The organism is Halorussus pelagicus, from assembly GCF_004087835.1.
In the GTDB taxonomy this organism is placed as follows: domain Archaea; phylum Halobacteriota; class Halobacteria; order Halobacteriales; family Haladaptataceae; genus Halorussus; species Halorussus pelagicus.
In genome coordinates this window covers 1284381-1340734 of record NZ_CP035119.1, presented here as the reverse complement: position 1 = coordinate 1340734, position 56354 = coordinate 1284381, and the positions used below count along the sequence as shown (strand labels likewise).

General features: G+C 64.2%; 57 protein-coding genes (2 of these 57 cut by a window edge). 19 read left to right on the top strand and 38 right to left on the bottom strand.

Translation table 11 applies throughout. The annotated features are described in order from the left end of the window. Positions 1-283, top strand: the 3' portion of a protein-coding gene (locus EP007_RS06830) for a lysylphosphatidylglycerol synthase transmembrane domain-containing protein (RefSeq protein WP_128476944.1). The gene continues 752 nt to the left of window position 1, outside the view; 283 of the gene's 1035 nt are visible here — the last part of the coding sequence; its start codon lies off the left edge, out of view; its stop codon occupies positions 281-283. Between the two features lie 76 nt (positions 284-359). On the opposite strand, the gene EP007_RS06825 is transcribed toward EP007_RS06830, so the two are convergent. From EP007_RS06825 to hemC, 8 genes are all read right to left on the bottom strand, one after another. After that, positions 360-1847, bottom strand: a complete 1488-nt coding sequence (locus EP007_RS06825; RefSeq protein WP_128476943.1) for a sulfatase — start codon at positions 1845-1847, stop codon at positions 360-362. A gap of 93 nt (positions 1848-1940) precedes the next feature. Continuing rightward, positions 1941-2306, bottom strand: a complete 366-nt coding sequence (locus tag EP007_RS06820; RefSeq protein WP_128476941.1) for a NifU family protein — start codon at positions 2304-2306, stop codon at positions 1941-1943. A gap of 115 nt (positions 2307-2421) precedes the next feature. Further along, a complete protein-coding gene (locus EP007_RS06815) occupies positions 2422-3669 on the bottom strand; it encodes an ABC transporter substrate-binding protein (protein WP_128476940.1) in 1248 nt (415 codons plus the stop codon). A 222-nt stretch (positions 3670-3891) separates the two neighbouring features. Continuing rightward, on the bottom strand, positions 3892-4212 hold the full coding sequence (locus EP007_RS06810; protein ID WP_128476938.1) for a DUF5783 family protein: 321 nt from the start codon (positions 4210-4212) through the stop codon (positions 3892-3894). Between the two features lie 89 nt (positions 4213-4301). After that, positions 4302-5612 carry an aspartate--tRNA(Asn) ligase gene (gene aspS / locus EP007_RS06805; RefSeq protein ID WP_128476937.1) on the bottom strand — a complete coding sequence of 437 codons (1311 nt, stop codon included), beginning with the start codon at positions 5610-5612 and terminating at the stop codon, positions 4302-4304. A gap of 521 nt (positions 5613-6133) precedes the next feature. Further along, on the bottom strand, positions 6134-7591 hold the full coding sequence (locus EP007_RS06800) for a single-stranded-DNA-specific exonuclease RecJ (RefSeq protein WP_128476936.1): 1458 nt from the start codon (positions 7589-7591) through the stop codon (positions 6134-6136). A gap of 501 nt (positions 7592-8092) precedes the next feature. Beyond that, positions 8093-8836, bottom strand: a complete 744-nt coding sequence (locus tag EP007_RS06795; RefSeq protein ID WP_128476935.1) for a uroporphyrinogen-III synthase — start codon at positions 8834-8836, stop codon at positions 8093-8095. Next, complete coding sequence (hemC, locus tag EP007_RS06790; protein WP_128476934.1) at positions 8833-9990, bottom strand: hydroxymethylbilane synthase; 1158 nt, start codon at positions 9988-9990, stop codon at positions 8833-8835. The genes EP007_RS06795 and hemC overlap by 4 nt, the downstream gene beginning before the upstream one ends. Before the next feature lie 93 nt (positions 9991-10083). On the opposite strand from hemC, the gene EP007_RS17355 reads away from it, so the two are divergent. Both EP007_RS17355 and EP007_RS06785 read left to right on the top strand, forming a co-directional pair. Beyond that, positions 10084-10227, top strand: a complete 144-nt coding sequence (locus tag EP007_RS17355; RefSeq protein ID WP_166035468.1) for a hypothetical protein — start codon at positions 10084-10086, stop codon at positions 10225-10227. A 163-nt stretch (positions 10228-10390) separates the two neighbouring features. Continuing rightward, positions 10391-10906 (top strand): metal-dependent hydrolase, encoded by a 516-nt coding sequence (locus EP007_RS06785; protein ID WP_128476932.1) that lies wholly within the window; start codon positions 10391-10393, stop codon positions 10904-10906. Positions 10907-11123: 217 nt separating this feature from the next. Here EP007_RS06785 and EP007_RS06780 read toward each other — a convergent pair whose 3' ends face one another. Further along, entirely contained in the window at positions 11124-11594 is a 471-nt protein-coding gene (locus EP007_RS06780) for a hypothetical protein (RefSeq protein WP_128476931.1), read from the bottom strand. Positions 11595-11685: 91 nt separating this feature from the next. Next, a complete protein-coding gene (hemL, locus tag EP007_RS06775) occupies positions 11686-13026 on the bottom strand; it encodes a glutamate-1-semialdehyde 2,1-aminomutase (RefSeq protein WP_128476930.1) in 1341 nt (446 codons plus the stop codon). Positions 13027-13144: 118 nt separating this feature from the next. Here hemL and EP007_RS06770 point away from each other — a divergent pair, with 118 nt between their 5' ends. Further along, a complete protein-coding gene (locus tag EP007_RS06770; RefSeq protein ID WP_128476929.1) occupies positions 13145-13585 on the top strand; it encodes a hypothetical protein in 441 nt (146 codons plus the stop codon). Positions 13586-13618: 33 nt separating this feature from the next. Here EP007_RS06770 and EP007_RS06765 read toward each other — a convergent pair whose 3' ends face one another. From EP007_RS06765 to hemB, 6 genes are all read right to left on the bottom strand, one after another. Next, entirely contained in the window at positions 13619-14269 is a 651-nt protein-coding gene (locus EP007_RS06765; RefSeq protein WP_128476928.1) for a DUF7504 family protein, read from the bottom strand. A 104-nt stretch (positions 14270-14373) separates the two neighbouring features. Beyond that, positions 14374-14802, bottom strand: a complete 429-nt coding sequence (locus tag EP007_RS06760; RefSeq protein ID WP_128476927.1) for a DUF5518 domain-containing protein — start codon at positions 14800-14802, stop codon at positions 14374-14376. Between the two features lie 46 nt (positions 14803-14848). Beyond that, positions 14849-16504, bottom strand: coding sequence for an ammonium transporter (locus EP007_RS18155; RefSeq protein WP_128478531.1), 1656 nt, complete (start codon positions 16502-16504; stop codon positions 14849-14851). 350 nt (positions 16505-16854) lie between these two features. Further along, positions 16855-17253 (bottom strand): hypothetical protein, encoded by a 399-nt coding sequence (locus EP007_RS06750; RefSeq protein ID WP_128476926.1) that lies wholly within the window; start codon positions 17251-17253, stop codon positions 16855-16857. A gap of 72 nt (positions 17254-17325) precedes the next feature. Continuing rightward, positions 17326-17892 (bottom strand): DUF7342 family protein, encoded by a 567-nt coding sequence (locus EP007_RS06745; protein ID WP_128476925.1) that lies wholly within the window; start codon positions 17890-17892, stop codon positions 17326-17328. Between the two features lie 124 nt (positions 17893-18016). After that, on the bottom strand, positions 18017-19000 hold the full coding sequence (gene hemB / locus EP007_RS06740; protein WP_128476924.1) for a porphobilinogen synthase: 984 nt from the start codon (positions 18998-19000) through the stop codon (positions 18017-18019). 295 nt (positions 19001-19295) lie between these two features. On the opposite strand from hemB, the gene EP007_RS06735 reads away from it, so the two are divergent. Then, entirely contained in the window at positions 19296-19871 is a 576-nt protein-coding gene (locus EP007_RS06735) for a DedA family protein (protein ID WP_208023597.1), read from the top strand. 264 nt (positions 19872-20135) lie between these two features. Here EP007_RS06735 and EP007_RS06730 read toward each other — a convergent pair whose 3' ends face one another. From EP007_RS06730 to EP007_RS06715, 4 genes are all read right to left on the bottom strand, one after another. Beyond that, positions 20136-22256, bottom strand: coding sequence for a heterodisulfide reductase-related iron-sulfur binding cluster (locus tag EP007_RS06730; protein WP_128476922.1), 2121 nt, complete (start codon positions 22254-22256; stop codon positions 20136-20138). Positions 22257-22339: 83 nt separating this feature from the next. Further along, complete coding sequence (locus EP007_RS06725; protein WP_128476920.1) at positions 22340-23047, bottom strand: energy-coupling factor transporter transmembrane component T family protein; 708 nt, start codon at positions 23045-23047, stop codon at positions 22340-22342. Continuing rightward, positions 23044-23775, bottom strand: a complete 732-nt coding sequence (locus EP007_RS06720) for an energy-coupling factor ABC transporter ATP-binding protein (RefSeq protein WP_128476919.1) — start codon at positions 23773-23775, stop codon at positions 23044-23046. The genes EP007_RS06725 and EP007_RS06720 overlap by 4 nt, the downstream gene beginning before the upstream one ends. 18 nt (positions 23776-23793) lie before the next feature. Next, on the bottom strand, positions 23794-24375 hold the full coding sequence (locus EP007_RS06715; protein WP_128476918.1) for a biotin transporter BioY: 582 nt from the start codon (positions 24373-24375) through the stop codon (positions 23794-23796). Positions 24376-24490: 115 nt separating this feature from the next. Between EP007_RS06715 and EP007_RS06710 the strand changes: the two genes are divergently transcribed. Both EP007_RS06710 and EP007_RS06705 read left to right on the top strand, forming a co-directional pair. Next, a complete protein-coding gene (locus tag EP007_RS06710; RefSeq protein WP_128476916.1) occupies positions 24491-25093 on the top strand; it encodes a conditioned medium-induced protein 4 in 603 nt (200 codons plus the stop codon). 449 nt (positions 25094-25542) lie between these two features. Further along, on the top strand, positions 25543-26211 hold the full coding sequence (locus EP007_RS06705; protein WP_128476915.1) for a CRISPR-associated protein Cas4: 669 nt from the start codon (positions 25543-25545) through the stop codon (positions 26209-26211). On the opposite strand, the gene EP007_RS06700 is transcribed toward EP007_RS06705, so the two are convergent. The 3 genes from EP007_RS06700 to EP007_RS06690 form a co-directional block, all read right to left on the bottom strand. After that, positions 26197-26799 carry an L-threonylcarbamoyladenylate synthase gene (locus EP007_RS06700; RefSeq protein ID WP_128476914.1) on the bottom strand — a complete coding sequence of 201 codons (603 nt, stop codon included), beginning with the start codon at positions 26797-26799 and terminating at the stop codon, positions 26197-26199. The genes EP007_RS06705 and EP007_RS06700 overlap by 15 nt on opposite strands. Positions 26800-26962: 163 nt before the next feature. Beyond that, positions 26963-27517, bottom strand: coding sequence for a redoxin domain-containing protein (locus EP007_RS06695; RefSeq protein ID WP_128476913.1), 555 nt, complete (start codon positions 27515-27517; stop codon positions 26963-26965). Further along, positions 27517-27816: a glutathione S-transferase N-terminal domain-containing protein gene (locus tag EP007_RS06690; RefSeq protein WP_128476912.1), complete on the bottom strand. Its 300-nt coding sequence runs from the start codon at positions 27814-27816 to the stop codon at positions 27517-27519. Before EP007_RS06690 ends, EP007_RS06695 begins: the two co-directional genes overlap by 1 nt. A 146-nt stretch (positions 27817-27962) precedes the next feature. Between EP007_RS06690 and EP007_RS06685 the strand changes: the two genes are divergently transcribed. Further along, a complete protein-coding gene (locus EP007_RS06685; RefSeq protein ID WP_243700459.1) occupies positions 27963-29333 on the top strand; it encodes a hemolysin family protein in 1371 nt (456 codons plus the stop codon). Positions 29334-29852: 519 nt separating this feature from the next. Here the strand turns inward: EP007_RS06685 and EP007_RS06680 are convergent. Both EP007_RS06680 and EP007_RS06675 read right to left on the bottom strand, forming a co-directional pair. Continuing rightward, the gene (locus EP007_RS06680) at positions 29853-31043 is read right to left on the bottom strand and encodes an inorganic phosphate transporter (protein ID WP_128476911.1); all 1191 of its coding nucleotides are present in this window, start codon (positions 31041-31043) and stop codon (positions 29853-29855) included. 85 nt (positions 31044-31128) lie between these two features. Then, a complete protein-coding gene (locus EP007_RS06675) occupies positions 31129-31815 on the bottom strand; it encodes a DUF5828 family protein (RefSeq protein ID WP_128476909.1) in 687 nt (228 codons plus the stop codon). Positions 31816-32318: 503 nt separating this feature from the next. Between EP007_RS06675 and upp the strand changes: the two genes are divergently transcribed. Further along, the gene (gene upp, locus EP007_RS06670; protein WP_128476908.1) at positions 32319-32996 is read left to right on the top strand and encodes a uracil phosphoribosyltransferase; all 678 of its coding nucleotides are present in this window, start codon (positions 32319-32321) and stop codon (positions 32994-32996) included. A 182-nt stretch (positions 32997-33178) separates the two neighbouring features. Here the strand turns inward: upp and EP007_RS06665 are convergent, their stop codons facing one another. After that, the gene (locus EP007_RS06665) at positions 33179-34030 is read right to left on the bottom strand and encodes a universal stress protein (RefSeq protein ID WP_243700458.1); all 852 of its coding nucleotides are present in this window, start codon (positions 34028-34030) and stop codon (positions 33179-33181) included. A gap of 127 nt (positions 34031-34157) precedes the next feature. Between EP007_RS06665 and EP007_RS06660 the strand changes: the two genes are divergently transcribed. Both EP007_RS06660 and EP007_RS06655 read left to right on the top strand, forming a co-directional pair. Continuing rightward, positions 34158-34568, top strand: a complete 411-nt coding sequence (locus EP007_RS06660; RefSeq protein ID WP_166035466.1) for a nucleotidyltransferase domain-containing protein — start codon at positions 34158-34160, stop codon at positions 34566-34568. A gap of 64 nt (positions 34569-34632) precedes the next feature. Next, complete coding sequence (locus EP007_RS06655) at positions 34633-34851, top strand: DUF7569 family protein (protein WP_128476905.1); 219 nt, start codon at positions 34633-34635, stop codon at positions 34849-34851. A 432-nt stretch (positions 34852-35283) separates the two neighbouring features. Here EP007_RS06655 and EP007_RS06650 read toward each other — a convergent pair whose 3' ends face one another. Further along, positions 35284-37404 (bottom strand): S9 family peptidase, encoded by a 2121-nt coding sequence (locus tag EP007_RS06650; protein WP_128476904.1) that lies wholly within the window; start codon positions 37402-37404, stop codon positions 35284-35286. Positions 37405-37687: 283 nt separating this feature from the next. Between EP007_RS06650 and EP007_RS06645 the strand changes: the two genes are divergently transcribed. From EP007_RS06645 to EP007_RS06635, 3 genes are read left to right on the top strand one after another with little or no spacing between them, the layout of a single operon-like run. Next, the gene (locus tag EP007_RS06645) at positions 37688-38716 is read left to right on the top strand and encodes a TAXI family TRAP transporter solute-binding subunit (protein WP_128476903.1); all 1029 of its coding nucleotides are present in this window, start codon (positions 37688-37690) and stop codon (positions 38714-38716) included. A gap of 34 nt (positions 38717-38750) precedes the next feature. Beyond that, the gene (locus tag EP007_RS06640) at positions 38751-39221 is read left to right on the top strand and encodes a DUF1850 domain-containing protein (protein WP_368408101.1); all 471 of its coding nucleotides are present in this window, start codon (positions 38751-38753) and stop codon (positions 39219-39221) included. Beyond that, a complete protein-coding gene (locus EP007_RS06635; protein ID WP_128476899.1) occupies positions 39218-41926 on the top strand; it encodes a TRAP transporter permease in 2709 nt (902 codons plus the stop codon). The genes EP007_RS06640 and EP007_RS06635 overlap by 4 nt, the downstream gene beginning before the upstream one ends. Here EP007_RS06635 and EP007_RS06630 read toward each other — a convergent pair. The 5 genes from EP007_RS06630 to EP007_RS06610 form a co-directional block, all read right to left on the bottom strand. Beyond that, on the bottom strand, positions 41923-42942 hold the full coding sequence (locus tag EP007_RS06630; RefSeq protein WP_394346045.1) for an A24 family peptidase C-terminal domain-containing protein: 1020 nt from the start codon (positions 42940-42942) through the stop codon (positions 41923-41925). The two genes, EP007_RS06635 and EP007_RS06630, sit on opposite strands and share 4 nt — an antisense overlap. Before the next feature lie 303 nt (positions 42943-43245). Next, positions 43246-43506: a hypothetical protein gene (locus EP007_RS06625; RefSeq protein WP_128476897.1), complete on the bottom strand. Its 261-nt coding sequence runs from the start codon at positions 43504-43506 to the stop codon at positions 43246-43248. 100 nt (positions 43507-43606) lie between these two features. Then, positions 43607-43996, bottom strand: coding sequence for a ferredoxin Fer (fer, locus tag EP007_RS06620; RefSeq protein ID WP_128476896.1), 390 nt, complete (start codon positions 43994-43996; stop codon positions 43607-43609). Positions 43997-44058: 62 nt separating this feature from the next. Beyond that, on the bottom strand, positions 44059-45264 hold the full coding sequence (locus EP007_RS06615; RefSeq protein WP_128476895.1) for an inorganic phosphate transporter: 1206 nt from the start codon (positions 45262-45264) through the stop codon (positions 44059-44061). Positions 45265-45390: 126 nt separating this feature from the next. Further along, entirely contained in the window at positions 45391-46605 is a 1215-nt protein-coding gene (locus EP007_RS06610; protein ID WP_128476894.1) for an inorganic phosphate transporter, read from the bottom strand. Between the two features lie 132 nt (positions 46606-46737). Here EP007_RS06610 and serA point away from each other — a divergent pair, with 132 nt between their 5' ends. The 4 genes from serA to EP007_RS06595 all read left to right on the top strand — a co-directional run bounded on the left by serA (position 46738) and on the right by EP007_RS06595 (position 49951). Continuing rightward, on the top strand, positions 46738-48324 hold the full coding sequence (gene serA / locus EP007_RS06605) for a phosphoglycerate dehydrogenase (RefSeq protein ID WP_128476893.1): 1587 nt from the start codon (positions 46738-46740) through the stop codon (positions 48322-48324). A gap of 292 nt (positions 48325-48616) precedes the next feature. Further along, on the top strand, positions 48617-48742 hold the full coding sequence (locus tag EP007_RS18150) for a hypothetical protein (protein WP_281062942.1): 126 nt from the start codon (positions 48617-48619) through the stop codon (positions 48740-48742). A gap of 145 nt (positions 48743-48887) precedes the next feature. Further along, positions 48888-49712: a M48 family metallopeptidase gene (locus EP007_RS06600; RefSeq protein WP_128476892.1), complete on the top strand. Its 825-nt coding sequence runs from the start codon at positions 48888-48890 to the stop codon at positions 49710-49712. Positions 49713-49723: 11 nt separating this feature from the next. Beyond that, positions 49724-49951 (top strand): hypothetical protein, encoded by a 228-nt coding sequence (locus EP007_RS06595; protein ID WP_128476891.1) that lies wholly within the window; start codon positions 49724-49726, stop codon positions 49949-49951. Between the two features lie 65 nt (positions 49952-50016). Here the strand turns inward: EP007_RS06595 and EP007_RS06590 are convergent, their stop codons facing one another. From EP007_RS06590 to EP007_RS06580, 3 genes are all read right to left on the bottom strand, one after another. Continuing rightward, positions 50017-51720 (bottom strand): sensor histidine kinase, encoded by a 1704-nt coding sequence (locus tag EP007_RS06590; protein ID WP_128476889.1) that lies wholly within the window; start codon positions 51718-51720, stop codon positions 50017-50019. A gap of 226 nt (positions 51721-51946) precedes the next feature. Then, positions 51947-53206, bottom strand: coding sequence for a threonine synthase (gene thrC, locus EP007_RS06585; protein WP_128476888.1), 1260 nt, complete (start codon positions 53204-53206; stop codon positions 51947-51949). Positions 53207-53323: 117 nt separating this feature from the next. Next, positions 53324-54274, bottom strand: a complete 951-nt coding sequence (locus EP007_RS06580; protein WP_128476887.1) for an alpha/beta hydrolase — start codon at positions 54272-54274, stop codon at positions 53324-53326. A 300-nt stretch (positions 54275-54574) separates the two neighbouring features. Here EP007_RS06580 and EP007_RS06575 point away from each other — a divergent pair, with 300 nt between their 5' ends. Then, on the top strand, positions 54575-54763 hold the full coding sequence (locus EP007_RS06575; RefSeq protein ID WP_128476886.1) for a hypothetical protein: 189 nt from the start codon (positions 54575-54577) through the stop codon (positions 54761-54763). A gap of 15 nt (positions 54764-54778) precedes the next feature. On the opposite strand, the gene EP007_RS06570 is transcribed toward EP007_RS06575, so the two are convergent. The 3 genes from EP007_RS06570 to EP007_RS06560 all read right to left on the bottom strand — a co-directional run. Further along, positions 54779-55594, bottom strand: a complete 816-nt coding sequence (locus EP007_RS06570) for a manganese catalase family protein (RefSeq protein WP_128476885.1) — start codon at positions 55592-55594, stop codon at positions 54779-54781. Positions 55595-55744: 150 nt separating this feature from the next. After that, positions 55745-56188, bottom strand: coding sequence for a PIN domain-containing protein (locus tag EP007_RS06565; protein WP_128476884.1), 444 nt, complete (start codon positions 56186-56188; stop codon positions 55745-55747). Then, a protein-coding gene (locus EP007_RS06560) for an AbrB/MazE/SpoVT family DNA-binding domain-containing protein (protein WP_128476883.1) crosses the window boundary here: on the bottom strand, positions 56185-56354 show its 3' portion. 133 nt of this gene lie beyond the right edge of the window; 170 of the gene's 303 nt are visible here — the last part of the coding sequence; its start codon lies beyond the right edge, outside the window; the stop codon is at positions 56185-56187. The genes EP007_RS06565 and EP007_RS06560 overlap by 4 nt, the downstream gene beginning before the upstream one ends.

Below are 56354 nucleotides of genomic sequence, written 5' to 3'. Positions count from 1 at the left end.
GTGGCTGGCGTTCGCGGCTATCGGCAACCCGATTTCGTTCGCGGTCCTCCTGTTCGTCGTCCCGGTGGGCGCTATTGCGGGAGCAACGCCGCTTCCCGGCGGCGCGGGCGGCATCGAGGCGGTGCTGGTCGCACTGCTCATCAGCCTTCCCGGTGCCGGAGTCAGTTCCGGGACCGCTTTCGCCGCCGTCGCCCTCTTCCGGGGCGCTATCTACTGGGTGCCAATCGTCATCGGCGGCGGCGTCGTGAGCGTCGTCGGTATCGACTCCGTACAAGAAGCGTAGCGGTCTCGTTCGTTACGTCGCTCGATTGTCTTCGCATAGCCGCGAGGAGACAAGCCTTCTCGCGGCGAACTGCCCATCAGTCGATGTAGCCGAGGTCCTGTAGCCGGTCTTTCGCGTCGTCGCTCATGTCGCCCAACACGTCGTCGTCCTCGACTTCCTTCCACTCGCCGCCGACGCTCTCCTCGAACTCCGAGAGTGCGCCTTCGAGTTCGACCTCTTCGTCGCTCCCCTCGCCGCGCGAATTGTCGGTCTCTCCGGAGTCCGAATCGAGGTGATAGAACTCGTCGCCGATGCGCTCGTTGCGGACGTACTTGGCGTCGGGGCGACGCGCGGCCCGCATCCGGGAGTAGAACCGCGAGTCGGTGTCCAACTCGATGCCCGCGTCGGCGGCTTTCTGCTCAAGTTGCTTGAGTTCGACTACGGGACGGTAATACTCTACGAAGGCGTAGTCGCCTTCCGCAAAGTCCCGGTAGTCGGCGTCCAGAAGCGACCGCTCTCGGTCGAGGGGCACCGTCGAACGCTGGGCCTCGACGCCAGCGTGGTCCAGCACGGTGTGATAGAGGTCCACGAGTTCGACCTGCTGGTCCTCTCGCGTTCCTGACTCCATCTCGGGGTGCTTGACCATCAGCGGGACGTTCACGAGGGGGTCGTAGATACAGAACTCGTGGCCGTAGAGGTCGTGTTCACCGTGGAGTTCGCCGTGGTCGGCACAGACGACGACCATCGTGTCTTCCCACTCGTCGTTGTCCTGCATCCACGAGAACAGGCGCTGGAGTTCGGCGTCGATGTGTCGAATCTCGGCGTCGTACAGGCCTTCGATGGCCTCCCACTCGTCGTCGCTGATGTCACGGGCACCGCAGTTGTACTCTTTCGAGTTCTGGCAGACTTTCGTGGAATCGACGTTGGGAGCGAACTCCTCTTTGTACTCCTCGGGCGGGTGGTACGGCAGGTGGGCGTCCATCAGGTTGATGAACGCGAAGTAGTCGTCGTCGGCGTCGTCGATGAACTCCATCGTCCGGTCGATGACCTGTGGGGTCTTCGAGTCGGCACCGTCGCCGGACGCGGTGTACTCGTGAATCTTGTTGCCGACGCTGACGAGGTAGTCGGCGACCTTCCGCAGGGTCTCGTTGTCGTTCATCGTCTTCCACGCCTTGGCCAGCGGTCCCGAGAGGAAGTCGCCGGGCATCACCTCGAAGAAGTTGTCTTGGTCGTCGAACCCGTCGGTGAGGTGGGTGTAGGGCGTAATCCACGCGTTCGAGGAGTAACAGGCGGTGTCGTAGCCTGCGCCCGAGAGCGTCTCGGCGAGCGTCGTCGCGCCTTCGAGATACGGATTCTCTTGGCTCGCGCCGTGTTCGCTCGGGTACATCCCCGTGAACAGCGAGGCGTGTACCGGGAGGGTCCACGGTGCGGGAGACACCGCCTGCTCGAAGACGGCTGCCTCGTCGGCGAACCGCTCCAAGCCCGGCGTCGTCGGTCGGTCGTAGTCATAGACAGAGAGATGGCTCTTGCGAACCGTGTCCATGACCACGAACACGACGTTCCCCGCCGCGTCGTCGTTAGTCATATCAGTACCGTCCAATCCCCGACGGGATAAATATCCTGATGTTAGCCGCGTTCTACGGGAAGAACTTGGACGTTTCGGGGCGGAAATCCGGGCTTAGAAGGGGGCCTGCGGACCTTCGTCCTCGTCTCCGTCGTCGGTGGTCTCGCCGGGGAACGACGGACTCATGCCGCCGTCTCCGCCGTGTCCGCCGTCGCCGCCCATCCCGGTATCGGCATTGACTTTCTCGACTTCGGGAATCTCTTTCACCATTCGGCTCTTGATGGCCTGAATCGTCATCGGCGAGATGCCACAGCCACTGCACGCGCCGCCGAGTTGGATGTGGACCGACCCGGTTTCGCGGTCGATGTTCTGGATGGCCGCGCTTCCGCCGTGCATCTGAATCTGGGGGAAGTTGCGTCGCAGGAAGTTGCTGATGCGCTCCTCAAGGTCGTTCCCGTCGTCCTGAGTCTCGGTGCTCATGCGCTGAAGTAGGGAGTGTGCGTTCTTAGGCCTTTGGTTCACTACCGTTCTCTGTATCGCCAGAGCGGCCGCTCTCCGCGGCTTCGGACCGCCACGTCGGCGTCGCTACTGGCGCTTACTCGCCGCGACCGGCGACGATGTCGGCCACTCGGTTGCGGTCGAATAGCCACTCGTTTTCGGGAATCTCCGGATAGGGGTCGCCGTCCTCGTAGCGGGGCCACTCGCCGAACACGTCGGGGTAGAGCTGTTTGGCTCCCATCTCTAGCTGGAACAGGTTCATTATCGGTCCCTGATAGCGCATCCCCGCGGCGTGTACGCGGTCGTTTTCGACCGCTTTCAGTTGACTCCCGCTACTGTGGTTTTCGAGTTTCGAGCGCGTGTCGGCCATGCTGTAGCTCGGCGTGAGACCCCACAGGTGGAGAATTACGTCCGGGTCGGCTTCGAGCATCGTCTCGTAATCGACGGTGCCCCAGAGGCTCTGCCAGTCCTCGTCGGCGAAGGCGTCGTTCGCGCCGAGCGGCCGGGTGTCGGCCAGCCAGTAGCCCGGTTTGTTGAGGTGGTAGGTGTAGAACGACTGGCCGTCCGCCGCGAGCGTGACGCGGACGGCGCTCGGTCGCTCCTCCTTCGGCGGCAGTTGGTCTCGAATCGTGGAGACGAGATTCGTGTGTACTTCCGCGAGCGCCTCGTACCGCTCGCGCTCGCGGAACACGTCCGCGACCTTTCCGAACAGGGTCCACAGGTCGTAATACTCGTAGTCGTCGTACCCCTCAGGTGGTTGTGCCCGCGTGCCGCTGTAGAAGTTCCCGAACCACGGCGCGACCTGCGAACCGATCTCCTCTACGTCCGCTCCGTCCCAGTTGTCCTGTGTCGTCGCCCACGCGGGGTCGGCGAGGTGAACGTCGCTGTCGAGCGCGTACAGTTGTTCCTTGGAGAAACTGTTGCTCAACGGGTCGTCGAGTCCGTCCCACTCGAAGGAGACGCCGTCGAGATGGTGGGCGTAGTGGTTTAGCGTCGTGCCGGTCATCTCCGGGACGTACACCGAGTTCAACGCGTCGCCGTGTCCCAGCGCCGTTACCATATCCGCGTACTGGGGAAACACTGCGAAGACGTTCTCCGGAACGGCGTCGAACTCGACGGTTCCCGCCGGGGACATCGACACCGCGTATCCGTTCTGCGTCTCCTCCGTAGTCGTCTCGTCCGTCTCGCTCTCCGTCGTCGTTTCCGACTGCTCGGTCTCGTCGGTCGTCGTTTCCTCGTTCGCTCCGTTACCCATACATCCAGCGAGGAGCGCGCCGGTACTGGCCGCGCCCGCTCCCTTCAGCAATCCCCGCCGCGTCAATCTCGACACTGGTCTTTCTCGCATGTCTTTAGGGTAGCCTAAATCAGGACTTAGGGATTTTGGTCTGCCTAAATTACTGTCTGCGACGAACCACGTTCCGTTTCGCGCAGCGTGGATATTCTATATATCGAAATTTGCTTTACCACTAGTTTGCCGGGATTCGCCCCGCTCGTCGTCCTCAGAGCGAACGCTCGACGAACGACCGGCGCACCGCGAGAAAAGCGAATCTGGCGAAATCGACGCGCGCTACGACTCGAACCCGAACACGCGCCGCAGTTCGGTCTCGATCTCCTCGACGTAGATGTCGAGCATCTCCTCGACTTTCTCGTCTTTGACGACGATACCCTGCACGCGCTCGGCCGGGTTTTCCGGGAGTTCGACGCGGAACTCGCCGTCGCCCTCGTAGAAGGGTTCGCTCTCGTTGAGAATCTGCTGGTCGATGGCGTGGATGAGTTCCGAATCGTACTGGTCGTTGAGTCGGTTGAACGCGTTCTTGTACGCTTTCTGAAGCTCGTTGAAGTAGTTCGCGTACTTATCCTCGAACTTCTCGGGGTCGAAGTCGGCCATGTCCGGACGGTTGGGTCAGGACGAACAAAAGTGAGCCGATTGGTCGATTCGCGCCGCGAAACCGCGGGCGGTCGATTCGCGCGCCGAAATTACGGCGTCACGCGGTCGGGGTCGCGCGGGAACAGGATGGCTTCCTTGATGTTTTCGAGGTCGGCGACCTTCTGGACGAGGCGGTCGATGCCCAGCCCGTAGCCGCCGTGGGGCGGGATGCCGAACCGGAACGCTTCGAGGTAGAAGTGGAAGTTCTCGGGGTCGGCTCCCTGCTCGTCCATGTACTGCTCCATCGTTTCGATGTCGTGTTCGCGCTGGCCGCCCGAGGAGAGTTCTTGGCCCTTGTAGATGAGGTCGAACTTCCGGGACGCGATGTCGTCGCCGGGCACGTCCTGCCTGTAGTAGAACTTCTCGTTGGGGTAGCCGACGACGAAGAACGCGGGGTGGCCCTGCTCTTCGAAGTAGTCGCCGAGCAGTTTCTCGCCCTTCGTGTCGAGGTCGTCGCTGTCGTCCGGGACGTGGTCGAACTCGGTAGCGAGGAGGTCGCGGGCCTCCTCGAAGGTGATGCGCGGGAAGTCCTCCGTCGGCACGTCGAGGTCAACGTCGAGGGCTTCCAATTCGTCCTGTGCGTGCTCGGCGACCTGCTCCAGCGCGTAGCGCAGCGACTCCTCCTGCACGTCCATCACGTCGTGATGGTCCTCGACGTAGGCCAGTTCCACGTCGAACATCGCAATCTCGGAGACGTGTCGAGAGGTGGCGAACGCTTCCGCGCGGAACGCGGTGCCGGTTTCGTAGATTTTGTCGAATCCGGCGGCCATCAGCATCTGCTTGTAGAGTTGCGGACTCTGGGAGAGGAACACCTCGTCGCCGTAGTAGACGACCGGGAACAGTTCGGCACCGCCCTCCGCACCCTCTTGGGAGATGAGTGGGGTGTCTACGTCCACGTAGCCTTCGTTGTCGAACCACTCCTCCATCGCGGACATCAGCTTCGAGCGCAGCGAGAAGATGGCGTAGGTCTCGGGCTTTCGGAGGTCGATAGCCCGGTTGTCGAGACGCGTCGAGAGGTCGGACTCGATGTCCTTAGCGACCTCCATCGGTAGGGGCGTGTCGGACTCGCTGATGAGTTCCATCTCGGTCGGGGCGAGTTCGACGCCGCCGGGGGCTTGGTCGCTGGCCTTCACGCGTCCAGAAATCTGCACTACGTCCTCCTTGTGGAGGTCCTGTGCGGCCTCGAAGAGGTCTTCGTCGTTCTCCTCCTTGAACACGACCTGTGTCTTCCCTTCGCGGTCGCGCACGATGACGAAGGTGAGTCCACCCAAATCTCGAATCTCGTGGACGTGCCCAGCGATAGAGACAGTCTCGCCGTCCTGTTCGGCAGTAATCTCGTCGGAATACGTTCGGTCTATCATGGCTCGAAGTTGCTACAGTATTTGTCCCGTCTCTCCCACACGTATTTATTCTCTCCGCTACAGACGCCCGGAGACCCCAGTACGGCCGGTCTCTCGGGTAGTCAGTCCGAACCGTTCGCTCGGCGACACCGATGCCGGACGCTTCTTTCGAGCGTTGCGGAGTCCGGAGAGAGCGAAGCTACCCTCGTAGTAAATCTTATAGTGCTATATGAAATACGCTATCGGCAATCTCGAACGCCGCTTTCGAACCCCGCAAGAATCGGCTTCTCGCCTCCGAACAGGTGGTCGTCGTCCGAGAGTGTTCAGCGTTACTCAGAACCAACCGTACGCAAACATTTTGCGGCGGTGTCGGTGCCTTCGGAAAATGGCGTTTCCGAACTTGCCGGACAAACATGGTGCGGAACCCTCGTCACGCCCGAACAGCATACCGAGTATCGCGCCTCGCAGGCGGGCGGTAACACCGCGAGAGACGTTCTCACTGGTACGTGGACGACGCTCTCGGAGCAGACGAACTGGTAAAATCAACTCAACTGCTCGCCGACGAGTTCGTCGGCGAGCGCGACGAACTCCGCTTCGGTCCCTTTCGGAACTGTCGCGCCCGCGGCGACGTTGTGCCCGCCGCCGTCGCCGCCGACGGCCTGCGACGCTTCGCGCATCACGACCGAGAGGTCCAGTCCCTTGCGCGTGAGGTTGGGGGTCCCGCGCGACGAGACCTTTACCTCCGTCACCTCGTCGTCGCCTGCTTCGCTCCCGTCGCTGTCCTCCGTTTTTTCGGCGAAAGCGATGATGGGCGTCCCGCGGTCGATGCCTTCGGAACCGACCGCCATCCCCGCGATGATGCCGACGATGGTCTCGCGGATGCGGTCCTCGGCGTGGAACCACTGGACGTTCTCCTCGCGGGTGACGCCCTCGCGCTTGACCAATTGAAGGCCCTCCGAGAGGTTCCGGCGGTGGTTCCGGAGCAGTTCGCGCGCGCAGTCGAGCGCGCCGTCGCGGTTGCCCAGACAGACCGCCAGTCCCACGTCGGCGCGCTCGTAGCGCGCCGTCGCGTTCAGGAGCGTCGAGAACTCGCTCACGTCTCGAAGTTCGGTCCCCTCGGGTTCGTCGGTGAGCGTGTAGGCGGTGCCGACCAGTCGGTCGATGCGGTCGGGGCTGACGCCCTTCGAGAGTGCGCGCTGGATGAGCGCGTTCGAGACGGTGCTTCGCTCGCTCTCGGTCAGGTCCACCCAACAGCGCCACTCGCCGTCGTCGTCCTTGAGTCGAACGTCGAGACCGTCCAAGAACCGCAGGACGCCGTTCTCGTTGTTCGTGATGCCGGGGATGCGGGTGTCGCTGGCGTACTCCAACATCTTCGGGAGCGGCCGGGTCTGCTTGCCGTACATCGACAGGTCTGTCCGCGCTTCTACGACGCCCGCGGCTTGGCCCTCCTCGACGATGGACTGGTTCGCGCCGACCAACTCGCCGTCGGTCGTCTGCATGTCGCCGACCGCGCCAACGACCGCGAGTCCGGCCAAATCGCGGTTGTCGCCGTTTCCGGATTCCAACGCGCGGGCGAGGACGTACGCCGCGCCAGCACCCGAGAGTTCCGACGACCCGTCGATGTCGAACAGCAGCGGGTTCAGGTGGAACTCGGTGTCGGGGTCGGCGGGTTGGTGGTGGTCGGCGATGACCGGCGTGAACGCGCCCGCCGCCTCGTGGTCCGCGATGATGTCCAACTGGCCGCTCCCAAAGTCGGTGAACAGCACCGTCTCGTAGTCGGTCGCCGCGATGGCCGCGACTTCCTCGGCGTCCAACTGCTTGCTGAAGACGGTCTTGAAGGGGATGCCCGCGCGTTCGAGCGCCGCCGACGCGATTGCGGCGCTCGTCAGTCCGTCGGCGTCGATGTGGGAGGCGAGCAACACCTCGTCGGCGTCCCGCAGTCGGTCGGCGCACGCGGCGGCGCGCTCTGCGAGGGCGGGGACGGGACCAGCGGAAGCCATTCGAAGCAAGGTAAGTCGCTATCGCTTATAAACCTCCGCGTCTCGGAGTGCCCGGATGTCGGTGGCGTCTCCGCACACGTCTGGCGAGTTCTACTTACGCGTTCGGTTGACTATCCACTCGCACGCTCGGTTGACCAGTTAGTCGGGCGCGTGCGGGCGTCTGCGCGAGCGGATGCGAGCGCATGGCTCGTCGGACGCGGGTTGTCCGACGGCGCGGCGCGCGACTGCGCGCCGCGCCCTTTCGCGCGAGGGAAGTCGGCCGCGGACGCGGCCGACGAGGTTGGGGAGGCGTGAGGTTCGTGGTTGCGGTGCTGTGCGGTTGCGGTGACTCCGTGGCTCAAGCCTGAAGCTAGCTTCTTCGGTTCGACCACGTTCTACAGTCTCGGAGGAAAACCAAGCTAGCTACTGCCGACGCCATTCAGGCCGCAACTTCACAGCACCGCGCCCCGAACTCCTCACAAGTGCGCGAGACCCCGAAAAAATAGTCTTCCTCCGGATTTCTCACTCGTGGTGGGTCGGCGCGGCTTCTTCCACAACCTCGCAGGCCAACTGCTCGAAGTCGGCCACCTCCGGAACCACGTCAACCTCGATGCTCTCGCTCTCGGCCGTCTCGCGGGTCGGGTCGCCGATAGCGCCGACGACGGCGTCGTTCAATCCTTCGACCGCCTCCTCGCGCACGCCGCGCTCGTCGGCGGCGTCCAAGAAGTGCGCCACCGTCAGCGACGAGGTGAAGAGGGCGGCGTCCAACTCGCCCTCCGCGGCGAGCGCGGCAGAGTCGCCCGACCCCTCGGGACGGACCAATCGATATAGCGTAGTTTCGTTTACGTCGGCTTCGGCGTCGCGGAGACCATCGGTCAGGACTGCGCTCCCGTGGTCGCTCCGGGCGACTTCGACTTCGGCTCCCTCGACTTCTCCGCTCAGGGTTTCGACCAGTCCGGCCGAGGTGTATTCGTCGGGGACGATGTCCACGTCGTACCCCGCGTCGCGGAGCGCGTCGGCCGTACTCTCGCCGATTGCGCAGACGGTCGCTCCTTTCGGGTCCCATCCGGACTCGGCGGCCAGTTCCACGCCGGTCTTGCTCGTCAGAATCACGTACTCGCCGTCGGCGGGCGCGTCGCCGGTCGGCCGGACTTCGAGCATCGGGTCGGCGACGGGGTCGGCACCGAGCGAGTCCAGCAGTTCGACTGCGCTGGCGAGGCGTTCGTCGTCCGGGCGGAAGACCGCGACGCGAACGTCTCGGTTCATTCGTCGCTCGTCTCCTCCCCTTCGCGCTTGGCCTCTCGCTCCTCGTCGTCGGCCTTCGCGTCCTCGATGAGGTCGTCGGCACCCCGCGCGGCGAGGTCCGCGGCGACCTCCTTGGCGGCCGAGACGTGGTTCTCGACCGGCACGTCCCGACTGGCCTCGATGACCTCCGAGCCGTCCTGCGAGAACACCTGCACGTCAACGTGGACGCTCTCGCCCTGAATCAGGCCGTGGACGCCCATCGGCGCGACGCAGCCGCCGCCTAGCTCTGCGAGAATCGTGCGCTCGACGGTCGTCTCGACTCGCGTTCGGGGGTGGTCGAGTACCGTGTTGATGTCGCCCGCGAGTTCGCTGTCGAGGGCCGTCACCGCGAGCGCGCCCTGCCCCGGCGCGGGCACGAACTCGCTCTTCGGCAGTTCGACGTAGTCTAAGTGGTGGGCCAGTCCGCTCCGTTCGAGTCCGGCCTGCGCGAGGACGATGGCATCGAAGTCAGTCTCGACCTCTCGCTCCAGCGCCCGGCGCTCGATTTCGGCGAGGTCGTTGAACCACTCTTCGACGGTGCGGTCGAACTCGCCCTCATATTTCTTCTTGTGGCCCTTCTGGGCCATCGCCTTGTTCGACTGCTTTTCCTTCTCGGCCTCGGTGCGTCGCTCGTGTTCGCGCTGGAGCGCGGGCGCGAGCAACTTTTCGGCGCGCGTATCCACGTTTCCGCGAAGCGGGACGACGTTCAGGTCGTCGCGGTGGTTCAGCAACTGGGCCTTCCGCCGGAGGCTGGAGGTGCCGACCGTCGCGCCCTCGGGGAGTTCGTCGAGCGTCGCGCCGTCGGGCGTAATCAGCACGTCGTTGGCGCTGGCGCGCTCGGGGATGCCCGCGACAATCAACTTGTCGGGACTCTCGGTCGGCATGTCTTTCATCGAGTGAATCGCGCCGTCGAGTTCGCCGTCCAGCACCTTCTCGTCCAGACTCCGGACGAACGCCCCGGTTTTGCCGAGTCGGTGGATGAGTTCGTCCTGAATCTCGTCGCCGGTCGTCTCCACTTCGACTAGTTCGACCGCGAACCGCCGGTCCTCCAAGGCCGCTTCAACCTCGCCCGCTTGCCGGAGCGCGAGGTCCGACCCCCGCGTTGCGAGGCGTATCTCGGTCCCGTGTTTGCTCATAGGAGAGGGTCGGCGTCGAAGGTTGAAACCACCTTCGCAACTCACCCCTACAAACCCCTCAATCATACCAAAAGTAATTCATATATCTAATTAATGGAAGAATACATAAGAAAAATAAGGGTATGTGGGGGTTTCTCCGTAATGGCGGAAGCAAACGGTGTTCAGCAACCCTTCGTGAACGTTCCTCCGAGATTAGATGGATTTTATTATCTATTAATTAAAATACTGCTAAAATAGGCTTAATAATTCGGGGAATGTCCAAGGCCTCAAGAACAAGTTCCACCCCTACTTCGAGTTAGTGGCAGAAGGAAAAGCAAACATCAATTCCCCTGTATCCGAGTTAACAAAAACTAAGTTCTGCTGAGAAAAGAGTTACTAACTAGCACACAGTAGAGTCACTATGCCTTTTACGCCGTTTCATTTAGGTATCGGATTGTGTCTCGGTTTACTCTGTTTCCGCTGGCTAGACTTCCCGACCTTTCTCATAGCGAATGTCATCGTAGATGCACGAGCAGTCTTGGTGTTTTTCGATTTTGTTTCCGGTTCAATTCACGGTTTCCTCCACACGTTCATTTTTGCAACGCTGTTAGCTGTCGGCCTTGCAACTCTCTCCTCAGTCTCGAAACCGACGTTGAATCGTGTCCTGCGTCCGTTGTTTTTGGCACAGCGACGGTCACTAACTCGAATCACTCTTGCCGCACTTATTGGCGTGTACGCTCATATCGTCCTCGATTCAGTGTTGTACACTGACATTAGTCCGCTCTATCCGCTTTCCGGGAATCCATTTCTCGGACTGCTTTCATCGGTCGAAGTCTATTTTCTCTGCGTTGTGGGGTTCGTCTTCGGCACCGGACTTTATCTCACGAAAGTCATCACCGAATGGAAAAATCTTGACGTGCCGCTGTGGGCACAATAACCGTCACAAATTGACATCCTCCCCGCTCTGAAGGGCGGGGTTTTAGCCTCGCATCTTCCATAACTCGTATTTCCCCACCACTTGCACAGATGAGATAGTCGAATCGGTTTGGGTCTTCGCCTGTCGCGCCAACAGTGATAAAGGACAGCAAGCAAGCAGTGACCTCAAAGTCTCACAGAACACGTCGTCGTGGAACCGATCTACTGATTCGTTCGACTCACCACGGCACGTCGGGCGTCCCGACGCGCTCGCGGCGCTCTCGCAGGTAGTAGACCGCGAACGGAACGTCAACCACGAACCCGGCGACGACGGGCCACGTCGGCGGGACTCCCACAAACAGCGCCGGAATCCCGGCGAGGACGAGGACGACCAGTCCGGGCGCGGCCAGAAGCGCCTGCCGCATCGGGTTCGGTGCCCACTTGCCGCTGGTCCGGTTCACGTAGTCGGCGTCCCGGTACACCGCCAGCGGGAAGTACGCCGTCAGGAAGGCGAATGGAACCCCGAGTGCGAGTAGCGAGAGGTTCACCACGTTCGCGCCGAACCCGAACGCCTCCCACGAGGACGCGACCGCTAGCCACGCGAGGGTCGCCAACCAGAGGACGAACGCCGCGGGGATAGCGGCCACCCAGTACCAGTGGTGCGAGCGGCGGCGTCTCACTCGGCCGCGACTCGTTCGTTCGCTGCTCATGTCGCCCCGTTGGGAGCGGAGCGATAAACCGGTGTCGCACCGCGAAACCCGGACGCTCGGGAGCGAGACGTTCGGAGCGTCGCTCGTCGCCCTACAGCGTCTCTTTGTACGCTTCCAGCGTCTCCTCTACGTCCGCCTCGGTGTGGGCGTAGCTGAGGAACTGCGACTCGTACTGGTTGGCGGTGAGGAAGACGCCCTGCTCGCGCATCGCGGGCCAGAAGAGCCGTTCCCACCGCTCGGTCTCGGCGGCGTTCACGTCGCCTTTGTTCTTCGGGCAGTAGTCGAACCGGGGGCAATCGGGGTCCTGTCGGCATCCTGCTTCACACTGGCCCGAGGAGTCGCGGGGACCGTCCCGTGTGAAGACGACCTTGAACATGCTGTCGTAGCCCGTGACGGTGTACGACGGAGCCTCGTCTTCGAGGATGTCGGCCAGCCCCGAGCGCAACTGGTCGCCGAGGTCCGCGAGGTAGTCGTACACGTCGTTGTCCGCGGCGTAGCGGAGCAGTTCGAGACCCGCAGTCAGCGATAGCGGGTGGCCCGAGTAGGTGCCCGCTTGGAACACGTCGCCGGTCGGCGTGAACGACTCCATGATTTCTGCGGGACCGCCGATTGCGCCGACCGGGAAGCCGCCGCCGATGACCTTGGCGAACGTCGTCAGGTCGGGCGTGACGCCGAACTTCCCCTGCGCACACTGGAGACCGCCGACGCGGAAGCCGGTCATCACCTCGTCGAAAATCAGGAGCGCGCCGTACTCGTCGGTTATCTCGCGGAGCGCGCCGAGGTAGCCCTCTACCGGACCCACCGACGCGCAGTTGCCCAGAATCGGCTCCGTGAGGACCGCCGCTATCTCGTCTCCGTGAGCTTCGAACACTTTTCGAACGGCCTCCGCGTCGTTGAACGGGACCGTAATGGTCTCCTCGGCGAACGATTGGGGGATTCCGGCGGAACTCGGCGACCCGGTGCCGCCCGTCTTGCCCTCCACGAGCGTCGATTCTTGGGCACCGTGGTAGCCGCCCTGCATCACGACGATTTTGTCCCGGCCGGTGTAGCCCCGCGCGAGGCGGACCGCGGAGGTGGTCGCCTCGGTGCCCGAATTGACGAACCGGAGCATATCGACGCTCTGGACGTGGCGCGCGATGAACTCCGCGAGTTCGACCTCGACTTCGGCGGGCGCGCCGTACATCGGCCCGTCCGAGAGTTGGGACTGAATCCGGGACTCGACCTCTTGGGGCAGGTCGTGGCCCAGAAGGAGCGGACCGTAGCCCATCACGTAGTCGATGTACTTGTTGCCGTCGGCGTCGATGACGTGCGCGCCGTCGCCGTGGTCCACGAAGAACGGGTGCGGGCGGACGGCTCGAACCGGGGAGTTGACCCCGCCGGGGAGGACCGAGAGCGCTCGGTCGTACAACTCGCGGGAGTTGGCGTCGTGCATGTTCCGAGGGTTCGGACTCCTGCGTGAAGTTCATTTCTGTCTCGGCGACCAGCTTCGAGCGCCGCCGAGAATTACGACAACTGTTATATCCCGACCGTGCTTCGGTTCGTTCAACGACATGGTCGATGCGCCACAGGAGCCACAAGAGAATCTGGACGAAGAACTCGACGACATCTCCGACGACCTCCAAGACGTGAAGACGGACGTTCGGGGTCTCATCGACCAACTCCGCGACCAGACCGACGCGCCGCTCCGTCTCGCGGTCCGGTTCAGCGGCGACGAGTCGGACGTACTCTTCGTCCGCGAGGACGTGCGCGAGCAGTACACCGACGACGAACTCGAAGAACGCATCGAGACCATCGTCATGAAGGGACTGGGCGACCCGCCGCGCGAGCGACCGCTGTTCGACTTCGGGACGCTCGACGCCACGATTCGATGGTACGAGAACGTGCAGGTCGCCCACTTCCCCTACCGGGAGTGGTCCGGACTGGCGTTCGTCTTCGACCGGCGCGAGTCGCCCATCGTGGACTTGGCGAAACAGCACCTCCAAGACGAGTAAGTCGGACCGCGCGGCGAAGCGCCCGCTCCGGCCTCAAAAGTCGGTCCACGTCTTCGGGCCGAAGTCGCCGCCCCGGACGCGCAACTCCTCGCCGTCGTCGGTCTCTCGGACCTCCACGAGCGCGTCGAACACCTGCATCAGTCGGTCGGCCGCCTGCCGGTCCCCGCGGACCGTATCGAGCGTGAACACGCCCGCGAAGCCGGAACTGGCGATGCGACCGGTGACGACGTGGAGGAACTGGTAGACCCGGCGCAGGTCAGCGTACATCAACACCGGCGACAGCGAGTCGAAGCCGAGTCTGGCGCGCTGTAGGTCCTCGCGGTGGTAGAACTCTTGCATGAATCCCGAGAGTTCGATACCGATGCCGGTCAGGTCGCCGGGGTCGGCGACGTATCGGACCGTCTCGGTCTCCCGGACGGTCTCGACCGACCGCCCCTTGCTCACGCAGTCCACGAACCGAAGGTCCCACGCCGCGGCGTCGTACCGCCGGTCGAACGCCTGCTTGAGTCTGGCCGCGCTCAGTTTCGTCGTCGCAAGAATGGCCCCTCGGTCGGGGGTGTCCAGCAGTTCGAGCATCACCTCGCGCTTCCGCGTGAACGGCTCTCCGGCGACGAGGACGTTCGTCTCGTCGTCGAGCGATTCGGGCGACACGGGCATCACGCCACCGGTCTCGGCGTCGGACACTGTTACCGGAACGTCCGCGGGACGAGGTTATAAAACTGGTACGTCCGACTTCGTCTCCTCGGTGTCGAGTTCGGGAGACTGGAGGGTGTCCGATTCGACTCCGGTCAGAGTTCGCGGTGTAGGTAGGCTCCGAGTGCGCCGCCGAGCGCCCCGGCACCGACGAGATAGAGCGTGACGAGGACGAAGAGTAGGAGGGCGAAGAGACTACTGAGCGCGAGAACGGGGTTCGCGCCGATAAGGAGGACGCCAGCGACGAACCACACGAAGAGGAAGGCCGGAATCGTGGCTATCGCGCCCGAGATGGCACCGACCTTCGCGCTCTCCGCGAGGTCGGTCCCCTGTAGGTAGCCCGCGACGCCGCCGCCGACGATAGCTGCGAACGGGAGCGCTGGTGCGGTGACGACGGTGGCGACCGCTCCGACGAGAGCGTTCATCAGGGTAGTGGCGTCGTCGGGCGGGCGCTCGTCGGGCGGGCGCTCGTCGGCGGCGGGAGGACGGTCCGCGGACCGGGCGGTGGTCTGTTTCTCGACCATATCGAGTCTTGCCAGCGCGACAGGTTATATGTTGGCCGTCGGGGCGCTACACCGCCTCAGTGCCGCGAACCCCGGTCCGGACCTGACAGGCGTCCTCGACCGGGATGATGAATATCTTGCCGTCGCCGGGTTCGCCGGTGTCGGCGGCCTCGCGGATGGCCTCGACCACTTCGTCGGCGGGCACGTCGGCGACGACGCACTCGATTTTCACCTTCTGGTGGAGGTCCACGGTGTACTCCTCGCCGCGCCACTGGCCGGTCTTGGCGGGTTGGCTTCCGCGGCCCGAGACGTTCGTGACCGTGAGACTCGGCGCGCCGACCTGCGCCAGCGCGGTCTTCACGTCGCCGAGGCGGTCGGGGCGGACGACGGCCGTGACCATCTTGATGCCCCCCGCGTTGGGCAGGTCGCCAGCGCCGTCAGCGCGCAGTCCCGACCCGTCGGCCCGGACAGCGGTTCCCTCCACGTCCGGGCCGCCGAACTCGGGGTAGGTGTCCACGCCGTGTTCCGTGATGTCGAGACCCTCGCGCTCGTGTTCGCTGCTGACGCGGGCCTGTCCGAGGAGCTTCAGGATGCCGAAGACGAACCCGGTCGCGGCGACCGTCCACAGCGCGATAACGCCGACGCCAGCGGCCTGCGCGACGAAGCTGACCTCGTAGCCCGGAACGGCGAAGAACGGGAACGCGAGCGCCCCGAGGACGCCCGCCGAGCCGTGAACCGGGAAGACCGCGCACACGTCGTCGATTTTGAGCTTCCGCTCCACGAACTCGAAGACGACGGGCAACTGCCCGCCAGCGAGCAGGCCGACGACCAGCGCGCCGGTCCACGTAATCGCGTTCGTGTTACTGGTGATACCCACCAGCCCCGCCAACATCCCGTTGGCGACGTAGAGCGTGTCAACTTTCTCGGTCTTGATAAGCGAGACCGTCGAGGCCCCGATTGCGCCCGCGGCCATGCCGAGCGTGGTCGTCAGCGCGACGCGGCCCACCGTGTCGGCGAATGCGGCAAGCGCGAGTTCGCCGTTCTCGACGACGAAGACGCTCGCGGCCGTGCCGACGTTGAAGCCGTACCAGCCGAAACAGAGGATGAGCGTCCCGAGGACTGCGAACGTCACCGAGTGACCGGGAATGACGTTGACCGACCCGTCGTCGTCGTCGTAGCGGTCCATCCGCGGGCCGAGAATCCACGCCGCCGTCAGGCCCGCGATGCCGCCCATCCCGTGGACGATCATGCCGCCCGCGAAGTCCTGAAAGCCCGGTCCGATTTCGGTCAGGAAGCCGCCAGCCCACGTAACGCCGGTGACGACCGGGTAGATGACTGCCGACAGCAGGACGGTGTAGGTCACGTAGGCCCGGAGCTTCGCGCGACCGGCGACCGCGCCCGAGACGATAGTCGCCGCCGTCATGGCGAACACCGCGCCGAAGAGCCAGCCGATCCACGAGTCCGACCCGCCCGAGACGTAGGCGAAGGGGTCGGCGCTCCCGCCGACGACCGACGAGATGCCCGCGCCGATGAGGAAGTAGACCAGCACGCCGACGCTCCACGTCAGCATGTTCTTGGTCAACTGGTTGGCGACGTTCTTTGACCGGACCTGCCCGGCCTCCAGCATGGCGAAGCCCGCGTGCATGAAGAAGATGAGGAAGGTCACGGTCAGGACCCAGACGTGGTTGACCCCGCTGGCTATCGGGTTGGGGTCCACCTGCATGAGTGCGTCTATCACGACTCTCCCTCCGTCGGCATTACCACCAAATCGTCTGGACGACTGTTCAGGAATATCTCGAATTCTTCTGGTTTCGTGTGTTCGGTCACGATATAGTGTGACGGCAAAGCAGTACATAAGAGTAAGTGTTGATATTCTATAGAATACTGGGTTTTCGGTAGACGGTCGTCCGATTTACAATCGGATAATATCGATATAAGGTTGTATTCCGTCCAGAAAGCGAACGCTCGACCACTCGATTTCCGGACGTTCGTTGCCCGGCGTCGTCGGATGGGACGCAGTACCGTGGGTCGGGGTGCGCGCGAGAATTCGAGGTTTTCCGGGTCGAACGCGTCTCAATCGAGGTTCGAATCTTCGAACGCCGTTCCGCGTCGTTGCTCTACGAACCGAAGCATCAGTTCGGTCATCTGGAACGGGTACTTCGGAAAATCGTCTCTGTCCACTGTCGTCTCACACTCCGGTGGTTCGTGGAAGTGGTCGTCGTCGTTGTGGTCGTTTGGGTGGCGGTCCCACCGACATCGGTAATCGTCCGCTTTCCGCTCCCAGCGTTCTCGATACGTCACGAAGAAGTTCCCGTTTGCCAGCACCTCGAACTCGACGGACACTCGCCGAACTTCTCTGGGGTAGTAGTCGGCGTCGAGATTAATGACTACTTTGTTCGGTTTCTCTTGCGGTCGGACGGAGACACCCGTTACCCAGTTTATATCCCGCCACTCGTCGGCAATGTCACGCATTACCCGGTCGTCAACTGATTTGCGACCTCTCGACACTACTTCGACTATATAGCCTACTTTTTGTAAATGTATTCATTCCGAAATCCGAAGTCGCTCTTCGGAGGTTTCGCTCCCCGGAGCACTTGACCCGAGGTCGAGCTTGTCCCGGAGTGCGGCCACCACGTCGTCCATTCGGTCGCGGACGCTCTGCCACCGCCGAACCTTCTCGGCGGACTCACCCGCGTTTTCATATCCCTCTTCCAGCATACTGGCGCTCGCAGGTGAGTCCGCACCCAGTTCCTCGGCGAACCGCTCGTCTTCCGCGGCGAGTTCGCTCAGCGTCTCCTGTAGTTCGTCAACGGACTGCTCTTGCCGTAGCGAGTCGATTCTGAGCCAGTCGAAGTACGACTCGTTTCGGACGAACACGTCGGGGTTGGTTCCCGTCCGAACGAGGACGTTCCAGTTCTCGAAGTGGTGTAGATACTTGCGCGCGGTTTCCTTCGATACGTCGGCGTCGTCCGCGATTTCCGCCACCGGCGTCTCCTCGGTCAGGTTCGGAACGAGCATCGACACGCGCTCCAGCGCGCTTCGGTTCTCCATCTTCGCTCGGTAATCTTCCACGGGAGAGGAAACGGACTCCCCGTGACTCTTTTCGACCATTACAGAACTATTTGAGTTACTACTTATTATATTTTGTGCTGGCAAAATCCGCCGTTACCGACGGCGCTACGACGCCGCAACGACCTCGGAAAAGAGCATTCTTCCACGGGGCGAAACCGCCGACTTAGAGCTTCGCCGCAACGTCCTCGGCGAAGTAGGTCAGAATTAGGTCGGCACCCGCGCGCTTGATGGACAACAACGACTCCATCGCCACCGCTTCGAGTTCCAGCCATCCCTTCTCGCTGGCGGCGTGGAGCATGGCGTACTCGCCGCTGACGTTGTACGCCGCGATTGGGTGGTCGAACTCCTCGCGGAGGTCGGCCACGATGTCGAGATAGGGGAGCGCGGGCTTGACCATCAGCACGTCCGCGCCCTGTTCCACGTCGAGGCGGACCTCGCGCATGGCCTCCCGGCGATTCGCGGGGTCCATCTGGTAGTGTCGTCGGTCGCCGAACGCGGGCGCACCGTCCGCGGCGTCCCGGAAGGGTCCGTAGAACGCCGACTCGTACTTGGCGGCGTAGCTCATTATCGGCACGTCCGGGAAGCCCGCGCCGTCGAGCGACTCCCGAATCGCGGCGACCATCCCGTCCATCATGCCGGAGGGCGCGACCATGTCCGCGCCCGCCTCGGCGTGGGAAGCGGCGATTCTCCCGAGCAGGTCCAGCGTCTCGTCGTTCTCCACGGTGAGTCGCGCTTCGCCCTCCGCGGCCCCTCCTTCCAGCACGCCGCAGTGGCCGTGACTCGTGTACTCGCAGAGGCACACGTCGGTAATCACGTAGGCGTCGGTCTCACTCGTGACGCGGCGCGTCGCCTCCTGTACGACGCCATCCTCGGCCCACGCGCGGGTCCCCTGCTCGTCTTTCGACTCCGGAATCCCGAAGAGCATGACCGCTTCGACGCCGGTCTCCCGGACTTCCTCGACGCGCTTGACGGCCTGTTCGACCGGGACGCGTTCGTGGCCCGGCATCGTCTCGATGGGTACTCGCTCGTCGGTCGTCGCGTCCACGAAAACGGGCGCGATGAGGTCGCTGGCGTCCACTTCGGTCTCGCTGACCATCCCGCGGATTCCGTCCCGCCGGAGGCGGCGGGGCCGGTCTGTGAGGTCCATGCCGGGACTTGCGTCGCGGGTCTCAAAACCGCGTCGCTCGCGGCGGCTCGCTCGCGCTGGTCCGCCCGCTCGCGCCGATTCGCCCGGCACACCGGACGCGGCCACTCAGCCGGGGTCACAACGCATTTAGCACGTCCAATCGATACCACACTCACGAATGCTGTCCCCGCTCGCCTCAGTCGCCGCCGACGTGCCCGTTACGCTCGGCGTCGCAGGCCTACTCGCAGGCGTACTGCTGTCGAACGCGACCGAACCCGGCACGGTTCGGGAGTTTCTCGCCGACAACGGACTCCTCATGCTGACGGTCGGTATCGTCCTCGCGGCGGTGGTCGGCGTGGGGTTGTTCTTCATCGGCAACGAGGAACTGGCCCGGCAGTGGCTCGACCAGTACGGCCTGCTCGCGCTCTTTCTCATCCTCATTTTGGAGGGCGCGATGTTGCTGTACTTCGCGCCGAGCGAGAGTCTGGTCCCTCTCGGCGTCACCCTGCTGGCGGAGTCGGCGACCGACTACGCCAGCATCGCGGCGGTCATCGGCGTCGCAGTCGTCGGCGCGACCATCGGCCAGTACGCCCTCTTCCTGCTGGCCAAGCGCGGCGGCCGGGAGTACCTGCTCGAAAAGCGCTGGTTCCGAATCGACGAGAGCCAACTCGACCGCTTCGACGGGTGGTTCCAGCGCTGGGGCCGCGTCGTCGTTCCGGTGAGCAACGCTCTGCTGTTCACTCGCGGGATGCTCACGGTCCCGGCCGGGTTCGCGGAGATGGACGACGCGGAGTTCGTCGTCCTCTCGGCGCTCGGCACGCTCGTCTTTCAGACGTGGCTCGCGGCCGCCGCGCTCTACGCCGTCGAGGTGGGCTTCCTCGGGTTCCTCTGACCGACGCTCCGTGATTTCTCCGGCGTCGAAACCTCTCCGGCTATCTGGTGGCGTTTCCCCAGAAAGCGAGAGGCGTCAGACCTAACAACTCACGGTCCGTACGTTGATTCGCGCTCGCGTGCCGACTTCATCGCGTGCCATGCTCTGAACTTCGCGCGAGCGCATTCTGCCGCGATGGGTGCGGCAGTCTTTTTCGTTTCAGCACGCTTCGGGCCGAGTCCGTCCGTTACGTAAAAGTAGGAAAACGAGCGACGAGACGAGCGATTAGTCCGCCGCGACTTCGACCTGCTCTTTCTGACCGATGGCTTCGACCAGCAGTTCCGACACGTCCACGATTTCGATGTCGTCCTCGTAGCCGCCGGTCTTCCGGCCGTCCTCGTACATCGTCATGCACATCGGGCAGGCGACGACGAACTTCTCGACGCCGCTTCCCGAATCGGTGTCGTTGAGGGCTTCGCGGAGGCGTTCCTCGCTCGGCTTGGGGTCCTCCTCAAAGTCCATCCAGAGGCCGCCACCGCCGCCGCCACAGCAGAACGAATCGTCGCGGTTGCGGGGCATCTCGTCCAGCTCACAGCCCGTCGCTTTCACGATTTCGCGGGGAGCCTCGTACTCGTCGTTGTACCGGCCGAGGTGACAGGGGTCGTGGTACGTGACGGTGTAGTCGAGTTCGGTCCCCGAGAGACCGAGTTCGCGGAACAGGTTTTCGACGACCTGGGTGTAGTGGAACACGTCGTCCTCGGTCCACTCACACTCCTCGAACTCCGGATACTCGTTCTTGAAGGTGTTGTAGCTGTGGGGGTCCGTACAGACGATTTTGTCGTAGTCGCAGTTCTGGATGGCCTCGGCGTTGTCCTCGACCAGCATCTCGTAGAGACCTTCCTCGCCGACGCGGCGCACGTCGTTGCCGTCGGCCTGCTCGTCGTCGTAGAGGATGCCGTACTCGACGCCGGACTCTTCGAGAATGGTCGCCAGCGAGCGAGCGACCAACCGATTCCGCTCGTCGAAACTTGGGTAGTCGCCGACGTACCAGAGATATTCGACCGATTCCTCGCGGGCGTCGGGAATCTCGAAGTCGAGTTCGTCGGCCCAGTCGGGACGCTTGCGCTGGGGTTCGCCGAACGTGTTGCCGTTCTGGAACACGTTCATCATCGCGTCTTGAACGTTTTTGTCCATCTGGCCCGACTCGGTGAGTCGGCGGTTCATCTGCGTGAACTGCTCGACGTGTTCGATTTCGACCGGGCAGGCGTCCATGCACGCCATGCAGGACATACAGGACTCCATCGTCTCCGAATTGATGACCGAGGCACCACCGTCGGCGATGATGTCTTTCTCCTCGGTGCGGCCCGCGTCCAAGTCCTCGCGGTACTGTTTCAGGTCGAGAATCACGTCGCGGGGGTCGAGCGGTCGGCCCGAGGCCTTCGCCGGACAGACCGACGAACACCGGCCGCACTTGGTACAGGCGTCGTGGTCCAGCAGTTCTTTCCACGTAAAGTCCTCGATGGACCCGTGGCCGATTTCCTCGGGACTCGCGTCCTCGGGCACGCCCGGCAGGCGCTTGCCCGCCTTCTCGTCGCGCGCGACGACGTTGGCGAAGCTCGAAATCATGTGGAACGGCTTGGCGTAGGGAACCGCAGCGACGAACGCCAGCGCCAGAATCGCGTGAGACCACCAGATAGCGGGGTAGGCAGCTTCCGCCATCGCAGGAGTGACGCCCGCGACTTCGAGGATGTCGTAGAGGAACCATCCGACGAAACTGACCGTCTCGAACGAAACGTTGCGGGTCGCGCTCGTCCCGAGAATGCGGACGCCCTCGGTGACGTAGCCGCCGACGCCCAGCAGGAAGAGGCTCCAGACGAACAGGTCATCCTCCGTCGAAGTGTGCTTGCCCCAGAGGCGACCCTCCTGCACCCAATAGCGCCGATAGATTGCCATCCCGACGCCGACGACGAACAGCAGACCCATCGCGTCCATCACCAGTGAGTACGAGAGATAGAACGCGCCATCGAAGAACGAGGGCTGACCGAGCGCCTTCGTCCAGATGTCCATGTCGATGGCCAGAATCGTCGTTCCGATAAGCAGGGTCAGGAAGCCCCAAAAGATGAACGCGTGCATCAAGCCCGCGTAGAGGTCCCTGTCGAACTGCTTTTGATTCGAAAAGACGATTTTGGTCGCCGAAACGATGCGCCCCGCCAGATTGTCGAGGCGGTCGAACCACGAGTCGGTCCCACCCGCGTAGGTGGCGAATCGCTCGTAGACCCCGACGGCGAAGATGGCCATCGCCACCGCCGCGAGGTAGTAGAAGATGGCCTCACCGAAGTGGCCGATCTTCCAGAACGTCGGGCGGGTGGCCTCGCTCCCCGCCTGCGCCAGCACAAATTTTGCCATGTTGTACACGGGGAAGACGATTCGCTTAAGTTTTACCGACTCAGGCCACTCCCCCGGCCGAAAACTGACTCGAAGTTTATCGTTTAGACCAACGCCCACATCAACAACGCCACACTCGCCGCGACCACCGGAGCGTCGGTCCGTGAGAACGCCAGCGGCGGGAGCGTCGGGTTCCACGCGAAACACCGCGCCTGGAGCGCGAGCGCGAACCGGTCGGCCCGCGAGAGCGCCCGTGCCAGTCCCGAAATACCGATTCGCTGCATCCGGGCGACCAGCGACTGCTGGTCGCCCAGTCGCGCGGCCGAGGCGTCCCGAATCCGCCGGAGGTCGGCCTGTAGGACCGGCAGAAACCGGAAGACGAACCCGACGCCCATGCCGAGCAGTTGCCCGGCCTTTCCGGGGACGAGACGCTGAATCGCCGCCCGCGAGTCCCTGACGGGCGTCGTTCGGAGGTAGGCCGCGCTCACGAACAGGACGAGGACGACCCGATAGCTAGCGAGCAGAGTGTCGAATCCGGCGTCCCACTGAATCCACGGCGGGCCGAGCGTCGCCGCTGAGAAGAGTGGCCCAGCGAGCAGAAACGGGAAGACAAACCGGTACTCGTACAGCGCCGTGCGGGCCGACAGTCCCGACGCCGCGAGGACCGCGACGACGACCGCGGTCAGCGCGAGCAGGCCCCGCGGGGTCGTGTGCGCGAACGCCGCGACCGCGAACGCGACCTGAAAGGCGAGTTTGCTCCGGGGGTCGAGACCGTGAGCGAACGAGTCGCCGGGGCGATAACTCAACGTCACCGTTCTTTGTGACCCTCCCGCGGCGGCACGCGAATCCCGAGTTCGGGAAGGCGCTCGCGGGCGTCAGCGGGCGGGGCGTCCACGGCTATCTGCCCGTCCGCGAGCGCGACGATTCGGTCCGCGAGATCGAAGGCGTCCCGCAGGTCGTGGGTCACGAGGACGACGCCCGTGCCCGACTGCTTCAGGCTTCGCAACTGCTCGACCACCGACTCGCGCGCTGGCGCATCGAGTCCCGTGAACGGTTCGTCCAGCACGAGGTGGTCGGGGTCCATCGCCACGGCCCCCGCGATGGCGACGCGCTCGCGCTCGCCGCCCGAGAGTTCGTCGATTCGCTCCTTGTGCCTGCCCGCCATGTTCACCGCGGCGAGTGCGTCCTCGACGCGGCGGTCTATCTCCTCGCGGGCGAGTCCCAGATTCTCGGGACCGAACGCCACGTCCGCGCCGACCGTCGCCGAGACGAATCCGTCGCGGGGTTGCTGGAACACCATCCCGACGCCGGTTCGGGCCGCCACGAGGTCTTCGGCGACCGGCGTCCCGTCAACCAACACTTCGCCATCGTCCGGTTCGAGCAGGCCGTTGAAGTGCCGGACGAGCGTGGATTTGCCCGACCCGTTCGCGCCCGCCAGCAGGACGAACTCGCCGTCCGCGATGGACAGCGAAACGCCATCGACTGCCGGGGCCGCGTCTTCGCTCCCGTACCGGTGGACCACGTTTCGAGTTTCTATCATGGAGTCGTCCCCGTCGCGCTACTCGGCGACGATTTGGTCGCTCCGGACGACGCCGACCGCGGCCGCGATTTTGAACGCCTCGGCGGGGATGAACGCGGCCGCTCCCGCGAGGAACGCCTCTTGAAGTCCCATGTTGAGGACGAGCGACATGCCGACCACGCCGAAGGCGTAGATGACCGCGGTCCCGACGACCATCGCGCCGACGAGTCGCGGGATGCTCCGAGGAACGGAGTCTCGGAGTCGGAGACCGCCGTGGGCGACTGCGCCGACGACGAACGCCGCGACGGGGTACGACCAGAGGTAGCCTCCGGTCGGCCCGAGGAGCGCCCCGGCGCCCGCCGACCCGCCCGCGAACACCGGCGCGCCGACCGCGCCGGTCAGCAGGTACAGTCCCATCGAGAGACCTCCCCAGCGCGGCCCGAGCAGGAGTCCGGCGAGGAAGACGCCGAGGACCTGCATGCTCACCGGCGCTGGCGAGAAGGGATTCGGGAACGAGACGTACGCCAACGCTCCGGTGAGCGCGGCCAGCAGGGCCGCGCGCGCGACGTTCTCGGCGGTCGCTTCGCCGACTAACTCGACCGAGGCCGTGTCCGTACTCATACTCCTCCGTGGTCCGTCAACTGGAAAGAGGGCTTCGGTTGACAGCGCTCGCGCGCCGCGCTCCCCGCCGCCACGTTTTTATATTACCGCCACGACCCACCCACATCGTAGAATAATGGACGAGAAGACAGAGGAACTCCGGGACATCTTCATGGATGTCACCGACGAATCCACCGTCACCGAGAGCCAAGCGGAGACGCACGGCTCGCTGAGTTCGGAGACGGCCATCGACGAGCGTCTCGAAGACGTAGTCGGGCGAATGCGCGACCGCTACGACTTCGGGACGACGCTCTCCGACGAGGACCTCGTGACCGTCGTCCGCCGCTTCTACGCGGACGACTCCGACGCCGAAATCGCCCGCGAACTCGGTGACGCCTCGCTCGGGAAGACGGTCGCCCGCGCCCGCATCGACCTCCACCTCGTGCGCGACGCCGACGAGGACGCCCCGTTCGACATGGACGCCCTCCGGGACCTCCTCGACGCCGACGCCTCGACCGCCGAGTGCGCCGACGAACTCGACGTGAGCGAATCGACGGTCCGGCGCTACCGCAGCGTCGTCGAGACCCAACAGGAGCGACGCACTGTCAACGACCGATTCCGTAACGAGTTCGAGACAATTCTACAGGACGGCGACCTCTCCGAGCGACTGACCGAGGGCGTCGAACAGGACGGGTTGGACGACGCGACCGAGGGGATGGAGACGAACGTCTCATTCTAAACGACCTTTTGCTGCGCTCGGTCGCGTCTGAGCCTCCGGCTCAGACGCTCCCTCGCTGGCAAAAGCTCGACCAAAAACCGGCGTCACCGCCTCAGTCGGTCCTCACTCCGTTCGGACGCTCTTTCGACGGTCCCTTGGTCCGCTCGCTTCGCTCGCGGTGAACCGCGCTCGCGGTGCTCGCGCGGACGCTCGTCGTGTGTCGGTGTTTCCGTGGGGCGTTCGCTGGTGGTTGGTCAGCGGGGCGTCCGCTGGTGGATTGTGGCACCGAGTGCCCGCTGGCGGTTGTTCGGCGGAGCGCCTGCTGGCGGTTGGTCGGCCGAGCGTCCGCTCGCGCCCTCGTTTCACTCGGTCGCTCGCTGGCGACTCGTCACCGTGAGCAATATTTTCCGTTCTCTCCCAACGGCGTAGTTGGTCAAGATTTATCCCCGAAGCCGGGACGAACCGTTCCCGTGTCGAAGATTCCGTTCAGCGAACTCGAAACCGCGGCCTACTGCCCGCGGAAGTTGTACTACCGTCGGCGCGAGGACGACTTCGAGGTGCCCGACGAGGTGGCCGAGCGCCGAGACCTCGCGTTCCGGTACGGCGACCTGCTCGCGGGTCCCGATGACGACCTCGCTGACCTGCCGCTGGCAGTCTCGCCCGACGAGTTCCGGTCGAATTTGGAGTACGCTCGTCGGCGCTTCGACGCCGCGTGGCCCGAGATTCGGGACCCGAGCGAGCGCGAGCGCCTGACCGAGGGCAAGGACTGCCGGGGCGTCGTCCACAAGGTCCTCTCGCTCGACGCGCCCACGCCCGCGATGGTCTTCACTGGCGACCCGCCCGAACAGGGCGTCTGGGAACCCCAATCGGTCCGGGCCGTCGCCGCCGCGAAGGCGCTCTCGTGGGCGTTCGAGCAGTCGGTCGAGCGCGCGTTCGTGGAGTACCCCGCCCACGGCGTCGTTCGGGAGGTGCGCATCGACACCCGCCGGAAGGCGGCCTATCGGACCGCGGTGAACGCCGTGCGGTCGCTCGACGGCCCGCCGCCGCGCCTGACGAGCGACGCCAAATGCGACGCCTGCGACTATCGCGCGGAGTGCGGCGTCAAAACCCGGTCGTTGCGGTCGCTACTGGGCCTCTGAGCCGTCGTTCGCGTCGAGCCATGACCGCACCTCGTCGGCGTTCGGTCCCTCGCGCACGATGGTCTCCGCTTCGACGTTCACGACCGTACTCCCCGTGCCGCCGGTCTCCCCGCCGTCGAGGACGACCGCCGCCGCGTCCCGAATCTCGCTGTCGAGGTCGGCGGGTCGGGTCGCGCTCGGTCGCCCGCTCACGTTCGCGCTCGTGGCCGTGACGGGCGCGACCTCGCGCAGAAGCGCGAGCGCGACCTCGTGGTCGGGCACGCGAACGCCCACCCGCGAGCGCCCGCTGGTCAGTGCGTCCGGAACCGCCTCGCGCTTCTCGCAGAGGACGGTGACGGGACCAGGCAGGAACTCGCGCATGAATCGCTCTTCACGGTCGGTCACGCGGACGTACGCCAGCGCCGACTCTACGTCGGGGACCCCAAGCGAAACCGGCTTGTCGCGCGACCGGCCCTTCGCTTCGAAGACGCGCTCGACCGCTGTCTCGCTCAGTGCGTCCGCGCCGAGACCGTACACCGTCTCGGTCGGGTAGACGACAAGTTCGCCGTCACGAATCGCGTTCGCCGCTCGTTCGATTGGCTCGGTCATGGGGCTATCTCGGGAACCTGCGGAAAAAAGCGTAGCGTCTGTGGCCGCTCAGTAGAACGCGCTCGGGACGCCGGTGGCCTGCACCGCCGCGTCGCCGTCGTAGTACGAGCGCTTGTTGTTCCAGTTGGGGTCTCACACTCGGAACTCACCGTACTCTCCGGCGTTATCTCGACTCGATGGCGTCCTCGACTTCGTCGTAGTCGGGGAAGTCGGGCCACTCCTCGGCGACCCACGCGTACTCGACGGTTCGGTCCTCGTCTAGCAGGAAGACGGCGGGTCGAGGTTCGCTCACACCCGCCATCCCGTCGAGGTCGTTGACGATGCCGTACTCCTCGGCGACGCCGTTCTGCGGGTCCGAGAAGAGTCGGTAGTCGATTCCGCGCTCCTCGATGAGTTGCTTGTGCGCGTAGGGGTCCGAGATAGAGAGACCGACGACAGTGAGTTCGCCCTCGCTCGCGGTTTCACCGCTCGCATCCGAGGCGCGTTGCGCCTCGCTACCCAACTCACGGTCCCCAATCTCGTTCCACATGTACGTCGCGGGAAACGCTCCATCCATCGTGAAGAAGACGAGCAGGACCGGTCCCTCGTCGGTCAACTCCGAGAGCGCGGCGTCGGCCCAGAACTCGTCGTTGACCAGCGGTCGGGTGAAGTCCGGCGCAGTGTCGCCCTCGGCGACGTGGTCGGTATCTGGCAGGGAAACGACCTCGAAGTCCACCATCAGTCGTCGCCTCCCGCGGAAGCCGCCTCGGCACCGTCGCCGTACGTGTTCTCCACGTATTCCACGATGTTTGCGCTCTCGCTCATCGTGACGCCCGTGTTCTCGTCCACGATGGCCGGGACGGTCCGCTTACCCGAAATTCGCTTGACGACGTTTCGGTCGCTGTGCATCGGCTCCACGAAGCGCGACTGGTAGTCGAGGTCGTACTCCTGGAGCTTCCGGACCACGCGCTCGCAGAACGGACACGCCTGCAAGCGGTACAGCGTAATCGCCGACCCGCCGGTCGCTGACTGGCTCATACCCATTTGTTGGGTCGAATCGCTGGTAAGGTCTTCGCTCGCGGCAGTCTCACGTCATCTCGGAGGAAAAGAATAAAGAGTTAATCCCGTCCACTATCAAGTTGGGTTGTCGAATGGTGCCACTCCCGATGTATACGGTCGCGTCTATGGGACTGACCCCGCTAGCGCAAGTGTTAGGCTTCGAGGTCACGGAAGAGATGATTACGTGGGGGGGAACGCTCACCATCGTCGTCCTCATCGGTCTCTCGGCCTTTTTCTCCTCCTCGGAGATTGCGATGTTCTCCATCGCAAAGCATAGAATTGACGCGCTCGTGGACGACGGCGTCCCCGGATCCGAGACCGTCGCGGCACTCAAGTCGGACCCGCACCGGTTGCTCATTACCATTCTCGTGGGCAACAACATCGTCAACATTGCGATGTCCTCGATAGCGACAGGCGTCCTCGCGCTTCACATGGCACAGGGTCAGGCAGTCGCCGTTGCCACCTTCGGTATCACGGCTATCGTTCTCCTGTTCGGCGAGAGCGCTCCGAAGTCCTATGCCGTCGAGAACACCGAATCGTGGGCGCTCCGCATCGCCCGCCCGCTGAAACTGTCGGAGTACGTCCTCCTCCCGCTGGTCGTCCTCTTCGACTACCTCACGCGCGTCGTCAACAAGGTGACCGGCGGTCGGTCGGCCATCGAGACATCCTACGTCACCCGCGATGAGATTCAGGACATGATCGAGACCGGCGAGCGCGAGGGCGTCCTCGAAGAGGACGAGCGCGAGATGCTTCAGCGCATCTTCCGGTTCAACAACACCATCGCCAAGGAGGTCATGACTCCGCGCCTCGACATGACGGCGGTGCCCCAGACCGCGACCATCGAGGAGGCAATCGAGACGCTGGTCCAGAGCGGCCACGAGCGCGTTCCCGTCTACGAGGGAAGCCTCGACAACGTCATCGGCGTCATCCACATCCGCGATTTGGTCCGGGAACAGACCTACGGCGAACACGACGAACTCGAACTCGACGACGTTATTCAGCCAACCCTCCACGTCCCCGAGAGCAAGAACGTGGACGAACTGCTGGCCGAGATGCGCGAGAACCGCATGCAGATGGTCATCGTCATCGACGAGTTCGGCACCACCGAGGGGCTGGTCACGATGGAGGACATGGTGGAGGAAATCGTCGGCGACATCCTCGAAGGCGAGGAAGAAGAACCCATCGAGTACGTGGACGACGAGACCATCATCGTGCAGGGCGAACTCAACATCGACGAGGTCAACGAGGCGCTGGACATCGAACTCCCCGAGGGCGAGGAGTTCGAGACCATCGCCGGGTTCATCTTCAACCGCGCGGGCCGACTTGTCGAGGAGGGAGAAGACATCACCTACGACGGCGTTCGCCTCCACGTCGAACAGGTCGAGAACACCCGCATCATGAAGGCTCGCGTGACGAAACTCGACGCCGCCGAGCGCGCCGAAGCCGAACCGGACGAAGAGTCCGAGTTCGAGAACGGCGTCGAGACGGAAAGTTGAGCTACGAGTCGTACTTTACACCGACCCATGGACTGTCGAGAAACGCTCTCTCACGTACTCGATAGGATTGGTCGTTTCCGGCGAACGTGGCTTCAACGATACTGGTGGGTCTCCGTTCTCTTCGGCTTTACAGTTGTTTTTGGTGCTGTCGGGCTTATCATGATTGACGAAGCGTGGTATTTTGGGATGGAGAAAGCGTTTCGTTTTGACCGTCTGGCGAAGGACGCGACGACGACGGACGAGCGGGTCGGATTTCAGGTGGCCGCAGGGGGTTCGAGGGGAATTGCAGGTATGTACAGCGCTGTCGCTGCTGCGTGCTTTTCGTTCATTTCGATTGTAGTCGGATGGGCCGGTCTGCTCTATTCGATTCGGTCGTCGAACTCGTCATCGGTGACTGTCCGGGTCGATACTGACGTGACTGAGTCAGCTAATGCGGACGAAACTCGATCAAAACGAATGGCGAACCACCAACTCTCAGAGTTCGCTGACGAGGACGACCTTCCCGACAATTCCGAACAGTTACCCGACCATCTCGATGACCGAGAAGATACCGTAGCCGACGCCGATTGCTAACACGAGCGACGCGACCCACGCCAGCACCGTGTAGCCCATCTTTGACCGACTCACGCCGCCGCCCTCGGCGGCGTACCCGCTCCCGATGATGGCGCTGACGATAATCTCGTTGAACGAGACGGGGATGCCGAAGAAGACGGCGGCCTGCGCGATGGCGAACGACGGGATGAGCGCCGCGATGGAGCGCCGGGGACCTAGCGCCGAGTAGTCCTGCGCGAGCGCTTTTATGAGTCGGGGCGCGCCGGTCCACGACCCCACCAGCAAGCCGATGCCCCCGCCGACGAGGACGGGAAGGAGCGGAATCTCGAAGGGGTCGAGCAGGGGCACCAGCGGCCCGATTGCGAGTCCGACCTGCGACCCGCCTGCCGAGAACGCCACGAGGCTCCCGAGCGCGAGCAGGAAGTGTCGCTGTCCGGCCTCCAGATTCCGACGCACGTCCCACGCGAGCAGTCCGGCGACGACGCCCGCGATTGCGAGCGAGACGACGACGGTGCCGGTTTCGACGCCAGCGACCGGCGGGAGCGCTAGCTCGTTGCCCGCAGTCGCGGCGAGCGACTGGCTCACGTCCGGCGGGCCGAGGACGACGAACTTCACCTTGGCGATGATGAGACCGACCAGCGCGCCGAGGAGCGGAATGACGACTTCCTCGGCGGTGCGCTTCGAACGCAGTAGCTTCGCGGTGCTGTACGCGATGGAACTCCCGACGAACGGGGTCAGAATCCACAGCGCCGAAATCTGGCGGTACTTCGCCCACGCCGGGTCGCCGCCCATCGCCAGTCCGACGCCGACGATAGCCCCCGTGACGGTGAAGGCGGTGGCAATTGGGTAGCCGGTGAACACGCCGATAGCGACCAGCACGGCCGCGACCAGCAAGCCGGTCGTCGCCGCAATCGCGGTCAACTGGACGCCGCCGATGAGTTCCGTGCCGACCGCTTCCGAGACGTTCGCCCCCTGCATCACCGCCCCGAAAAAGCCGAGTAGCCCGACAAAGAATCCGGCCCGCATCACTGAGATTGCGTTCGCTCCGACCGCTGGCGCGAAAGGCGTCGAGCCAGACGACCCCGCACCGATAGCCCATGCCATGAATAGACTGGCGATAGCTGCGATTACCAACGTCACGACGCCGGTGCCGACCATGTCGGTACCTTCTGCCGACGATAAAATAGTCTACCGGCTTCGGGCCGCTCGCGTTCCGCGTTCCACGTTCGGCGTGTCGCCGCGCTCAGGTCGTCTTCGAGTGCGGTTCCTCAAGGTCCTCGGGCGCTTCAACGCCCTCGGCGGCCTCGGCGGTGTCGGTACGCTTCTCGGTGGCGACGTGCCAGCGGTTGACCTCGTCCTCGTAGTCCGCCAACTTCTGGCTGACCTCCTGTTTGAGGTCGTCGTCGTTGATGTTGACCTCGAAGACGAACGTCTCCTCGCCGTCGCCGCGGCCGACTTGCTGGACGTTGGCGCTGATGAGGTCGTTGTCGAAGTAGTAGGGCGCGAGTCGGGTCATTACCTTCTGGTAGACCGTGTCCTCGACCTTTCGGAGGGCCTTCCGACTCGCGGAGTCGGCGGCGCGAGCGACGTAGCTCACCGAGTCTTGCCACTTGCTCACTGCTTCGTCAGTCTCCTCGTCTTCCAGCTTCTCGTAGGACTCGCTTATTTTTTCGCCCGCAGTCTTGAGGTCGTCGTCCGGTCCTTTGCCTTTCTTTTCGCCCTCGCCTTCACCGACCGAGGCCTGCTCTGCGGTCTTCTCGGATACGTCCTCACCGAGTCGTTCGTGGTGTTTGGGTCGCCACTCTTCCCATTCGTCGTACATCTCGCCCGAGACGCCTGCCTCTCGGAGGGCTTCGGTGATACGCTCGCCGTGTTCGACGATGTCGCCCCACGTTCCGCGGAGCTTGAAGCCCGAAACGCTCTCTTCCATTGATAATCTCCCTAGGTTGGCTCTGTTATACGTTTGTCGGGCGATGCTCGCCGTGTGATTAGCGACCGTAGGTCAAACGAGTCGCTGTCTCGTCTCGTTTGTTCTCGCGTCGTCCGAGCACGACCGCGTGTCGGTTGGCGGTCCACATCTCGGACTCGGCGACCTCGACGCGCTCGCGGTCGAAGGGGTTGCGTCCGGCGCACCTCGGCGTCCGCCTCCGTCATCGAGCATCGGCCGCACGCTTCGGTTCGTTTGTCGTCCATGCGGAACACTTGCACGGTGGTTCGGTGCCTGAATAATTAATCTTTCGCCAATGTGGCGCATTGCCGTGCGTCTAGTGCGCGGTCGGCGACGTGGACGCCGACGAAACGGACGCGTCTTCGACAGTGTCCGCCTTCGGTGGACTCCGGGCGAACATTCTACGTTATCCCGTGAGACTGACACGCGGACTCGCCGCCCATATTAAGAGCTAAACCCCCGCGCCTCCCGCATACGGACTAGACATGACCATCGAAGACCGCGGGGACGCCAAGCTCGTCACCCACGCCTTGGCACAGGATACCCTTTCGAGACTCCGGGACGCTGAGACCGAGCAGGTCGGCTTCCGGAAGGGTCTCGTCAAACTCGGCCGCATCTGCGGCTACGAAATCATTGACGGCGCGATGGAGACCGAGTACGTCTCCATCGAGACGCCCCTGACCGAGACGACCGGCCAGCGCGTCAAGGGACTCGACGACGTGGTCATCATCAACGTCCTCCGGGCCGCGACGCCGTTCGTCGAGGGCCTGCTAAAGGCCTTCCCGCGCGCCAAGCAGGGCGTCATCAGCGCGGGCCGCGACGAGGAGGCTGGCCGCGGCGACGACGGCACCTTCCCCATCACCATCGACTACGTGAAACTCCCCGAGATTCAGGAGAAAGACACCGTCATCGTCGCCGACCCGATGCTCGCTACCGGATCGACGATGTGCGCAGTGCTGGACGAGGTACTGAACGAACAGCCTAATCCCGAGGACTTGTTCGTCCTCTCGGCGGTCAGCGCGCCCGAGGGCCTGCTCCGCGTGGACGACGAGTTCGACGAGTGCGACCTGCTGACGGTCGCCATCGACGACGAACTCAACGACGAGGGCTTCATCGTGCCCGGTCTCGGCGACGCCGGAGACCGAGCGTTCCGGACGACGTAACGCGGTTCAGGTTTCCGGAGTTCACGGACGACCGCAACGGAGTCGAGCGACTGCTCGTCTACGACTTGCAGGCTTGCAAGGCGGTCGCCGAGACGCCGGTCGTCCGAACCTTCTCCAGCACCTAAATCGACTATATACCCCATCTGTCGTTCGTTTTTTCTTGAACGTGAAATCGTTTTTCTCTACAACCTGAACACCCGCGACACCAGCGACCCGTCGCCGCGCTTGGCCAGAATGACCGTCCCGTCGGCGCGCCGTCCGACTTCTTGGGGCGTCGTCCCGACGACTCGCCGCCGAATCGCGCCCGAGCGAGTCGCGCCGAGGACGGTCACGTCGTGGCGCTCGGACTCCGCGACAATGCGCTCCGGAACGTCGCCCACTCGAACCACGGTCTCGGTTTCGACGCCGGACAGCGAGTCGGCAGTCTCCGCGAGCAGGTCGCGGGCCGCCGATTCCTCGCGCCTCGATTCGACGACTCGGAGCAGCGTCACGCGGGCGTCGTTGTTGACCGCGATGGCTCGCGCCACCGACGCTGCGAGGGCGGCGTGTCTGCTCTCGGCCACCGGCAGGAGGACGCCCTCGACGGTTCCGGCGAGCGCGCCGATTTTCTCCACCAGCACGTCGCAGTCGGCCCGCCGCAGGATTCGGTCTACGTTGCTCCCGAGGACCGCGTTCTGCCGCGTTCGGTCTTCCCACCCGATGACGAGCGCGTCGCAGTCGCGCTCCCGGACGCCGTGGAGGACGCCGCGGGCCACCGACGACGCGACGAACAGCTTGCCGCTCACGGGCACGTCACGTCCGGAGGCGACAGACACCGCCCGGTCGAGGACGGCGCGGCGCTCGTCGCCGAACTCTCGCGTGATGACCTCGTCGGTGAACAGCGCGAACGGCGACTCTTGGGGCGTGACGATGACGCCGACGACGAACACCTCGCCGTCGCGCTCGCGGGCCACATCCGCCGCGGTCCGGACCAACTGCTCGGCGGTGTCGGGGTTACCCACCGCGACGGCGATGCGGTAGCCGTCCTCGCTCATCGCCAGAAACACGGTGTCGGCGAGCAAAAGTGTTGCCGTCGTTTCGTCGAGAGTTCGTGCTTCTCTTTCGCGCTGTAGTCATTGTAGTCGAAAAATTAAATAACTAAGATGAATAATGATACTCCCAATGAGTCCCGACGCGGACCTCGGGCCGAACGAGCGCCGGGGAGAGCTTCCGACTTCGGCAGAAATCGCCCGAGAAGTCGCGCGCGTCGGTCGGCAAAACGGAGTCGCCCCGGTTACTGTCGTCGTATTCGGGTCGTACGCGAATGACGACCCGACGCCGTCGAGCGACGCCGATGTCGTCGTCGTCAGTCCGGATTTCGAGGAAGACGACGTGTACGCACGTCGGTTCTACTGGGACTGGGACTGGAACCACGACGAGTTCCCGACGCTCGACCTGATTCCGCTTCGCCCCGACGAGTTCCGCGAGTTCTCGTCTCGCTCCGGCCACATCGCGGCGACGGCGGTCACGACGGGCGACGTTTTTGAGTTCGGCGACGGAGCGAGAACTCGTCCGACCACTTCGCGTGTCTAACGAGTAGATACCGCCGGGCAGTTTTTCGCCAAACTTCATAAGCACGCCCGACACACCCCAAGACATGACAGACGACGAGGCCGAACCCTGCGACGACTGTCGGGACCCCGTCTCCGACGCGCTGGCGCGCACTCTCCGACTCACGGTGGACCGCTCGCAGATCGACAGCCAGCGGCTCTGTCCCGAGTGTTTCGCCGACTGGATAGACCGCTACGAGTCCGAGATGCAACCCGACGAGCGCCCAGTTATCGACGACGGCGACACCGACATTATCGTAGACTGACGCTCGGCGACGGCGAATCGTCTGCCGACTTCCCCTCGGCGAACCCCTCTGTCTCCACTGGAAAAACGCAGGACAGCAAACAGTTCCCTCGGCTATTTCTCCTGACGAAAACCACCCCCGTTTCCGAACGTAGCTCTCCGGAGGCGTTCGTGTCGGCCGGTAATCACCGCTATCGAACCCCTCCGTTTCGGGTGAACGACCGCAGGACGGCGGCGGGATTTTCGTCGCGGAGGTCACTACCGAAGCGGTCCTTCCTGTGCGAAAAGTTGCCAATGGAGATGTGCGGGTGGACCCCTCGTCTCGGCTCTCGGTTGAGCTATCCGGTTGGTCACTGGTATGGTTTCCGAGCCGTCGCTCACGACGACCTCCGTACCCGCCGGGCCGGGGGCAGTCGAGCGCGGACGTTCCGAAGTCGAGTCTCGCGTCTCGCGTTTACTTGTCGCCTTCTTCTGGTTCGGCGTCGTCCGCTTCGGCTTCGTCCTCTCTGTCGTCGTCCTCAGCCGTAGAGAGACCGTCGTCGCCCCGGTCCAGCGCCCTCGGAACGTCGCGGTGGTCCGAATACCCGTCGAACCAGCGCACGATGCGTTCGAGTCGGTCCACGACGTGGCCGGGTTCGCCGCTCCGGGAGAGTTCGTGGCCCTCGCGCGGGTAGCGCACCAGTCGGGTCTCCACGTCGTTTTTCTTCAACATTAGGTACAGCATCTCGGCGTTGTTCACCGGGACGCGGTAGTCGTCGTCGCTGTGAATCAACAGCGTCGGGGTGTCCACCTCGTCGGCGAAGGCGGTCGGCGACCGCTCCCAGAGGAACTCGTAGTCGTCCCACGGCGTCGCGTCGAAGTCCCACTCGACGAGTTTGAACGCGTCCGTCGAGCCGTAGAAGCTGTTGAGTTCGTAGACGCCGCGCTGGCTGACCGCGCCCGCGAACCGGTCGGTGTGGCCGACGATCCACGTCGTCATGTACCCGCCATAGCTCCCGCCGGTGACGTACATGTCCGATTCGTCCACGTACTCCCGACTCGCCACCTCGTCAACCCCGGCCATGATGTCCTCGTAGGCAATTTCGCCCCACTTACCGCCACCAAGCGCGGCCATGAACTCCTCGCCGTACCCCGTTGACCCGCGGGGATTCGACCAGAAGACGACGTACCCGCGCGCCGCGAGCAGTTGGAACTCCTGCCACATCGACCCGCTTGTGGACCACATCGAGTGTGGCCCGCCGTGGATTTCGACCGCGAGTGGATAGGTCTCGTCCGCTTCGAAGTCCGGCGGCGTCAGCACCCATCCCTGAATCTCGTCACCGGACTCGTTCTCGAAGCGGATTTCCTCCGGTTGCGCGACCGCGCGGTCGTCGAGGTAGTTGCTGTTGATTCGCGTGAGTCGCCGGGATTCCGCGCCGCCGAGCGTCGAGACGAACACGTCGCCGGGGTGGTCCCACTCCGAGCGGGCGAACGCGATTGTGTCCGCGCCGACCGTGGCGGCCTCGATTTCGCCGTCGCCGACGACGCGCTCGGGGTCCGAACCGGCGTCGCCCGGCGCGCGCCAGATGGCGTACTCGCCCTCGTCCGGCGTCGAGAAGTAGATGTTCTCCTCGTTCGGTCCCCACTGGGGCGACATCGCCATCGAGAGCGTTCGATCCAACGACTCGGTGGGTGTCGTCACTTCGCCGGTCTCGCGGTCCAGCACCTCGATTTCGGTCTGCTTGAGCGTCGCGTTCTCCTCGGGCGTGTAGGCGTAGGCTACTCGCCCATCGCTGGCGGCCGCCAGCATCGGCGTCCACCCCGTGGTCTGGGTGATGGTTCCGGTCTCCTCGCCCGCGTCGAAGTCGTACTCCACCACGTCCACGACGATGTTGTCGTCGGGGTCGCCGGTCCGACGCGCGCCGTAGAGCAACGTCGTCGCGTCGGCCCACTCGGGATTGACGTGGTCGTAATCGCCGTCGGTGAGTCGCCGAACGTCGTCGCCTCGCGGCTCCCCCGCTCGGTCTCCCGAGGCGCGTTGCGCCTCGCCTTCCAAATCGACCGCGTAGACGTGAGCGCGTTTCCCGTCGAAGTAGCGCTGACCCGCCCGGTACACCTTTCGGTCGATGACCCGCGGGTCCGACTCTTCCGGTTCGAAGTCCTCGCCGTCGAGACCGGTGTCCCGGCCCTCCTCGCGGTCGTCCGCCGTGACCTGCTGGGTGAACGCGATTTTGCTTCCGTCGGGCGACCACGCGATTTCGGCGACGCCGCCGACCACGTCCGTCACCTGCCGGGCCTCGCCCCCGCCGGTCGGCATGACCCAGAGTTGCGGTCGGTCGTCGTCAGCGCCCCGCGTGCTGACAAACGCGAGGCGGTCGCCGCTCGGACTCCACCGCGGTTGAGTGTCGATGCCTTCCGAGACGGTGAACTGGCGCGGTTCGTCGCCGCCGACCGAGACGACGTACACTGTGGCCTCGTACTCGTCGTCGCCGTCCGGGAGCTTTCGGACGAAGGCGACCCGCTCGCCGTCGGGCGAAATCCGAGTCTCCTCGACCTGTGCGATGTCGTGATAATCTCTCGCACGAACTGTTTCCATATCCGTCACATGCTGGTGAACCAGTAATACAATTTCGATTCGAAATACATCTCCGTCGTATCCGCTCTTACCTGTCGTCTCCGTGGTGTATGGCGTCGTTTCCGCGCTGGCGTCGAGACTGACGGCTGGCGAAACGTCGAATTTCTACCCGTTCGTTATCGAAAACCACGGCGTACCGCGGAGCGCGTCGGGGGAATGCCGCGGTTCAAGACCCGAAACACCGGATTTCGACCCCGGAGGGTCAACAAGCTATATGCACGTTGCCGAATACGTACTCTCCGTTATGGTGGGGGAAATCAACAGACGCGACGTACTGAAGACGGGCGGAGCCGCTGGCCTTGCAGGGCTGATAGGTTTCACCGGAACGACTCTTGGACAGGGCCAGCGCCTCTCGTGGCATGCGGGCGGGACCGGCGGCACGTACTTCCCGCTCTCGAACGAGTTCAAGACGGTCATCGAGGAGGACACGGACTTCACGATACAGGTCCAATCGACGGGCGCGAGCGTCGAGAACGTCGGGAGTCTCGCAAGCGGGGACGCCGACTTCGCGCTCATCCAGAACGACGTGGCGTATTTCGCGTACAACGGGACAGGTATCGACGCCTTCGACGGCAACGCGGTCGAGAGTCTTCGGGGCGTCGCCACGCTCTACCCGGAGACGATTCACGTCGTGACGCGACCGGGGACCGGCATCGAGACGCTTCAGGACTTAGAGGGCGCGACCATCAACACCGGGGACCTCGGGAGCGGGACGCAGGTCAACGCGCTCCAAATTCTCGAAGCCGTCGGCATCACTACCGACGACTTCAACGAGCAGAACGCGAGTTTCTCGCAGGCCGCCGACCAGCTTCGGGACGGCGACATCGACGCCGCGTTCGTCGTCGGCGGGTGGCCGCTCGGTGCCATCGAGGAACTGGCGACGACCTCCGACATCTCCATCGTGGAGATTTCGGGCGACGCCCGCCAGCAGATTCTCGACGCCTCCTCGTGGTTCGCCGAGGACATGATTCCGGGCGGGACGTACAACGGCGTCGGCGAGGACGTGCCCACCGTCTCGGTGCAGGCGATGATAGCGACCCGCGAAGACCTTGAGGCCGCAACGGTCGAGACCGTCACGCGGGCCATCTTCGAGAACACCGGCGGGCTAACGATAAAGGCCGACTTCATCAGCGAGGACACCGCGCTCGACGGGATGTCCATCCCGCTTCACGAGGGCGCACGCGCCGTCTTCGGTCCCGCGACCACGGCGGCGGGCGGTGGAACCGAAACCGAAACAACCGAGACCGGGATGGGAACCACAACTCAAAGCTAACGTGACTCGACTCCCCCTCTTGGCGAGCGTCTGTCTGCTAGTCGCAGCGGTCGCTGGCGTCGGCGCGGTCGGCGACGCGAGTCCGCAAACTGAGGCGGACCGCGCGCTGGTCGTCGCGGACGCCGAGACGGGCGAGCGACTGCTGACGGTTCCGGTCGCCGAGGGGGACACGGTGGCGCTGAACTACACTCATAGCGTCGAGAAGACGCCCGTACTGGACGTGTACGCGGTCAACGGGACCTCGCTGGAGATGGTCCGGATGGAGTTTCAGTCCTACGGCGCGGGTCTCCCGGCCCGCGCGGATGTGAACGTCACGGAGGACGGAACCTTCGTCTTCGACCCGGAGGGGCGCTACGACCGAATCTACGTCAAACCGGGTGAGATTGCGGGCCACCGACTGCTCGTGAAGGACCGAACGTACGACCTCGTCGCGCTCTCGGACGCGCGCTCGGTGGAACTGTTCGTGACGAACGACTCTCGCTCGACGACCGAATCGCACCTATGAGCGACACCGAACGCTCCGACGAGACGGTCACCCCGGAGACCGACCAGCAGGAACTCATCGAGCAACTGGAACGGCGGCGCTCCCACCGGGGTATCCTCGCGCTCGCGGTGTCGGTCGTCGCCATCTCGTTTTCCGCGTTTCAGATGTGGTTGGCGGCCCGCGGCTTCGAGTTCGCGGCGACGCTCCCGCTGGTCGGTCGCGTCGAACTCGGGTCGCTCCAACTGCTCCAGATAAACGCCGTCCACGTCTCGTTCGCGCTCGTCCTCACGTTCCTGCTCTTTCCGCCCTCGACGGGCGACGGCTTTCTGTCCCGGCGACTCGGGCGGGTCGTCCCCGGTCTCCGCGACAGGTTCGGCGACGACAGCGCGGCGACGCGCGCCGGAGAGCGCACTCGCGGCGTCATTCGGTGGCTGTTCACAGACCCCGAGAGCCGACGCGTCACTCCTTTCGACTGGTTACTCGTCGCATTCACGCTCCTCTCGGTGACGTACATGTTGACCGAGTTCGGCGAGATTCGTCGGATGCGGGCGCTCGGTCTCGGGTTCGGCCGAACTATCGGCGAATACTACCCGGCCCTCGCGCCCGTCGTTGACGCGCTCTCTTCGGTGGGGATTCCGCTCGGAGACGTGTCCTACGCCTTCCTGCTGGGCGCTATTGGCGTCCTGCTCGTGCTGGAGGCGACCCGGCGCGCGCTCGGCGTCTACCTGATGTTCATCGTCGCGTCGTTCATCATCTACGCGCGGTGGGGGTACCTGATTCCGCTCGACGCGGCCTACGTCGGCGTTCTCTCGATTCCGCGACTCGGCTGGGACTCTATCGTTCAGAACCTCTGGTACAACACCGAGAACGGCGTCTTCGGCATCCCCGTGACCGTCAGCGTCCGGTTTATCTACATCTTCATCCTGTTCGGTGCGTTTCTGGAGATGAGCGGCGCTGGCAAGTGGTTCATCGACCTCGCGTACTCGGCGACCGGTCAGCGCAAGGGCGGTCCCGCGAAGGCGAGCATCATCGCCAGCGGGTTCATGGGCACCATCAGCGGGTCGTCCATCGCCAACACCGTGACCACCGGCGCGTTCACGATTCCGCTGATGAAGCGGTCGGGCTACAGCCCCGAGTTTTCGGGCGCAGTCGAGGCCTCGGCGTCGTCGGGCGGCCAGATTCTCCCGCCGGTGATGGGTGCGGCCGCGTTCCTCATCGTGGAGTACACGTTGACGCCGTTCCGCGACGTTATCATGGCGGCCGCGATTCCCGCCATCGTGTTCTTCTTCGGCGTCTGGGTGATGGTCCACCTCGAAGCGTCGAAGCGAAACATCGGCGGTCTCGCCATTGAGGACATCGTGTCGTGGCGGCCCCACCTCGCACGCGGGTGGTTCTACCTCGTCCCGCTTGTCCTCCTGCTCTACTACCTCATCATCGAGCGCCTGTCGGTGGCCCGGTCGGCGTGGTTCACGCTGGTCGCCATCGCGGCGCTCATCGCGCTCGTCGCGGCCTACAGCGAGAAGACCCGCGTGCCACTCCTCGGTACCATCGCGGGCCTCTTCGTGCTGGAGACGGCGGCGTTCGCTGTGACCGGCGCAGGCATCGCGGACGCGCTCGCGGGTTCAGCACCCGGTACGGGGATGGCTCCCGTCGCGGCGCTGTTGGCCGCGGCCGGAAAACTCGGTTGGCTCACGCTGGTGATCAGTCTCGTCACGATGCTCGCCCGGCCGCGAGGCGGCGCGCCGCTGTTGGACTTCGACCCGCAGGTAGACGGCGCGGTGTCGGCGGCCGCGAGCGCGCTTCGACGGCCGCAACTGGCCGATAACCGTCCGTTCCAATACGGCGGGTTCGTCTTGAAGTCGATGGACGCGGGCGCGCGGACCGCGACAGCGGTCGTCATCGCGGTTGCCGCCGCGGGGGTGATTCCGGGTGTCATCAGCGTGAGCGGTCTCGGACCGAACCTGACCTCGCTTATCCGCACCGTCGCGGGCGGTTCAATCGTCGCGCTACTCGTGCTGACCGCCATCTCCTCCATCATCCTCGGGATGGGGATGCCGACCACCGTGACCTACATCATCCTCGTCTCGATGCTCGGCCCGGCCATCAGCGAGTTGGGGATTCCGATTCTCGCGGCGCACCTGTTCATCCTCTACTTCGGCGTCATCGCCGACATCACGCCGCCGGTCGCGGTCGCGGCCTACGCCGCCTCGGGCATCGCCCAATCCGACCAGTTCGAGACGGGGGTCAAAGCGTTCTCGCTGTCGCTCAACAAGGCCATCGTCCCGTTCGCGTTCGTGCTGACGCCGGGCATCCTTCTGCTCCGCGGGACGGGCACCGGCCAAGAGGTCCGCGTCATCGGATTCTCGGACGTGGCCGACCTCGGTTACTTCCTCCCGGAGGTGGTGATTCCGGTCGTCGGCGTGTTCGTCGGCGTCGTGGCGCTCGGCGCGACCATCATCGCGTACCTCTACACGGACGTGAGCGACCTCGCTCGTACGGGGTTCGCGCTCGCGGCGCTCCTGTTGATGGCTCCGTTGTTACTGTTTAACACGGTAACTGCCCTGCTCTCGCTGTTGGGTCTCCCGTCGGGCTTCGAAGCCGGACTGTTCGACCTCGGACTCCGAGCCGTCGGCGGCGTGCTATTCGGCGCGCTCGCGCTCCGGAATCGACGCCGGGCCGACACAGAGCGAGCGACCGAAACCGGCGCGACCGAAGCCGCCGATTAGGCCAGTCCGGTCAGTCCGAGCAGGTCGAGCGCGCCGAACAGCAGGTCGCCGTAGGTCAGCGCCACGACCGTCCCGACGAACAGGGGGACGACGAAGGGGATACCCGGAGAGACCCACACCTCGTCGTCGCGGACCAGCACGTCCAGACCGTCGCGCAGGCCCTCGGGCGTCGTGCCGTACGCGCCGTGGTCGATGTCGTCGAGGAACGCCGCCGCGCCCCACGGGTCTGCCTCGGAGGCGTCCGATTTCGGCGTCGCCTCTCTTGTCGCGCTCTGGCCGCCGTCGGCCCGAAGCTCCTCGACGCTGACTGCGCCGTCGCCGGGCGGATTCGGCGCTGCGGGCAGGGTCGCGGGGTCTCGGAAGTGGTCGGCGCGCTCGCGCAACTCCGCCAGCGTCAGGCCGCGCCACCGGAGGTACATCCGAACCGCGTCTAAGTCCACGCCGCTCCGCGTCGTGCCCTCCGGCGTCTCCAGCAGACGCCCGTGTTCTGTCGGAATCGCGTCCCACGAGACGGGCTTGCCCACGAACATCACCGACGAGAACCGCCCGGCGACCGCGTTCCGCGTGAGGACGGCGACCGGGTAGAGAGCGCCGAACAGCACCGTGTTCGTCAGGATGGTCAGCGAGAACACGCCGACGGCGGTCTGCTGGTAAGGTAACACCCACCCGGCAACCTCGTAGGTCGGGAACGTCGGAAACAGTACGGCGACGACGAGAAATGCCTTGGCGTCCGCGCCGCCGAACGCTCGGAACCACCAGAAAGCGACGACCAGCGGCGCGACGAAGCCGAGGCTGATGGCGGCCCGGAGGGCGAACCACCGGGTCTCGTAGGCGGTGCCGGTCCACGCTTGCCACCCCTCGACCGCGAGCAGGACGACCGCGAGCGCGGCGAGGGGGTACCACGTCCGGTTCGGTATCCGGCGGGTCTTCACGTCCCGCCACGCGGCCCAACCGAAGACGGGGACGACGAGCAATCGTAGAACGTCGGGTATCGAGGCGTCGATGGGGGAAACCACGGCGTGTATCTCTCCGTGACCGAGGTTTGTTTCGGCTTCCTATATAAATCTAAGAGGACCTTCCGTCGGGTACGATTCGAGAAAAGTACGTTACTTCGAATCGCCATCTGGCTGCAGATACCGTGAGAGGCGAGTAAAGAGCGCAGAGCCTTTGTTACTTCGCTGGCCCTTTTCCGCGGGATGAATGGGCCGACTTTCTTTCATATTCACAAGTCCGATCTCAGGATGTAAAAATCCAGTGTCCGCAGCGACCGTTTATGTCGCTGAATGCCACCGCCGAGACGGATTTACGCTTCACGTCGGTCAACTCTCCTCACCGACGCCGTGAACCTCCGCTATCCGCCACGAGGGGCCGTCCCCGCCAACCGCCACCAACGTCGCCTCGACGGTTCCCTCCGAGTCCACCAGTCGCTCGAACAGGTCCTTGTTCTCTGCAGGAAGCGGGACGGCGACGTACTGGTCGTCGGAACTCCGGAGGACGAGTTCGCGCTCCACCGCATCGACGTTCCAGACGCGGAAGGCGTCGCGCATCGTTCGCGTCGAATCGTCGGGGTCGCCGGTCATCGACTAGCCCGCAACGCCAGCGACGACGGTAAAGCTACCGTCCGTAGAGCGACCGCTCGTCGGTCGCACTCGTGCAAAAAATCGAAATCCGGAAGGGCAGTTATATGACGCGGTTCTGGAGGTAGTCGAGGTGCTTGGCGTTGTAGACGATCTTGACCTCGTCGGTAGCGGCGCTACCGATGCAGGTCAGGCGGACGTTCTTCTCTTCGACCTCTTCGTCGGAGAGAATCTGCTGCATGTCCATGTCGATTTCGCCCTCTTTGACGATGGCGGCGCAGTTCGCACAGGCACCAGCGCGGCACGAGAAGGGCCAGTCGTAGCCCTGCGCCTCTGCGGCTTCGAGGATGTACTCGCCTTCCGAGACCTCGAGGCTACCGTAGTCCTCGCCGTCGAGACCGGCGTCGGCGGCCTGCTCGAAGAGGTCGTCGTCGTCCATGTCCCAGCCTTGGTCGTCCAGTACCTCGTAGTTAAGGTATTCTACTGTTGGCATCAAGACGATGGTTCGGCCGCGACATGGTTAGTAGTTATTGTTTCCGCCCGAACGCGGCGATGCTACTGATAAATCGGGAAGAACTCGAACAGGAGGAACGACGCCACCGCCGAGATGCTCGGCGTCAGAATCCAGAGCATGATGACGCGACCAGTCGAAGAGGGGTCGAACAGGTCTTTGGTCTGGAGGTCGTCGGGGTCTTCCTCGCCGATTTTCTGGACTTCGTCCTCTGGTTCGGCCGTCAGCGCGTCAACGGACATCTTCGACTTCTCGCCGGTTCTCTCGCCGTCTTTTTCGCCGTCGCCTCGGACCGCCGCGGTCGCGGCGTCTCGAACTCTGACGGCCCGCGTCGCTCGGCCCCACCCGAGACCGATGATGCACATCGTCGCACTCACAGCAAGACTCGCCGGGATGCCCAGATACGACAGCATCGTGATGAGCGACGCCGAGACGACCTCCACGATAAGCGCGGCTAGCAGGGGCAAGTCGGTGAGGTCGTTGCCGACGGTGTCGAGGGTGCGCCGAGCGATGGTGAACGCGCCGAGCGCGATGGCACCCGCCGCAAGGAGGATACCCTGATTGACGCCCACCTCGCCGCTCCCGACGAGCGGTGCGACCGCGTTTGCCACGTTGCTCGCACCCGCGGAAAACGCCATGTAACAGCCGATGACGACCACGAGGACGCTACTGACAAGCTCCCGATTATTCGTGGTCGCGCTCGGGACGGGATACGGAATCGAACCCACGCGGTTGTACTCGAACAGCGGTCCCTCCGAGCGGTCGATGCGGAACCACACGTCCAGATACGGGTAGAGGTAGCGCCCGATAACCGCACAGACCCAGAACGCGACGATGGGCGCGACCAGCCACCACGAGACGATTTGGCCCATCACTTCCCAGTTGATGTCACCGGCCGCGACGCCCAACCCGGCGATGGCACCCACGGCGGTCATCGAGGTGGAGGCGGGGACGCCGAACAGGTTCGAGACGAGAAGCGCAAGACCGACAAAGAAGAGGACGCCGACGCTCGCGGGGAGCGTGAACAGTGCCGACGGGACGATTTGGCCGCCCATCGTGTCGATGACGTTTCGACCGACGGTCCACCCGCCGAGCAGCGCGAACGTCGCCATCAACCCGGCGGCACCGAGTTTCGAGAGGACGCCACTTCCGACTGCCGGGCCGAACGCGACGCCGGTCGAGGAGCCACCGATGTTGAAGCCGACGAAGACGGCGACCGCAAGTCCGACGAGGAGGAGTACGCTAATCACACGTTTACCAAGACACGACGGCCGTTAAATCGTATCGTTCTCGATTCTTCGGGTTCGCGGAACGAGGTCTGGCCTTTCTCACCGAACGAGACCCGTCCTGCCTCGCAGAACGAGACCCGACTCCGCTCACAGAATCGGCACGTAGCGGAACACGACGTACGCGACGACCGTCGCAATTCCGGGCACGAGATTCTGGAGGAGAACGACCCTCGCGGTCGTCGCTGGCTGGTAGAGTTCGGCCGGGGACGGCGGGCCGTCCGCGGCCACCTCCGAGTCGGCGGCGTCGCGGTCGCCATCGAAGTCGCTGGTCTTGGTCTCGTTGGGAGCAGTTCGCTTCTCGCCGGGCATGGCGGCGCTCTCGCCGGGGACGCCGACGCTCGCGCCCGGAACCGGTGGTGTCTCGGAGACCGGGTCGGCGACCGTGGCGCGGCCCCACCCGAGACCGACCACGCTCATGGTGGCGATGACGACGAAACTCGCGGGAATGGAGAGCGCCGACAGCACCGTCACGATGGAGGAACTCACGACGGCGACGACGACTGCCGCGACCAGCGGCAGGTCGGTGAGGTCGTTGCCCACCGTGTCGAGGGTGCGCCGAGCGATGGTGAACGCGCCGATTGCGGTCGCGCCGGACGCCAACAGGACGCCCTCGGTCATCGAAATCGCGCCGTTGCCGACCAGCGGCGCGACGGCGTTCGCCACGTTGCTCGTCCCCGCGGAGAACGCCATGTAACAGCCGATAGCGATGACGAGCAGCGTGCCGACGAACTCCCGGCGGGTGGTTCCCGGCCCGAGTTCCGGGCGCGGGAGGCTCCCGGCGGTGTCGAACGCCACGAGTCGCCCCTTGCTCTGGTCGATGTTGATGAACTCGTCCAAGTCGTCGTACCAGTAGCGGCCGACCACCGCGCTCACCCAGAAGCCGACGATGGGCGCGACGAGCCACCAGCCGACGATTTCGAGGACGGCCTCGACCTTCAACTGGCCGATGGCGAGACCGAGACCGACGATTGCGCCTACCGCGGTCATCGAGGTAGAGGCGGGGACGCCGAGGACGTTCCCCGCGAACAGCGCGAGACCGATAAACAGCAGGACGACGACGGCGACGCGCATCGTGAAGGGGTCGCCCGAGACGAGGTCCTTACCGAGCGTATCGACCACGCGGCGGCCGAGCGTCCACCCGCCGAGCAGGAAGAAGAAACTCATCAGCGCGCCCGCACCGAGTTTCGAGACGGTCCCGCTGCCGACCGCCGGGCCGAACGCGACGCCTGTGTTCGACCCGCCGATGTTGAAGCCGACGAAGATGGCGACGACGACGCCGAGCAAGAGGAGTAGATTGCTCACTAGGGGTATCTCGGGCGAAGACGGATTAAATCCTCCTTGTCCGGTCGCAACTTCGAACGTCGAGTTGACCCGATTCTGGCAAAAGACACAGGCGCAGAAAGGGTTATCCCGGCGGCACGACTCAACGTAGGCATGAAAGTTCTCGTAACGGACCCTATCGCCGACGCAGGCTTAGAGCGACTTCGTGAGGCGGGTCACGAAGTCGAAACCGCCTACGACGTGGAAGGAGACGCACTTCTGGCCGCCGTCTCGGACGCCAACGGTCTCATCGTTCGCTCGGGAACCGACGTGAACGAGCAACTCTTCGAGGCCGCTCCGGAACTCGTCATCGTCGGCCGGGCGGGAATCGGCGTTGACAACATCGACATCGAATCGGCGACCGAACACGGCGTCATCGTGGCCAACGCGCCGGAGGGCAACGTCCGGGCCGCGGCCGAACACACCGTCGCCATGGCGTTCGCCAGTGCGCGGTCCATCCCGCAGGCCCACGCGCGACTCAAGGGCGGCGAGTGGGCTAAGGGCGACTATCTGGGCACCGAACTCAACGGCAAGACGCTCGGCGTCGTCGGTCTCGGTCGGGTCGGCCAAGAGGTCGCCAAGAAACTCGACTCGCTCGGGATGGACCTCGTGGCCTACGACCCCTACATCAGCGAGGAACGCGCCAAGCAACTCGGCGCGCAACTGGTGGACTTGGACGACTGTCTCGACCGCGCGGACTTCCTGACGGTCCACACGCCGCTGACCCCCGAAACCGAGGGCCTCATCAGCGACGAGGAACTCGCACAACTCGAAGGCGGCTACCTCGTCAACTGCGCCCGCGGCGGCGTCGTGGACGAGGACGCGCTCGCCGAGGCCGTCGAGGAGGGCGTCCTCGCGGGTGCCGCGGTGGACGTGTTCGCCGACGAACCCATCTCGCCGGACAATCCCCTGTTGGATGTCGAGGACGCCGTGGTCACGCCCCACCTCGGCGCGAGTACCGAGGCCGCCCAAGAGAACGTCGCCACCAGCACCGCCGACCAAGTTGTCGCGGCGCTCGCCGAAGAACCGGTCGTCAACGCGCTGAACGCCCCGTCCATCGACGAGAGCGCGTTCCCCCGCGTCGAACCGTACATCGGTCTCGCCGAGACCGCGGGCAAAATCGCCACGCAACTGTTAGACGAGCGCATCGCCTCAATCGAGGTCCACTACGAGGGCGACATCGCCGAGGAGGACGTGGAACTCGTGACCGCCAGCGCCCAGAAGGGCGTCTTCCAACCGCTGGAGTGGCAGGTCAACGCGGTCAACGCGCCCCAAATCGCCGAGGAGCGCGGCGTCGAGGTCACGGAGTCCAAGACTCGCCAGACCGAGGACTTCCAGAGCCTCGTCCGCGTGACCGTCTCGGGCGACGACGAGTCCATCAGCGTCGAAGGCACCCTGTTCGCCGACGAGGACCCCCGCATCGTCCGCGTGGACGACTACCGCATCGACGCCATCCCGCACGGCCACATGCTCGTCGCCCGTAACGAGGACGCGCCGGGCGTCATCGGCTTCATCGGCACCATCCTCGGCGACCACGGAGTCAACATCGCGGGGATGTTCAACGCCCGCGAGACTCACGGCGGCGAGGCGCTGACGGTGTACACGCTCGACGAGCAGGTCCCCGACGACGCGAAGGAGACGCTGGAGGCCGACGAGCGAATCATCGAAGCGCGCTACATCGAACTGAACGGCGCGGAGTAGGGCGGACGCTCACTTTGGGGAAACGTTTTTATCGAAAGCAGGAGTTCGTCTATACGGCCAAGGTGTATCATCGGTGCACTACTGCATCCGATGATTCCTTTTGGAACTCGCTCCTTCAGTTGCAGCTCTGTGCAGTGTTATCTTGGTTTCACAGCTGAATTGACTGCTCTCTTCGAAACTACGAACAGGAGCCAACAGGAAAATTTTTGACTAAGTAGTCGTTATAGCTGAACACTACTGCCTCGCGCAGTAGTGTACGATGATTACACCTTGGCCGGTTGTCATCGTCGGTGTGAGCGTCACCGTTCAGCGAGCGACGGTCGTCGTCGAACTGGCGACCGCACTCGTCGGACTGATGACCGCTCTCGTGGGGCTATATCACACGTACCGACGCCTGACCCACACGGAGTCACAGTAGGGTAATCCTGCTCACTGACTCCTCGGGGAAGTGGCAACCGGACTGACGACTGGTCGAAGTTTCCACCTCTTTCGTCTCGAGTCGAGACAATTGCTCTACTACAACAACCACCGGCTATTAGTGGCGTCACTGTCCACACCCGCACATGAAACATCTCGGTCTGAAGGCCCGAATGGCCGTCGTCGGGTCGATGCTGTTCGCGTTCTACGCCGTGGCCGCCGTCGCCGCAATGGGGATCTTCGGTTTCTCGCCGGTACTCGTCGCGCTCGGAAGCGTCGCCTTCGTCGGCGTCCAGTACAAAATCGGCAAGTGGGCCGCCCTCCGGAGCGTCGGTGCCGAGGACATGCCTGAGGACCGTTTCCCGGAGATTCACCGACAAGTGGAGTCGCTGTCGAAGGACATGGGCATCGACAAGCCGCGACTGATGGTCGCCCGGATGGGCGTACCCAATGCCTTCGCCGTCGGGCGCAAGGGCGCGGGCACCGTCGTCGTCTCCGAGGAACTGCTCCAGTTGCTTGACGCCCGCGAAGTTGAAGGCGTCCTCGCGCACGAACTGGCCCACATCCGGAACCGAGACGTGGTGATGATGGTCCTCGGGCAGGGCGTCGCCTCCATCGTCGCCATCGTCGCTCAGTGGGCGGTCCTGCTGACCGGCGACAACGACCTCGCGGACTTCTTTCTCGCCATCGTCGTCGGCCAAATCACCCAGATGCTCGTGATGGTGTTCGTCTTCGCCATCTCGCGCTACCGGGAGTACGTCGCGGACCGCGACGCCGCCGACGAAATCGGCGGCGGCGAACCGCTGGCCAGCGCGCTCGAAAAGATTAGCCGCGGAAGCGAACGCGCCCAAGAGTCGAAAATCGACTCGGAGGTCGGCGCACTCTGCATCTTCGGCGAGGGCACCGGTCTCGCGCAACTGTTCGCCACTCATCCGCCGGTCGAGAAGCGAATCGAACGCCTACGTTACTGACTCCGACCACGATGGACCTCCGAACCCTGCTTGCGGCCGTCCTCGGCGTCGGACTCGGACTGTTTTTCCTCGCGGTCCCGGACGCGGTCGTCCAGATACACACCGCGGGTCGGGCGCCGCCCGGCCGCGGGGGCGAGTACGGCGAGAACTCGTCGGCAGGTCGGTGGCGACGGGTAGTGCAGGTCGTCGGCGTGGCGCTCGTCGGTGCTGGCGTCTACTTCGCGTCGGTGGCGCTCTGAGAACGCACTCGGACGGTTTCCGCGACGCGAGTCCGTCGTCGCTCGGACTCCACGCCACCCAACCGTCAGGTCGGTGCCACCGTGACCTCGCGGACTTCGACTCGCGTTCCGCCAGCGTCGCTCTCGGCCACGCAGACCTCCCACTCGTGGCGCTCAATCACGTCGCGGACGAACGCGAGACCGACGCCCGTTCCGTCTTCGCGGGTCGTGTATCCTCGCTCGAACACGCGCTCGCGCTCGCGTTCGGGGATTCCCGGCCCGTCGTCGGCGACGTAGAACCCGCTCTGGGGCGCGAGGGACGCAACTCCGTTGTCGCCGTCCGACCCGAGGCTGCCGACCCGGACCGCGGCGTCGTGTCCGGCGTTCTCTATCGCGTTCCGAAACAGGTTCTCGAACACGCTCGCCAGTTGCCGCTGGTCGGCCCGGACCGACAGTTCGGTCCCGTCGAACGCGAGCGTCGCGTCGTACGTCTCGACGTTCTCCCACGCGTTCCGCGCGACGCCCTCGACCGAGAGATGGTCGAGTTGGACCGGCACTTCGCCGTTGGCCATGTCGAGGATTTCGTCCACGATGTCGTCCATGCGCTGGTGTGCGCCCTCGACCTTGTCGAGATGGGCGGAGTCGTCGTCGGCCGTTCGGGCGAATTCGAGGTGGCCCTGCGCGACGTTCAGCGGGTTCCGGAGGTCGTGAGCGAGGTTCTGTGCGACGTGTTCGAGATACTCGTTCTGTCGCTCCAGATGCTCCTCGTAGCGTTTGTGGGCGGTCACGTCGTTGAGGACGAGAACCGACCCCGAAACCGAGCGACCTCGGTCCGACAGCGAGGACCGTTGCACGTCGAAGTATCGGTGCACGCCGTCGTCGCTCTCCACGGCAATTTTCTCCGACTGGTCGCCCAACTCGTACGCGTCGAGGACCGATGGGTGCGAGTCACGGACCGCCGCCAGCGGCCGACCTATCGGGTCGGCCGCACGCGCCCATCCGAAGACGCGCCGCGCCGCCGGGTTCGCGTCAACGATTCGGTCCTTCGCGTCGAGAACCAACACCGGGTCGTCTATCTCCTCGACGACGGTCCGGCGGCCGATAGGGGCAACCTTGAGCAGTTCGTACCTCGAAATCGCGTAAGCGAAGGCCACGCCGGTAACCGCAAAGAAGACCTCCGGTTGCACGGAGAGAAAGCCGTTGTAGTACAGTCCGGACGCGGCCCACGGGACCGTCGTCCCCGCGAGTACCGCGACGGTCTGTTTCTGAAAGAGGTCCTGTGACCTGACCAGTCCGCGGAGGAGGAGGACGGTGCCGACGCCGTTGACGATGTTGGCGTACACCGTTCCCGCGAAAAACGCTGGCCCGAACGTCCGGCGCAAAACGACGGTGCCGTTTACCGTCACGAGTTCGGCCGACGTTCGGACAAGGTGGTGGTATTCGTTCGTCCACGCGAGGACGAGCGTGAGCGCGCTCGGAACCGCGAGCGCGACGAGCGCGCGACGCGAGAGCCACTCGCGGTTGTCGGTGTACTCGCATGCGAACGCGAACCATGCCAGCGGGACGACGGCGGTCCCGACGTACTCCACGCTCACCCAGAACAGCTTGGCCGAAATCGTCGTACTCGCCACCTGAAGCCCGTTCCCGGCGGTCCAGATTGCAGTCGCCGCAGTGAACACCACTATCGGGAGCGCTCCGCGCGCCTCTCTGCGCCGCCACGAGAGGACGCTGACAGTGACGGAGACGAGACACGCGAACATCGACAAGACGACGGAGTACGTGAGGTGCATCGTTTCTGAAACGTGTTACCAGTTTCATTCCGTCCGCCATATATAAATCATCTGCTCGATACCGAATCGGGCGAAGCGCACCGGTATAAGACGATTGAGGGCTATATAGACGTAATTTAAAATAGAAGAATTTATGTAAAGAATACTAAACTGAACGCGCGTTTTCTCGCCGAAACGAGCGTGCGTCGTCCCGATACACGCCGCCGCCTCGACCCAGGACGCGCCGCTACTCGCCGAGTTGGTCGAGTACGCCGTCGGTGTCGGCCGGAACCGGTTCCGGGTCCGCCCCGGCGGCCGCCGCGGCGTCGGGGTCCTTCAGAAGATGGCCCGTCGTGAGACAGACGACCTGCTCGTCGGCCGCGATATCGCCCGACTCGCGGAGCTTTCGGAGTCCAGCGACCGACGCTGCACTCGCGGGTTCGACGCCCACGCCGTCGCGGGCGAGCGCGCGCTGGGCGTCAGTGATTTCCTCGTCGGAGACCCCGACCGCGGTACCTCCGGTCTCCCGGATGCCGGGAAGCGCCTTCGGCGCGTTGACGGGGTTGCCGATGCGGATGGCCGTCGCGCGCGTCTCGACTTCCTCCCAGCGGCGCACCTCGTCTCGTCCCTCTTCGACGGCTTCGACCATCGGGGCCGCGCCCTCGGCCTGCACGCCAGTGAGTGTGGGAACCTCCGCGGGGTCGAGTGCCCCGGCCGCGACCAGTTCGCGGAACGCCTTGTAGAGCGCGGCGGTGTTGCCCGCGTTGCCAACCGGCAGGACGATGCGGTCCGGAAGGTCGCCCGTCTGGTCCCGGAACTGCTCGACGATTTCGAGACCGATGGTCTTCTGGCCCTCCAGTCGGAAGGGGTTGAGCGAGTTGAGCAGGTACGCCTCGCCGCGGGCCGCGAGGTCCGAGACGATGTCGAGACAGGCGTCGAAGTTGCCATCGACTTCCAGAATTCGCGCGCCGTGGAGGCTGGCCTGTGCCACCTTCCCCGCGGCGACTTTCCCGGCGGGGAGCAAAACCAGAACTTCCGTGCCCGCGCGCGCGCCGTAGCAGGCGAGCGCCGCGCTCGTGTTGCCCGTGGAGGCGCACGCGAGGCGGCCGACGCCCAGTTTCTCGGCGACGCGGACGCCGACGGTCATGCCGCGGTCCTTGAAACTCCCCGTGGGGTTCATCCCCTCGTGTTTGACTCGGAGGTCCGCGACGCCGGTCTCGTCCTCGATGGTCGGCACCTCGTAGAGGGGCGTGTCGCCCTCCTCGATACTCACGCCCTCCGCGAAGGGGAGCGCGTCGGCGTACCGCCAGACGCCCCGCCCTTCGAAGTCGTCGAAGGTCGGTAGGTCGGCGTATCGGACTTCGAGTAGGCCGTCACAGGCATCGCAGGTGTACCGGACCGCATCGAACGGCGTGAAGGTCGCTCCACACTCGATACAGGCCAGCCAGACCCCGTCGTCGGCCGCTCGCGGCGGGTCGGGTCGCTCCTCGGAGAGACTGAGAGTCATCGTTCTCCGAGAAGGTGGGCACCGGGAAAAAGGGCCGGTTAGCGGTATTACTACGGGATTCGGTGTCCAACTACGGCGTGGAAATCGACCGCACTGCTCGGAGTCGTCGGTCCATCGTCAGGCGACCAGCAGCTCTTTCTCGTCGGCGAAGGCTTCGTCGAGGTGAGCGCCGATTTCGGCCATCGCGTCCCACGCCTGTTCGACTCGCGGTTCGGCGACGTTCGTGAAGAACGAGTGGACCATCTCGTCGTAATGAGCGTGTTCGACGGGAACCCCGGCGTCTTCGAGTCGTTCGGCGTAGGCGACGCCCTCCTCGCGGAGCGGGTCGAACTCGGCGGTGAGGACGGTGGCGGGCGGCAGGCCGCTCAGGTCGTTGGCCTGTAGCGGGGAGGCGTAGGGGCTCATCCCGTCGATTTCGTTTTCGAGGTAGTGTTCCCACGACCACTGGAGGTCGGGTTCGGTGATGAAGTAGCTCTCGTCGCCGCTCGAGTCGTCGTCGAACTCGTAGGAAAAGGTGGTCGTCGGGTAGACCAACACCTGATAGTCGATGTCAGGTCCGCCCTTGTCGCGGGCCATGAGCGAGACCGCGGCCGCGAGGTTACCGCCAGCGCTGTCCCCGCCGACGAAGAGTTTGTCCGAGTCGGTGCCGAGTACGTCGGTTCGAGAGGACGCCCACTCGACGACGGCGTAGCAGTCCTGCAGTCCGGCCGGGAACTTGTGTTCGGGAGCGAGTCGGTAGTCCGGCGAGACGACGATACAGCCGAGTTCGTCGGCGAGAACCCGACAGACGGGGTCGTAGGTCTCGATGTCACCGAGGAGGAAGCCACCGCCGTGCATCCAGACCATGACCGGGAACGGGCCGTCGCCTTCAGGCGTGTACACCCGAATCGGAACGTTGTTGCCGTCCGGTCCGTGGACGACACTGTCGCGTACGTCCGCGAGCGAGACGAGGTCCTGCTCGACCGAGAGGTAGTCGGCGTAGCCCTCGCGCGCTTGCTCGACCGAGAACTGGTGCAGGGGTGGTACTTCGGAAACGACCGCTTCGATGTCGGGGTGGGCCTCTGACATATTCCATCGCAAGAACACCCCTTACAAAAATCTACTCATTTATTTTTAGACAGTAACTGGGAGAATCAGACACTCGTAAGCTGATTTAACCGGTATTAATGATAAACGGTACCTCGGCTGTAAACGAAATGTCGATAAAAGTAATTGGAACTACGCTGTGATAAACGGTACCTTGACTGAAAACAGAAATCGAACATGTCTGTCCGGTTATGATGGCTCGCTGGCCGAAATTTCGCTGGCGCGCACTGGCACTCGCGGCTCGCGCTCACCTACTCCTATTTATCTCTCTTTCCGACGAGCGTGGTCGTCCTCGGTGCTTGCTACGGCGTCGCGCTCTGGGCGGTCGGAACCGGTGTCGCCGTCGCGTTCTGGGCGCTGGCGAACACCGTCTGGATACTGCCGATTCCCGAGTTGAGCGTCAGCAGTCTCGTCGGGCACGTCCTCTACGGCGCGGTCCTCGGCGTCGCGTACGGCGTTCTGCGAAACTGAAGCGGCCGTTCGCCCCTACTTGCTGGCCTCGTTGTGCATCTCCTCGATGACCGCTTCGAGTTGCGGGTTGCCGCCGCCGGGTTGGGTGCCGAACGAGAACTCCCCCTTTCCGTCCACGGAGACCCCTTCGGTCCAGCGCTCGTGGGGATTCTCGCGGTCCTCACGGTACGTGGACATGAACTCGTAGTTGTAGTCCTCTTTCTCCTTCTCCTGATCGAAACTCGCGGGCACGGGGACCGTCTCGCCCATCTCTTCGAGAACGGCGTGCCACTGATTCTGATGCATCGTGTCACGGGCGATGAGGTACGCGAGCATGTCCTTCATCCCCTCGTCGTCGGTCATCTCGTACAACCGCGTCGCCAGCAGTCGCCCGGTCGATTCGGCCATGATGTTCGCGTACATGTCCGCCGCGAGGTTCCCGCTGGCGACGACGAAGTTCCCGCTGAAGGGGTTGCCGTTGGCGTCCACCGGCATCGCGTGGAGTCCGGCCGACAGCGCCTGTCTCGGTTGCCCGCCGCCCATCATCGCGTCGATGACGGCGTCGTTCTCGCGGGCCTCCCGGCGCATCTCCTCGGGCGCGCCCTGCAAGTTCTTTGAGACGGCGGTGGCCAGCATCTCGATGTGACCTAACTCCTCGGCCGCAGTCTCCATCAGGAGATTGCGGTACTCCTGTTTCTCCTTCGGTTGCCCGAACGCCTGAAACATGTACTGGAGCGCGACGCGCATCTCGCCCTCGACGCCGCCGATGGCCTGCTGGAGCATCTTTGCGAAGTACGGGTCCGGCTCTTCGACTTCGACTTCGTACTGAAGCTCGTTGTCGTGGTAGAACATTGGTTGACTCCCAGCGGAGCCACGACGGACTGACCGTAATCAGTTTTGGCAGATGACATTTATGACTCCTAGTTGAAAAACAAACAAAACGCCGCCTCTCTCCGTGGCGTCGTTTCGCACCGAGCGAGACGACGAACTCTCGGTGGCCGATTAGGGCGCAGGCTCGGTTCGGAGTCGGCGTATCTCGGCCGAGACACCGACATCTTCGAAGTCGTCGTCTGCGCCGACGAGAAGCGTCGCTTCGCGGTTGACAGCCAACGCTATTGCGAACGCATCGCCGAGCGCGATTCCGCCTCGCATCTTCACTGCCGCGGCGGTTTCCCACGATTCGGTCGGTGGAACGAGTTCGATGCCACCGTCTACGAAGTTTCGGACTTGACGACGACCGAGCGCGAGGTGGTCGTCAGTCGGTTGACCGTCGGACTGAATACGTGCGATTTTGTACGCGACTTCCGTCGCGGTCACTTCGCTCATCGCGGCGTCCTCCTCGTCGTCGTACACTGCTCCAAGGATACGTTCGACGGGGTCGGACCCCGGTTCGTCGTTGAGGAACGCGATGAGAGGTTCCGCATCGAACACGTACGGTCCCGTCATTCGTCTTCCAACCCTTCGAGTCGTTCGAGTTCCGATTCCTCGCGTCGTTTATCGCGCTCCCGCATCTCGTCTAACTCCTCCCACACCTCGCCGGGTTCGGCGTCTTCGTCGGCGAGTGACCCGCGAAGGTCGGTGGGGTGTGGAACTGGTTCGACGACGATTTCCC

Coding starts and splice junctions, on each gene's coding strand:
- EP007_RS06825 (WP_128476943.1), bottom strand. CDS start 1,847: ATGACTAACGACGACGCGGCGGGGAACGTCGTGTTCGTGGTCATGGAC.
- EP007_RS06820 (WP_128476941.1), bottom strand. CDS start 2,306: ATGAGCACCGAGACTCAGGACGACGGGAACGACCTTGAGGAGCGCATC.
- EP007_RS06815 (WP_128476940.1), bottom strand. CDS start 3,669: ATGCGAGAAAGACCAGTGTCGAGATTGACGCGGCGGGGATTGCTGAAG.
- EP007_RS06810 (WP_128476938.1), bottom strand. CDS start 4,212: ATGGCCGACTTCGACCCCGAGAAGTTCGAGGATAAGTACGCGAACTAC.
- aspS (WP_128476937.1), bottom strand. CDS start 5,612: ATGATAGACCGAACGTATTCCGACGAGATTACTGCCGAACAGGACGGC.
- EP007_RS06800 (WP_128476936.1), bottom strand. CDS start 7,591: ATGGCTTCCGCTGGTCCCGTCCCCGCCCTCGCAGAGCGCGCCGCCGCG.
- EP007_RS06795 (WP_128476935.1), bottom strand. CDS start 8,836: ATGAACCGAGACGTTCGCGTCGCGGTCTTCCGCCCGGACGACGAACGC.
- hemC (WP_128476934.1), bottom strand. CDS start 9,990: ATGAGCAAACACGGGACCGAGATACGCCTCGCAACGCGGGGGTCGGAC.
- EP007_RS17355 (WP_166035468.1), top strand. CDS start 10,084: ATGGAAGAATACATAAGAAAAATAAGGGTATGTGGGGGTTTCTCCGTA.
- EP007_RS06785 (WP_128476932.1), top strand. CDS start 10,391: ATGCCTTTTACGCCGTTTCATTTAGGTATCGGATTGTGTCTCGGTTTA.
- EP007_RS06780 (WP_128476931.1), bottom strand. CDS start 11,594: ATGAGCAGCGAACGAACGAGTCGCGGCCGAGTGAGACGCCGCCGCTCG.
- hemL (WP_128476930.1), bottom strand. CDS start 13,026: ATGCACGACGCCAACTCCCGCGAGTTGTACGACCGAGCGCTCTCGGTC.
- EP007_RS06770 (WP_128476929.1), top strand. CDS start 13,145: ATGGTCGATGCGCCACAGGAGCCACAAGAGAATCTGGACGAAGAACTC.
- EP007_RS06760 (WP_128476927.1), bottom strand. CDS start 14,802: ATGGTCGAGAAACAGACCACCGCCCGGTCCGCGGACCGTCCTCCCGCC.
- EP007_RS18155 (WP_128478531.1), bottom strand. CDS start 16,504: ATGCAGGTGGACCCCAACCCGATAGCCAGCGGGGTCAACCACGTCTGG.
- EP007_RS06750 (WP_128476926.1), bottom strand. CDS start 17,253: ATGCGTGACATTGCCGACGAGTGGCGGGATATAAACTGGGTAACGGGT.
- EP007_RS06745 (WP_128476925.1), bottom strand. CDS start 17,892: ATGGTCGAAAAGAGTCACGGGGAGTCCGTTTCCTCTCCCGTGGAAGAT.
- hemB (WP_128476924.1), bottom strand. CDS start 19,000: ATGGACCTCACAGACCGGCCCCGCCGCCTCCGGCGGGACGGAATCCGC.
- EP007_RS06735 (WP_208023597.1), top strand. CDS start 19,296: ATGCTGACGGTCGGTATCGTCCTCGCGGCGGTGGTCGGCGTGGGGTTG.
- EP007_RS06730 (WP_128476922.1), bottom strand. CDS start 22,256: ATGGCAAAATTTGTGCTGGCGCAGGCGGGGAGCGAGGCCACCCGCCCG.
- EP007_RS06720 (WP_128476919.1), bottom strand. CDS start 23,775: ATGATAGAAACTCGAAACGTGGTCCACCGGTACGGGAGCGAAGACGCG.
- EP007_RS06715 (WP_128476918.1), bottom strand. CDS start 24,375: ATGAGTACGGACACGGCCTCGGTCGAGTTAGTCGGCGAAGCGACCGCC.
- EP007_RS06710 (WP_128476916.1), top strand. CDS start 24,491: ATGGACGAGAAGACAGAGGAACTCCGGGACATCTTCATGGATGTCACC.
- EP007_RS06700 (WP_128476914.1), bottom strand. CDS start 26,799: ATGACCGAGCCAATCGAACGAGCGGCGAACGCGATTCGTGACGGCGAA.
- EP007_RS06695 (WP_128476913.1), bottom strand. CDS start 27,517: ATGGTGGACTTCGAGGTCGTTTCCCTGCCAGATACCGACCACGTCGCC.
- EP007_RS06690 (WP_128476912.1), bottom strand. CDS start 27,816: ATGAGCCAGTCAGCGACCGGCGGGTCGGCGATTACGCTGTACCGCTTG.
- EP007_RS06685 (WP_243700459.1), top strand. CDS start 27,963: ATGGGACTGACCCCGCTAGCGCAAGTGTTAGGCTTCGAGGTCACGGAA.
- EP007_RS06680 (WP_128476911.1), bottom strand. CDS start 31,043: ATGGTCGGCACCGGCGTCGTGACGTTGGTAATCGCAGCTATCGCCAGT.
- EP007_RS06675 (WP_128476909.1), bottom strand. CDS start 31,815: ATGGAAGAGAGCGTTTCGGGCTTCAAGCTCCGCGGAACGTGGGGCGAC.
- upp (WP_128476908.1), top strand. CDS start 32,319: ATGACCATCGAAGACCGCGGGGACGCCAAGCTCGTCACCCACGCCTTG.
- EP007_RS06665 (WP_243700458.1), bottom strand. CDS start 34,030: ATGAGCGAGGACGGCTACCGCATCGCCGTCGCGGTGGGTAACCCCGAC.
- EP007_RS06660 (WP_166035466.1), top strand. CDS start 34,158: ATGAGTCCCGACGCGGACCTCGGGCCGAACGAGCGCCGGGGAGAGCTT.
- EP007_RS06655 (WP_128476905.1), top strand. CDS start 34,633: ATGACAGACGACGAGGCCGAACCCTGCGACGACTGTCGGGACCCCGTC.
- EP007_RS06650 (WP_128476904.1), bottom strand. CDS start 37,404: ATGGAAACAGTTCGTGCGAGAGATTATCACGACATCGCACAGGTCGAG.
- EP007_RS06645 (WP_128476903.1), top strand. CDS start 37,688: ATGGTGGGGGAAATCAACAGACGCGACGTACTGAAGACGGGCGGAGCC.
- EP007_RS06635 (WP_128476899.1), top strand. CDS start 39,218: ATGAGCGACACCGAACGCTCCGACGAGACGGTCACCCCGGAGACCGAC.
- EP007_RS06625 (WP_128476897.1), bottom strand. CDS start 43,506: ATGACCGGCGACCCCGACGATTCGACGCGAACGATGCGCGACGCCTTC.
- fer (WP_128476896.1), bottom strand. CDS start 43,996: ATGCCAACAGTAGAATACCTTAACTACGAGGTACTGGACGACCAAGGC.
- serA (WP_128476893.1), top strand. CDS start 46,738: ATGAAAGTTCTCGTAACGGACCCTATCGCCGACGCAGGCTTAGAGCGA.
- EP007_RS06600 (WP_128476892.1), top strand. CDS start 48,888: ATGAAACATCTCGGTCTGAAGGCCCGAATGGCCGTCGTCGGGTCGATG.
- EP007_RS06595 (WP_128476891.1), top strand. CDS start 49,724: ATGGACCTCCGAACCCTGCTTGCGGCCGTCCTCGGCGTCGGACTCGGA.
- EP007_RS06590 (WP_128476889.1), bottom strand. CDS start 51,720: ATGCACCTCACGTACTCCGTCGTCTTGTCGATGTTCGCGTGTCTCGTC.
- thrC (WP_128476888.1), bottom strand. CDS start 53,206: ATGACTCTCAGTCTCTCCGAGGAGCGACCCGACCCGCCGCGAGCGGCC.
- EP007_RS06580 (WP_128476887.1), bottom strand. CDS start 54,274: ATGTCAGAGGCCCACCCCGACATCGAAGCGGTCGTTTCCGAAGTACCA.
- EP007_RS06570 (WP_128476885.1), bottom strand. CDS start 55,594: ATGTTCTACCACGACAACGAGCTTCAGTACGAAGTCGAAGTCGAAGAG.
- EP007_RS06565 (WP_128476884.1), bottom strand. CDS start 56,188: ATGACGGGACCGTACGTGTTCGATGCGGAACCTCTCATCGCGTTCCTC.